At 70.9% G+C, this 56,848-nt stretch carries 50 protein-coding genes and 1 pseudogene (2 of these 51 running past the window's edge); 32 read left to right on the top strand and 19 right to left on the bottom strand.

Annotated features, from left to right (window positions below; translation table 11 throughout):
- The 4 genes from N1F89_RS02975 to N1F89_RS02960 all read left to right on the top strand — a co-directional run.
- Positions 1–774: the 3' portion of a 3-hydroxyacyl-CoA dehydrogenase NAD-binding domain-containing protein gene (locus N1F89_RS02975; protein ID WP_290081342.1), read on the top strand. The gene continues 234 nt to the left of window position 1, outside the view; only the last 774 of its 1,008 coding nucleotides appear in the window; its start codon lies off the left edge, out of view; it ends in the stop codon at positions 772–774.
- A 6-nt stretch (positions 775–780) separates the two neighbouring features.
- Entirely contained in the window at positions 781–1,944 is a 1,164-nt protein-coding gene (locus tag N1F89_RS02970; RefSeq protein WP_290081340.1) for an acyl-CoA dehydrogenase family protein, read from the top strand.
- A 106-nt stretch (positions 1,945–2,050) separates the two neighbouring features.
- The gene (locus tag N1F89_RS02965) at positions 2,051–4,168 is read left to right on the top strand and encodes an acetate--CoA ligase family protein (protein WP_290081337.1); all 2,118 of its coding nucleotides are present in this window, start codon (positions 2,051–2,053) and stop codon (positions 4,166–4,168) included.
- A gap of 27 nt (positions 4,169–4,195) precedes the next feature.
- The gene (locus N1F89_RS02960; protein WP_290081335.1) at positions 4,196–4,978 is read left to right on the top strand and encodes a carnitinyl-CoA dehydratase; all 783 of its coding nucleotides are present in this window, start codon (positions 4,196–4,198) and stop codon (positions 4,976–4,978) included.
- Positions 4,979–4,999: 21 nt separating this feature from the next.
- Here N1F89_RS02960 and N1F89_RS02955 read toward each other — a convergent pair whose 3' ends face one another.
- From N1F89_RS02955 to N1F89_RS02940, 4 genes are read right to left on the bottom strand one after another with little or no spacing between them, the layout of a single operon-like run.
- The gene (locus tag N1F89_RS02955; RefSeq protein ID WP_290081333.1) at positions 5,000–6,673 is read right to left on the bottom strand and encodes an ABC transporter ATP-binding protein; all 1,674 of its coding nucleotides are present in this window, start codon (positions 6,671–6,673) and stop codon (positions 5,000–5,002) included.
- Positions 6,666–7,496 carry an ABC transporter permease gene (locus N1F89_RS02950; RefSeq protein ID WP_290081331.1) on the bottom strand — a complete coding sequence of 277 codons (831 nt, stop codon included), beginning with the start codon at positions 7,494–7,496 and terminating at the stop codon, positions 6,666–6,668. Before N1F89_RS02950 ends, N1F89_RS02955 begins: the two co-directional genes overlap by 8 nt.
- Before the next feature lie 9 nt (positions 7,497–7,505).
- Positions 7,506–8,459, bottom strand: a complete 954-nt coding sequence (locus N1F89_RS02945) for an ABC transporter permease (protein WP_290081329.1) — start codon at positions 8,457–8,459, stop codon at positions 7,506–7,508.
- Positions 8,460–8,480: 21 nt separating this feature from the next.
- The gene (locus N1F89_RS02940) at positions 8,481–10,073 is read right to left on the bottom strand and encodes an ABC transporter substrate-binding protein (RefSeq protein WP_290081328.1); all 1,593 of its coding nucleotides are present in this window, start codon (positions 10,071–10,073) and stop codon (positions 8,481–8,483) included.
- A 303-nt stretch (positions 10,074–10,376) separates the two neighbouring features.
- On the opposite strand from N1F89_RS02940, the gene N1F89_RS02935 reads away from it, so the two are divergent.
- Both N1F89_RS02935 and N1F89_RS20675 read left to right on the top strand, forming a co-directional pair.
- A complete protein-coding gene (locus tag N1F89_RS02935; RefSeq protein WP_290081326.1) occupies positions 10,377–10,634 on the top strand; it encodes a type II toxin-antitoxin system RelB/DinJ family antitoxin in 258 nt (85 codons plus the stop codon).
- 1 nt (position 10,635) lies between these two features.
- A pseudogene (locus N1F89_RS20675) lies at positions 10,636–10,794 on the top strand (type II toxin-antitoxin system mRNA interferase toxin, RelE/StbE family); the annotation flags it as partial.
- A gap of 163 nt (positions 10,795–10,957) precedes the next feature.
- Here N1F89_RS20675 and N1F89_RS02925 read toward each other — a convergent pair.
- The 4 genes from N1F89_RS02925 to puuE are packed head-to-tail and all read right to left on the bottom strand — an operon-like array spanning position 10,958 to position 14,337.
- Complete coding sequence (locus N1F89_RS02925; RefSeq protein WP_290081325.1) at positions 10,958–11,569, bottom strand: nucleoside deaminase; 612 nt, start codon at positions 11,567–11,569, stop codon at positions 10,958–10,960.
- Positions 11,566–12,069: an ureidoglycolate lyase gene (locus tag N1F89_RS02920; RefSeq protein WP_290081323.1), complete on the bottom strand. Its 504-nt coding sequence runs from the start codon at positions 12,067–12,069 to the stop codon at positions 11,566–11,568. Before N1F89_RS02920 ends, N1F89_RS02925 begins: the two co-directional genes overlap by 4 nt.
- Positions 12,066–12,902, bottom strand: coding sequence for a bifunctional allantoicase/(S)-ureidoglycine aminohydrolase (locus N1F89_RS02915; protein ID WP_290081322.1), 837 nt, complete (start codon positions 12,900–12,902; stop codon positions 12,066–12,068). Before N1F89_RS02915 ends, N1F89_RS02920 begins: the two co-directional genes overlap by 4 nt.
- Positions 12,903–12,921: 19 nt before the next feature.
- Positions 12,922–14,337 (bottom strand): allantoinase PuuE, encoded by a 1,416-nt coding sequence (gene puuE / locus N1F89_RS02910; RefSeq protein ID WP_290081320.1) that lies wholly within the window; start codon positions 14,335–14,337, stop codon positions 12,922–12,924.
- Between the two features lie 373 nt (positions 14,338–14,710).
- On the opposite strand from puuE, the gene uraH reads away from it, so the two are divergent.
- The 4 genes from uraH (at position 14,711) to xdhC (ending at position 19,809) form a co-directional block, all read left to right on the top strand.
- Positions 14,711–15,070, top strand: a complete 360-nt coding sequence (gene uraH / locus N1F89_RS02905; RefSeq protein WP_290081317.1) for a hydroxyisourate hydrolase — start codon at positions 14,711–14,713, stop codon at positions 15,068–15,070.
- Between the two features lie 3 nt (positions 15,071–15,073).
- The gene (xdhA, locus tag N1F89_RS02900) at positions 15,074–16,552 is read left to right on the top strand and encodes a xanthine dehydrogenase small subunit (RefSeq protein WP_290081315.1); all 1,479 of its coding nucleotides are present in this window, start codon (positions 15,074–15,076) and stop codon (positions 16,550–16,552) included.
- Between the two features lie 25 nt (positions 16,553–16,577).
- The gene (gene xdhB / locus N1F89_RS02895) at positions 16,578–18,923 is read left to right on the top strand and encodes a xanthine dehydrogenase molybdopterin binding subunit (protein WP_290081314.1); all 2,346 of its coding nucleotides are present in this window, start codon (positions 16,578–16,580) and stop codon (positions 18,921–18,923) included.
- An 82-nt stretch (positions 18,924–19,005) separates the two neighbouring features.
- A complete protein-coding gene (xdhC, locus tag N1F89_RS02890; RefSeq protein ID WP_290081374.1) occupies positions 19,006–19,809 on the top strand; it encodes a xanthine dehydrogenase accessory protein XdhC in 804 nt (267 codons plus the stop codon).
- A 21-nt stretch (positions 19,810–19,830) separates the two neighbouring features.
- On the opposite strand, the gene N1F89_RS02885 is transcribed toward xdhC, so the two are convergent.
- Entirely contained in the window at positions 19,831–20,751 is a 921-nt protein-coding gene (locus tag N1F89_RS02885; protein ID WP_290081312.1) for a LysR family transcriptional regulator, read from the bottom strand.
- Positions 20,752–20,887: 136 nt separating this feature from the next.
- Between N1F89_RS02885 and N1F89_RS02880 the strand changes: the two genes are divergently transcribed.
- The 3 genes from N1F89_RS02880 to N1F89_RS02870 are packed head-to-tail and all read left to right on the top strand — an operon-like array spanning position 20,888 to position 24,704.
- Positions 20,888–22,111: a urate hydroxylase PuuD gene (locus tag N1F89_RS02880; protein ID WP_290081311.1), complete on the top strand. Its 1,224-nt coding sequence runs from the start codon at positions 20,888–20,890 to the stop codon at positions 22,109–22,111.
- Positions 22,108–23,415, top strand: coding sequence for a guanine deaminase (gene guaD / locus N1F89_RS02875; protein ID WP_290081309.1), 1,308 nt, complete (start codon positions 22,108–22,110; stop codon positions 23,413–23,415). The genes N1F89_RS02880 and guaD overlap by 4 nt, the downstream gene beginning before the upstream one ends.
- Positions 23,412–24,704, top strand: a complete 1,293-nt coding sequence (locus N1F89_RS02870) for a glycerate kinase (RefSeq protein ID WP_290081308.1) — start codon at positions 23,412–23,414, stop codon at positions 24,702–24,704. The genes guaD and N1F89_RS02870 overlap by 4 nt, the downstream gene beginning before the upstream one ends.
- 132 nt (positions 24,705–24,836) lie before the next feature.
- Here N1F89_RS02870 and N1F89_RS02865 read toward each other — a convergent pair whose 3' ends face one another.
- The 5 genes from N1F89_RS02865 to N1F89_RS02845 form a co-directional block, all read right to left on the bottom strand.
- Complete coding sequence (locus N1F89_RS02865) at positions 24,837–26,318, bottom strand: UdgX family uracil-DNA binding protein (protein WP_290081307.1); 1,482 nt, start codon at positions 26,316–26,318, stop codon at positions 24,837–24,839.
- Positions 26,315–27,547 carry a putative DNA modification/repair radical SAM protein gene (locus N1F89_RS02860; RefSeq protein WP_290081306.1) on the bottom strand — a complete coding sequence of 411 codons (1,233 nt, stop codon included), beginning with the start codon at positions 27,545–27,547 and terminating at the stop codon, positions 26,315–26,317. The genes N1F89_RS02865 and N1F89_RS02860 overlap by 4 nt, the downstream gene beginning before the upstream one ends.
- A 124-nt stretch (positions 27,548–27,671) precedes the next feature.
- The gene (locus tag N1F89_RS02855) at positions 27,672–28,646 is read right to left on the bottom strand and encodes a WD40 repeat domain-containing protein (protein ID WP_290081304.1); all 975 of its coding nucleotides are present in this window, start codon (positions 28,644–28,646) and stop codon (positions 27,672–27,674) included.
- Between the two features lie 37 nt (positions 28,647–28,683).
- A complete protein-coding gene (locus N1F89_RS02850) occupies positions 28,684–29,754 on the bottom strand; it encodes a GTP-binding protein (protein ID WP_290081303.1) in 1,071 nt (356 codons plus the stop codon).
- 94 nt (positions 29,755–29,848) lie between these two features.
- Positions 29,849–30,625, bottom strand: coding sequence for a creatininase family protein (locus N1F89_RS02845; RefSeq protein WP_290081300.1), 777 nt, complete (start codon positions 30,623–30,625; stop codon positions 29,849–29,851).
- A 175-nt stretch (positions 30,626–30,800) separates the two neighbouring features.
- On the opposite strand from N1F89_RS02845, the gene N1F89_RS02840 reads away from it, so the two are divergent.
- Together N1F89_RS02840 and N1F89_RS02835 are read left to right on the top strand one after the other, a co-directional pair.
- A complete protein-coding gene (locus tag N1F89_RS02840; protein WP_290081299.1) occupies positions 30,801–31,271 on the top strand; it encodes a MarR family transcriptional regulator in 471 nt (156 codons plus the stop codon).
- 113 nt (positions 31,272–31,384) lie between these two features.
- Positions 31,385–32,404: a LacI family DNA-binding transcriptional regulator gene (locus tag N1F89_RS02835; protein WP_290081373.1), complete on the top strand. Its 1,020-nt coding sequence runs from the start codon at positions 31,385–31,387 to the stop codon at positions 32,402–32,404.
- A gap of 172 nt (positions 32,405–32,576) precedes the next feature.
- Here the strand turns inward: N1F89_RS02835 and N1F89_RS02830 are convergent, their stop codons facing one another.
- Entirely contained in the window at positions 32,577–32,906 is a 330-nt protein-coding gene (locus tag N1F89_RS02830) for a hypothetical protein (RefSeq protein ID WP_290081297.1), read from the bottom strand.
- A 211-nt stretch (positions 32,907–33,117) separates the two neighbouring features.
- On the opposite strand from N1F89_RS02830, the gene N1F89_RS02825 reads away from it, so the two are divergent.
- Entirely contained in the window at positions 33,118–34,104 is a 987-nt protein-coding gene (locus tag N1F89_RS02825) for a 2-hydroxyacid dehydrogenase (protein ID WP_290081295.1), read from the top strand.
- A 180-nt stretch (positions 34,105–34,284) separates the two neighbouring features.
- Positions 34,285–34,695 carry a hypothetical protein gene (locus N1F89_RS02820; RefSeq protein WP_290081293.1) on the top strand — a complete coding sequence of 137 codons (411 nt, stop codon included), beginning with the start codon at positions 34,285–34,287 and terminating at the stop codon, positions 34,693–34,695.
- Here the strand turns inward: N1F89_RS02820 and N1F89_RS02815 are convergent, their stop codons facing one another.
- Positions 34,696–35,469 carry a gamma-glutamyl-gamma-aminobutyrate hydrolase family protein gene (locus N1F89_RS02815; RefSeq protein WP_290081290.1) on the bottom strand — a complete coding sequence of 258 codons (774 nt, stop codon included), beginning with the start codon at positions 35,467–35,469 and terminating at the stop codon, positions 34,696–34,698.
- A 210-nt stretch (positions 35,470–35,679) separates the two neighbouring features.
- On the opposite strand from N1F89_RS02815, the gene N1F89_RS02810 reads away from it, so the two are divergent.
- Positions 35,680–36,786, top strand: a complete 1,107-nt coding sequence (locus tag N1F89_RS02810; RefSeq protein ID WP_290081289.1) for a TRAP transporter substrate-binding protein — start codon at positions 35,680–35,682, stop codon at positions 36,784–36,786.
- A 182-nt stretch (positions 36,787–36,968) separates the two neighbouring features.
- Here the strand turns inward: N1F89_RS02810 and N1F89_RS02805 are convergent, their stop codons facing one another.
- Together N1F89_RS02805 and N1F89_RS02800 are read right to left on the bottom strand one after the other, a co-directional pair.
- A complete protein-coding gene (locus N1F89_RS02805) occupies positions 36,969–38,807 on the bottom strand; it encodes a TRAP transporter large permease subunit (RefSeq protein ID WP_290081287.1) in 1,839 nt (612 codons plus the stop codon).
- Positions 38,800–39,408: a TRAP transporter small permease subunit gene (locus tag N1F89_RS02800; protein ID WP_290081285.1), complete on the bottom strand. Its 609-nt coding sequence runs from the start codon at positions 39,406–39,408 to the stop codon at positions 38,800–38,802. Before N1F89_RS02800 ends, N1F89_RS02805 begins: the two co-directional genes overlap by 8 nt.
- A gap of 202 nt (positions 39,409–39,610) precedes the next feature.
- Between N1F89_RS02800 and N1F89_RS02795 the strand changes: the two genes are divergently transcribed.
- The 13 genes from N1F89_RS02795 (at position 39,611) to N1F89_RS02735 (ending at position 55,541) form a co-directional block, all read left to right on the top strand.
- Positions 39,611–39,784 carry a hypothetical protein gene (locus N1F89_RS02795; RefSeq protein WP_290081283.1) on the top strand — a complete coding sequence of 58 codons (174 nt, stop codon included), beginning with the start codon at positions 39,611–39,613 and terminating at the stop codon, positions 39,782–39,784.
- The gene (locus N1F89_RS02790; RefSeq protein WP_290081281.1) at positions 39,781–43,257 is read left to right on the top strand and encodes an indolepyruvate ferredoxin oxidoreductase family protein; all 3,477 of its coding nucleotides are present in this window, start codon (positions 39,781–39,783) and stop codon (positions 43,255–43,257) included. Before N1F89_RS02795 ends, N1F89_RS02790 begins: the two co-directional genes overlap by 4 nt.
- 131 nt (positions 43,258–43,388) lie before the next feature.
- Positions 43,389–45,707, top strand: coding sequence for an EAL domain-containing protein (locus N1F89_RS02785; RefSeq protein ID WP_290081279.1), 2,319 nt, complete (start codon positions 43,389–43,391; stop codon positions 45,705–45,707).
- 225 nt (positions 45,708–45,932) lie between these two features.
- Entirely contained in the window at positions 45,933–46,664 is a 732-nt protein-coding gene (locus tag N1F89_RS02780; protein ID WP_290081277.1) for a hypothetical protein, read from the top strand.
- Between the two features lie 106 nt (positions 46,665–46,770).
- Positions 46,771–47,445 carry a Crp/Fnr family transcriptional regulator gene (locus tag N1F89_RS02775; RefSeq protein WP_290081275.1) on the top strand — a complete coding sequence of 225 codons (675 nt, stop codon included), beginning with the start codon at positions 46,771–46,773 and terminating at the stop codon, positions 47,443–47,445.
- Positions 47,446–47,737: 292 nt separating this feature from the next.
- The gene (locus tag N1F89_RS02770) at positions 47,738–49,714 is read left to right on the top strand and encodes an AMP-binding protein (RefSeq protein ID WP_290081274.1); all 1,977 of its coding nucleotides are present in this window, start codon (positions 47,738–47,740) and stop codon (positions 49,712–49,714) included.
- Positions 49,711–50,535, top strand: coding sequence for an ABC transporter ATP-binding protein (locus N1F89_RS02765; RefSeq protein WP_290081272.1), 825 nt, complete (start codon positions 49,711–49,713; stop codon positions 50,533–50,535). The genes N1F89_RS02770 and N1F89_RS02765 overlap by 4 nt, the downstream gene beginning before the upstream one ends.
- A gap of 16 nt (positions 50,536–50,551) precedes the next feature.
- The gene (locus N1F89_RS02760) at positions 50,552–50,695 is read left to right on the top strand and encodes a DUF3096 domain-containing protein (RefSeq protein ID WP_290081270.1); all 144 of its coding nucleotides are present in this window, start codon (positions 50,552–50,554) and stop codon (positions 50,693–50,695) included.
- A 21-nt stretch (positions 50,696–50,716) separates the two neighbouring features.
- Positions 50,717–51,676, top strand: coding sequence for a branched-chain amino acid ABC transporter permease (locus N1F89_RS02755; protein ID WP_290081268.1), 960 nt, complete (start codon positions 50,717–50,719; stop codon positions 51,674–51,676).
- A 2-nt stretch (positions 51,677–51,678) separates the two neighbouring features.
- Positions 51,679–52,056, top strand: a complete 378-nt coding sequence (locus N1F89_RS02750; RefSeq protein WP_290081266.1) for a VOC family protein — start codon at positions 51,679–51,681, stop codon at positions 52,054–52,056.
- 1 nt (position 52,057) lies between these two features.
- On the top strand, positions 52,058–53,134 hold the full coding sequence (locus tag N1F89_RS02745; protein WP_290081264.1) for a branched-chain amino acid ABC transporter permease: 1,077 nt from the start codon (positions 52,058–52,060) through the stop codon (positions 53,132–53,134).
- 92 nt (positions 53,135–53,226) lie between these two features.
- A complete protein-coding gene (locus tag N1F89_RS02740; RefSeq protein WP_290081261.1) occupies positions 53,227–54,546 on the top strand; it encodes an ABC transporter substrate-binding protein in 1,320 nt (439 codons plus the stop codon).
- Positions 54,547–54,695: 149 nt separating this feature from the next.
- Positions 54,696–55,541 (top strand): ABC transporter ATP-binding protein, encoded by an 846-nt coding sequence (locus tag N1F89_RS02735; protein ID WP_290081258.1) that lies wholly within the window; start codon positions 54,696–54,698, stop codon positions 55,539–55,541.
- Positions 55,542–55,633: 92 nt separating this feature from the next.
- Here N1F89_RS02735 and N1F89_RS02730 read toward each other — a convergent pair whose 3' ends face one another.
- Positions 55,634–56,458 carry an alpha/beta hydrolase gene (locus N1F89_RS02730; RefSeq protein ID WP_290081256.1) on the bottom strand — a complete coding sequence of 275 codons (825 nt, stop codon included), beginning with the start codon at positions 56,456–56,458 and terminating at the stop codon, positions 55,634–55,636.
- A gap of 170 nt (positions 56,459–56,628) precedes the next feature.
- On the opposite strand from N1F89_RS02730, the gene N1F89_RS02725 reads away from it, so the two are divergent.
- Positions 56,629–56,848, top strand: partial view of an aa3-type cytochrome c oxidase subunit IV gene (locus N1F89_RS02725; RefSeq protein WP_290081254.1) — the 5' portion only. The gene runs 8 nt beyond the window's last position; 220 of the gene's 228 nt are visible here — the first part of the coding sequence; it begins with the start codon at positions 56,629–56,631; the stop codon falls past the right edge of the window.

The following is a 56,848-nucleotide window of genomic DNA, read 5'->3' as shown; positions in this document are numbered from 1 at the left end:
GCCGATGCCGAGTTCATTCAGGAAAGCGTCCCGGAGCGGCTCGAGATCAAGCACAAGGTGCTGGCCGAGATCGACGCGGCGGCGCCGGCGACGGCGCTGATCGGCTCGTCGACCTCCGGCATCAAGCCGAGCGACATGCAGAGCGCGCTGGCGCGGCCGGAGCGGCTCGTCGTCGCGCATCCCTTCAACCCGGTCTACCTGCTGCCGCTGGTCGAGATCGTCGGCGGCGAGCGCACCGCGGCCGACACGATCGAGCGCGCCCGCGCCGTCTACGCCGCGATCGGCATGAAGCCGGTCGTCATCCGCAAGGAGATCGAGGCCTTCGTCGCCGACCGGCTGCTCGAGGCGGTGTGGCGCGAGGCGCTGTGGCTTATCCGCGACGACGTGACGACCGTCGAGGAACTCGACGACATCATGCGCTACTCGTTCGGCCTGCGCTGGGCGCAGATGGGGCTGTTCCAGGTCTACCGCATCGCCGGCGGCGAGGCGGGCATGCGCCACTTCATGGCGCAGTTCGGGCCGTGCCTGGCCTGGCCGTGGAGCCGGCTGACCGACGTGCCGGAGCTCACCGACGCGCTGGTCGACAAGATCGCCGAGCAGTCGGACGCGCAGGCGGGCGGGCTTTCGATCCGCGCGCTGGAGCGCATCCGCGACGACAATCTGATCGCCATCATGGCCGCCCTCGCCGGACAGCGAGACGGCGAGGGATGGGGCGCCGGGGCGCTGCATCGCGACTATGTCGCCGCGCTCCAGGCGGCGGCCGAGAAGGACTGACGGGCCATGGATTTCGCCCTGACCGAGGAACAGCGCGCCATCGTCGCCACGACGCGCGCCTTCGTCGAGAACGAGCTCTATCCGCACGAGCGCGAGGTCGAGCGGACCGGCCGGCTCGAGCGCGCGCTGATCGAGGAGATCAAGGCCAAGGCGATGGCCGCCGGCCTCTACGCCGCCAACATGCCCGAGGAGGTCGGCGGCGCCGGCCTCGATACGCTGACCTGGCTGCTCTACGAAAAGGAGCTCGGCCGCGCCAACTACGCGCTGCACTGGACCTGCGTGGCGCGGCCCTCCAACATCCTGCTCGCCGGCACGCCCGCGCAGCGCGAGCGCTACCTGATGCCGTGCATGCGCGGCGAGACCTGGGACTGCCTGGCGATGACGGAGCCCGGTGCCGGTTCCGACCTGCGCGGCATGGCGGCGAGCGCCGTGCGCAAGGGCGGCGACTGGGTGCTCAACGGCACCAAGCACTTCATCAGCCATGCCGACATCGCCGGCTTCGTCATCGCCTTCATGGCGACCGGCGAGGAGGACGGGCCGCGCGGCAAGCGCAAGCAGATCACCGCCTTCCTGGTCGACAAGGGCACGCCCGGCTTCACCGTGCGCGAGGGCTACGGCAACGTCTCGCATCGCGGCTACACCAACGCGGTGCTCGAGTTCGACGACTGCCGGGTGCCCGACGCGCAGGTGCTGGGCGAGGTCGGCAAGGGCTTCGAGGTGGCCAACGAATGGCTCGGCGCGACGCGGCTGCAGGTCGCCGCCACCTCGCTCGGCCGCGCCGAGCGGGCGCTCGGCCACGCCATCGAATGGGCGGCGGCGCGGCGCCAGTTCGGCCAGCCGATCGGCCGCTTCCAGGGCGTCTCCTTCAAGCTCGCCGACATGGCCACCGAGCTCAAGGCGGCCGAGCTCCTGACGCTCGAGGCCGGCTGGAAGTACGACCAGGGCACGGTCACCGATTCCGACATGGCGATGGCCAAGCTGAAGGCGACCGAGATGCTCGCCATGGTGGCCGACGAGGCGATCCAGATCCATGGCGGCATGGGGCTGATGGACGAACTGCCGCTCGAGCGCATCTGGCGCGACGCGCGCGTCGAGCGCATCTGGGAAGGCACCAGCGAGATCCAGCGCCACATCATCTCCCGCGCGCTGCTGCGCCCGCTCGGCGCGTGAGGCGGGCGATGGCGGCGTTCGGTCGGTTGCAGGGGCGGGCGCCGGGTGCGGCGCACGCGGACCTGCCGCGCGCCGCGCGGCGGTTGCGGGCCAGAGGGGGCGGCCGGTGAGCCGGCTCGAGCGTCTTTTCCGGCCGCGCTCGATCGCCGTCTTCGGCGGCGCGCAGGCGGCGGCCGTGATCGAACAGTCGCGCAAGATGGGCTTCTCCGGCGCCATCTGGCCGGTCCATCCGAGCCGCGAGACCGTCGCCGGGCTGCCGGCCTACCGCTCGGTCGACGCACTGCCGGAGGCGCCGGACGCCGCCTTCGTCGGCGTCAACCGGCATCTGACCGTCGACATCGTGCGCGCGCTCGCCGCGCGCGGCACCGGCGGCGCGGTGTGCTACGCGTCGGGTTTCGCCGAGGCCGGCGCCGACGATGCCGAGGGGGCGGCGCTGCAGGCGGCGCTGGTCGCGGCGGCCGGGCCGATGCCGATCGTCGGGCCCAACTGCTACGGCCTCATCAACTATGCCGACGGCGCGCTGTTGTGGCCCGACCAGCACGGCGGCCGGCGGCTCGACGCCGGCGGCCGCGGCGTCGCCATCCTCACCCAGTCCTCCAACATCGCCATCAACCTGACGATGCAGCGTCGCGGCCTGCCGCTCGCCCATGTGATGACGGCGGGCAACCAGGCGCAGACCGGCCTGTCGGAGATGGCGCTCGGCCTCGTCGAGGATCCGCGCGTCAGCGCGCTGGGGCTGCACGTCGAGGGCTTCGATTCGGTGGCCGGCTTCGAGCGGCTGGCCGCGCGCGCCCGCGCGCTCGGCAAGCCGGTGGTCGCCTTCAAGGCCGGCCGCTCGGAGCAGGCGCGCACGGCGGCGCTGTCGCACACCGCCTCGCTGGCCGGTTCCGACGCGGCCGCCGACGCCTTCCTGCGCCGGCTCGGCATCGCCCGCGTCGGCTCGGTCCCGGCGCTGCTCGAAACGCTGAAGCTCTTGCATGCGGGCGGCCCGCTCGCCGGGCCGCGGCTGTCGTCGATGAGCTGCTCGGGCGGCGAGGCCTCGCTGATGGCCGATGCGGCGGCCGGCCGCGCGGTCGGCTTTCCGGCGCTCGACGCGGCGCATCGGGCGGCGATCAAGGCGACGCTGTCGCCGCTCGTCGCCGTCGCCAACCCGCTCGACTACCACACCTTCATCTGGAACGACCGGCCGGCGCTCACCGCCACCTTTTCGGCCATGCTGGCCGGCGGCTTCGACCTCAACCTGCTGGTGCTCGATTTCCCGCGCGCCGACCGCTGCGCCGACGACGACTGGTGGCCGACCGCCGACGCCTTCGCCGACGCGCTGGCCGCCACCGGGGCGCGCGGCGCGGTGGTGGCGACCATGGCGGAGAACCTGCCGGAAGCGGCCGCCGAACGCCTGGCGGCGCGCGGCGTGGCGCCGCTGATGGGCGTCGCCGAGGCGCTCGAGGCGGCCGAGGCGGCCGCCGCCATCGGCGCGGCCTGGCGCGCCGCGCCGGCGGCGCCGGTGACGACGTCCGTCGCGTCCAACCCGGCGGCGGCACCGCGCACGCTGGGCGAGGCGGAGGCCAAGGCGCGGCTCGCCGCCGGCGGCCTGCCGGTGCCGGCCGGCCGGGTCGCGGCAACGGCGGGCGAGGCGCAGGCCGCGGCCGCGGCGCTCGGCTTTCCGGTCGCGGTCAAGGCGCTCGGGCTCTCCCACAAGTCGGAGCGCGGCGGCGTGCGGCTCGGGCTCGGCGATGCGGCGTCCGTCGCCGCGGCGGCCGCGGCGCTGCTGCCGCTCGGCGACGGCCTGCTCGTCGAGCGCATGGTGGAAGACGGCGTCGCGGAGCTGATCGTCGGCGTGACGCGCGACCCGGTGTTCGGGCCGGTGCTGACGCTCGGCACCGGCGGCATTCTGGTCGAGCTCCTCGGCGACACGGCGACGCTGCTGCTGCCGGCCACGCGCGCCGCGATCGAGGACGCGCTCGGCGGGCTGAAGCTGTTCGCGCTGCTCGACGGCTATCGCGGCCGGCCGAGGGGCGACGTGGCGGCGGCGGTCGACGCGATCGCCGCCATCGCCGGTTTCGCCGTCGACCAGGCCGGACGGCTCGACGAGCTCGACGTCAATCCGCTGATCGTGCGCCGGGCCGGCGCGGGCGCGGTCGTCGCCGACGCCCTGATGGTCGGCCGCTTCGAAGGGGTCGAGCCGTCCGCGGCTCCGCTCGCGGCGGCGGCCGAACGCGGGTAAGGCTCTGGTCAATTGGAGGAAAGCGACATGTCCGACGTGATCCGCACCCGGCGCGAGGGCGCCATTCTCGAGGTGACGCTCGACCGGCCGAAGGCCAACGCCATCGATCTGGCGACCTCGCGCGCGATGGGCGAGACCTTCCGCGCCTTCCGCGACGACGAGGCGCTGCGCGTGGCGGTGCTGCGCACGGCCGGCGACAAGTTCTTCTCGGCCGGCTGGGACCTCAAGGCGGCGGCCGGCGGCGACGCGGTCGACGGCGACTACGGCGTCGGCGGCTTCGGCGGCCTGCAGGAGCTGATCGGCATGAACAAGCCGGTGATCGCCGCCGTCGACGGCATGGCGGTGGGCGGCGGCTTCGAGCTGGCGCTGTCGTGCGACCTGATCTACGCCGCCGAGCACGCCACCTTCGCGCTGCCGGAGATCCGCGCCGGCACGCTGGCCGACGCGGCGACCGTCAAGCTGCCCAAGCGCATGCCCTACCATGTGGCGATGGACCTGCTTCTCACCGGCCGCTGGATGGATGCGGCCGAGGCGCAGCGCTGGGGCGTGGTCAACGAGGTGCTGCCGGCCGACCGGCTCGAGGCGCGCGTGTGGGAGGTGGCACGGCTGCTTGCCTCCGGGCCGCCGCTCGTCTTCGCCGCCATCAAGGAGGTGGCGCGCGAGGCCGAGGCGATGAGCTTCCAGGACGCGATGAACCGGATCAACCGGCGCAAATTCGCGACCGTCGACCGGCTCTACGCCTCGGAGGACAACCAGGAGGGCTTCCGCGCCTTCGCGGAAAAGCGCGATCCGGTGTGGAAGGGGCGGTAGCGCGCCAGCGCGCGGGCCGGCTCAGTGGCCGGCCGCCTCCATGCGCCGGCTCTCGATCGCCTTTTCCAGCCAGCCGACCTGCATCTCCGGCACCGAGGACAGAAGCAGATCGGTGTAGTCGTCGAAGGGCGGCGACAGCACCTCGGTCTTGGTGCCGTAGCGCACCACCTTGCCCTGGAACATCACGGCGATGGAATCGGCGATGGCGCGCACCGTCGCCAGGTCGTGGGTGATGAACAGATAGGCGACGTCCTGCTGCTTCTGCAGCTCGAGCAGAAGCTTGAGGATGCCGTCGGCGACCAGCGGGTCGAGCGCGCTCGTCACCTCGTCGCAGATGATGAGCGAGGGCTTGGCGGCGAGCGCGCGGGCGATGCACACGCGCTGCTTCTGGCCGCCGGAGAGCTCGGCCGGATAGCGCTCGGCGAAGCCGTCGCCCATCTCGATCTGGTCGAGCAGCTCGGCGACGCGGCGGTCGCGCTCGGCGCCGCGCATGCCGAAATAGAACTCGAGCGGCCGGCCGATGATGGTGCGCACCGTCTGGCGCGGGTTCATCGCCACGTCGGCCATCTGGTAGATCATCTGCAGCTCGCGCAGGTCCTCGCGGCCGCGCTGCGCCAGCGCCGGCGGCAGCGTGCGCCCGGCAAAGGTGATCGTGCCCTCGATCGGCGGCAGCAGGCCGGTGATGACGCGCGCCAGCGTCGACTTGCCGGAGCCCGATTCGCCGACCACGGCCAGCGTCTGGCCGGGATGGACGGCGACCGAGACGTCCTCCAGCACCTTCAGCGAGCCGGCATAGGCGGCGGTGATGCGCTCGGCGGTGAGCACCGGCTCGGGCGTCGGCCGCTTCTCCTCGTGGCGGATCGAGCGCACCGAGACCAGCGCGCGGGTGTAGTCCTCACGCGGCGCCTCGATGATCTGCCGCGTCTCGCCGTGCTCGACCATCTTGCCGTGGCGCAGCACCATGATCTCGTCGGAGACCTGCGCCACCACCGCAAGGTCGTGGGTGATGTAGAGGGCGGCGACGTCGGTGTCGCGAATGGCGTCCTTGATGGCGGCCAGCACGTCGATCTGCGTCGTCACGTCGAGCGCCGTGGTCGGCTCGTCGAAGACGATCAGGTCGGGCTGCGGGCACAGCGCCATCGCCGTCATGGCGCGCTGCAGCTGGCCGCCGGAGACCTGGTGCGGGAAGCGCCGGCCGAAGCTCTCGGGGTCCGGCAGGCCGAGGCGGGCGAACAGCGCGACGGCACGCTCCTCCGCCTCGCGCCGCGACGCCACGCCGTGCTCGAGCGTGGCCTCGACCACCTGGTCCATCAGCCGGTGGGCGGGGTTGAAGGCGGCCGCCGCCGACTGCGCGACGTAGCAAACCTCGCGGCCGCGCAGCGCGCGCAGGCCGCGCACGCCGAGCCGGCGGATGTCGCGGCCGTTGAGCACAACCTCGCCGCCGGTCAGCCGCACGCCGCCGCGGCCGTAGCCCATGGCGGCGAGCCCGATGGTCGACTTGCCGGCGCCCGATTCGCCGATCAGGCCGAGCACCCGGCCGCGCCGCAGGGCGAGCGACACGTCGTCGACGATGACGATGTCGTGCGGGTCCTCGCCCGGCGGATAGACGGTCGCCTCGATGCGCAGGTTGCGGATGTCGAGCAGCGCGTCGTCGCCGCCGCTCGCCGGCGCGCGCGCGGTCGCGGTCTCAGACATTGCCGCGGCCTCCCTTCAGGTCCGTGGTGCGGTTGAGGATCCAGTCGGCCACCAGGTTGACGGAGATGGCGAGCGCGGCGATGGCGCCGGCCGGGATCAGCGCGGCGGGAATGCCGAACACGATGCCGTCCTTGTTCTCCTTGACCATGCCGCCCCAGTCGGCCTCCGGCGGCTGCACGCCGAGGCCGAGGAACGACAGCGCCGACAGGAACAGGACGGCGAAGATGAAGCGCAGGCCGAGCTCGGCGACGAGCGGCGACAGCGCGTTGGGCAGGATCTCGCGGAAGATGATCCAGCCGCGCCCCTCGCCGCGCAGCCGCGCGGCCTCGACGAACTCCATCACGTTGATGTCGGCGGCGACCGCGCGCGACAGCCGGTAGACGCGCGTCGAATCGAGCAGTCCCATGACGAGGATCAGCGTGATGATCGTCGACGGCAGCACCGACAGGACGACGAGGCCGAAGATCAGCGTGGGGATCGACATCAGGAGGTCGACGAAGCGCGACATCAGCGTGTCGAACCAGCCGCCGACCACCGCCGCGGTGAAGCCGAGGATCGAGCCCATGGTGAAGGACAGCACCGTCGCCAGCCCGGCGATGAAGATCGTCACGCGGGCGCCGTAGATCATCCGCGACAGGAGATCGCGGCCGATGTTGTCGGTGCCGAGCCAGTGCTCGGCGGAGAACGGCTCCCACACGTCGCCGACGATCTCGGCCATGCCGTAGGGCGCGATCAGCGGCGCGAAGACCGCCGTCAGCAGGAACAGCGTCGACAGCACCAGCCCGACGAGGGCCGCGATCGGGATGCGGCGAAGGTCAAGCATGGCCCGGCCTCATCGCGGATGCCGCAGGCGCGGGTTGGCGAGGATGGCGGCGATGTCGGCGATCATGTTGAGCACGATGTAGACGGTGGCGAAGATCAGGCCGACGGCCTGCACCACCGGCACGTCGCGCTTCGACACGTGGTCGACCAGATACTGGCCCATGCCGGGATAGACGAAGATCACCTCGACCACGACGACGCCGACCACCAGGAAGGCCAGGTTGAGCATGACGACGTTGACGATCGGCGCGATGGCGTTGGGCAGGGCGTGGCGGCGGATGATGTCGAACTGCGACAGGCCCTTGAGCTCGGCCGTCTCGATGTAGGCCGACTGCATGACGTTGAGGATCGCCGCGCGCGTCATGCGCATCATGTGCGCCAGCACCACCAGGGTGAGGGCGGCGGCCGGCAGCGCGATGCCGCGCATGCGGTCGACGAAGGGCATGCCGTCATAGACGGTCGAGACGCTGGGGAACCAGCCGAGCTTCACCGCGAAGAAGAAGATCAGCACGTAGCCGATGAAGAACTCCGGCAGCGAGGTCGAGGCCAGCGCGGTGCCGGAGATCGCCTTGTCGATCAGCCCGTTGCGATAGCGCACCGCGAGCAGCCCGAGCAGGATGGCGAGCGGTACCGACACCGCCGCCGCCCAGAAGGCGAGGAACAGCGTGTTGCCGAGCCGCCGGCCGATCGATTCGGCGATGTCCTGCCGGTTGGACAGCGCGGTGCCGAGATCGCCGGTCAAGACGCCGCCGAGCCACTGGAAGTAGCGGACGATCGCCGGCTGGTTGAGGCCCATCTCCTCGCGCAGGTTCTCCAGCGCCTGCGGCGTGGCCGCCTGGCCGAGGATCGACTGCGCCACGTCGCCGGGCAGGATCTCGGTGCCGGCGAAGATCAGGACGGAGACGGCGAACAGCAGCAGCACGCCCAGCGCGAGGCGCTGGGCGATCAGCCGCAGGACGGGCAAGCCTCCCGAACCGTTCACCGATCAGGCCTGGTCGAGCCACACCCGGATCGCTGCACGCAGGTTGGAGGTCTCGTGGTTGGGATCGGCGATGAAGCCCTTCACCTCCTCGCGGCGGGCGTCGATGAAGTCGTTGAACATCGGCAGGATCAGCCCGCCGTCGTCGCGCACCATCATCGCCGCCTCGCGGTACATCTCCGCGCGCTTGGCGTTGTCGAGCTCGGCGCGCGCCTCGAGGATCAGCTTGTCGAAATCGTCGCGGAAGAAGCGCGTGTCGTTCCAGTCGGCGCTCGAGATGTAGGCGGTCGAGTACATCGAATCCTGCGTCGGCCGGCCGCCCCAGTAGGAGGCGGAGAAGGGCTGCTTGTTCCACACCTCGCTCCAGTAGCCGTCGCCCGGCTCGCGCTGGATGGTGAGGTCGATGCCGGCGGCCTTGGCCTGCTGCTGGAAGAGCTGCGCGGCGTCGACGGCGCCGGGGAAGGCGACGTCCGAGGTGCGCAGCAGGATCGGCCCGTCATGCCCGGACTTCTTGTAGTGGAAGGCCGCCTTGTCGGGATCGTACTGACGCTGCTCGATGCCCTCGGGATAGAGCGCGTAGGCCTGGTTGATCGGGAAGTCGTTGCCGAGCGAGGCGTGGCCGACCAGGATCTGGTCGATCATCTGCTGCCGGTCGATCGCCAGCTTGAGCGCCATGCGCAGGTCGGCGTTGTCGAACGGCGCGGTGTTGCAGTGCATGATGAAGACGTAGTGGCCCTTCGACGGCACGCTCTCGATGCGCACGCCGGGGGCGCGGCCGAGCAGCGCCACCGTCTTCGGCTCGACGCGGTTGATGATGTGCACCTGGCCCGACTGCAGCGCGGCGGTGCGCGCGGTGTTGTCGTTCATCACGATGACTTCGACGGAATCGACGTGGCCCACCTCGTCGCGCCAGTAGCCGTCGTACTTCACGCCGACATGGCGCACGCCGGGCTCGTTGACCTCGACGCGGTAGGGGCCGGTGCCGATGCCGGCGTCCGGCGCGTCCATGCCGCCGTTCGGCTGGATGACCAGGTGATAGTCGGTCAGCAGCAGCGGCAGGTCGGCGTTGCCGCGCTTCAGCTTGACGACCACGTTGTCGCCGTCGGTCGACAGGTCGTCGATGTCGGTCAGCACGCCGAGCGCCGCCGACTTGGTGTTCTCGTCGGAATGGCGGCGCAGCGTCTGCACCACGTCGTCGGGGGTCAGGTCCTTGCCGTTGTGGAAGGTGATGCCCCTGCGGATCTTGAAGCGCCACTCGGCCGCGTCGTCCGAGGCCTCCCAGGATTCGGCGAGCACCGGCTGCGGCGAGCCGTCCTCGGGCGACTGGATGACGAGCAGCTCGCCCCAGGTCGAGCCGAAGTTCTGCGGCACCTGGGTGAGCCAGGTGGCGGGATCGAGGCTGTTGGTCGACTCGCCGCCGACCAGGCCCATCTTCAGCGCGCCGCCCTTCTGCGGCCCCTGCGCGGCGGCCGCGCCGGCCAGCAGCGTGTTGGCGAAGGGGGCGGCGACGCCGAGGGCGGCGGCGCGACCGAGAAAGTCGCGGCGGCTCATCTTCCCGTTCGCGACGCGGCGGCTCAGAAATTCCAGTTCCTTCGACATCGTGGTCACGCTCCCCTTGGTGGCGGTCGCCCGCACATTACGCTGGCCGGATTATTCAGCAGCTTCCCGGCAACGGCAAGCCCGTATCGGCGTAGCGATGTTCCGATTGCGACACCGCACCGTGGCCGCCGGCGCTGCCGCTGCGCGGCGCCGCGGCGCGCTTTGCGCCGTTCGGCGGCGGTTTTCGCGGGGCGGCTCGCAGCCGCGGGGAAGGGCAGGCCGGCTTGTGGACGACGCCTTGATCGCGTGGTCGATTGTAGCTACATTGAGCCACGAACGAGCTCAAACGAGACGGAGTCCGCCATGCCCGCCGACAGCGTCGTGCGCGCCCGAATCGATGCCGAGACCAAGAAGGAGGCGGCCGCCGCGCTCGCCGAGATGGGGCTTTCGGTGTCCGACTACATCCGCATGGCGCTGGTGCGCGTGGCGCGCGACAAGGCGGTGCCGTTTGCGGTCAAGGTGCCGAACGCGGTGACGGTCAAGGCGATGAAGGAGATCGACCGCGGCGAAGGCAAGCGCTTCGATACGGTCGAGGAGATGTTCAAGGATCTGGGCATCTGACGTGCTCGTCGCGGTCCGGTCCAGCCAGTTCAAGCGCGACGTCCGGCTGGCCGCCAAGCGCGGCAAGAACCTCGAAAAGCTGCGCAGGCTCGTTCTGTTTCTGATCGAGGAAAGGCCGCTGCCGCATGCCTACCGCGATCACGCCCTGAAAGGCGAATGGCAGGCTTACCGGGACGCGCATGTCGAGCCGGACTGGCTGCTGATCTACCGGATTGCGGGGGGGGCGAGCTCCAACTCGCGCGCACCGGCTCGCACGCCGATCTCGTCAAGATCTAGCCCCGCGCACCCGGGGCGAGCCGCTCTCCGCCTCGCCTGGAAACGCCTTAGTCGAGCGGGATGTCGTGGCCGCCCTTGTCCGCCTGGTAGGCCTGCGACAGCGTCGCGTAGCGGCGGCCGAGCGCGGCGATACGCGCCTCGGCCTCCTCGCGTGCGGATCGCGGCAGCGCGGCGGCGAGGCGCGGGATGGCGAAGGCCGTCCAGAAGGCGTTGTCGGCGTCGTAGCCGCCCGGCTCGAGGCGGAACACCTCCTTGAGAATCCTCAGATCGTGCGGAATGGCGAAGCTGTCGCGCGAGTCCTCGTGGGAGAACAGGTAGTAGAAATTGTCGAAGCCGGTCCAGGTGATGGCCGACAGGCACAGCGAGCACGGCTCGTGCGTGGTGACGAAGACGAGATCGCCGGTCGCCGGCCGCTCGCCGCGCGGCATCTCGTAGAAGCGCTTCAGCGCGTGCATCTCGCCGTGCCACAGCGGGTTGTCGGTCTCGTTGTTGGTCTCCGCCAGCACCAGCGACAGGTCGTCCTTGCGCAGGATCGCCGCGCCGAACACCTTGTTGCCGGCCGCCACGCCCCGTTCGGTGAGCGGCAGGATGTCGTGCTCGATCACGTCGAGCAGGCGGGCGACGGGCGCGGTCGCGCGGCGCTGCGTGTCGTCGGTCATGTCGCCTCCGGAAGGTGCACCGCGTAGGGAGTCTCGAAGACGAACGCCTCGAGATTGTCGCCGTCGCCGCCGCGGTCGACGACCAGGAAGTCCTGTTCGGCGCCGATCGGGGTGAGCACGGCGTGCCAGGTGTTGCGGGCGTAGTTGACGCCCTGGCCGGGCCGCGTGAGGAAGGCCTGCGGCCGCTCCGGTCCCGCCGCGCCGTCGGCCGCCACGACGACCAGGAAGGGCCGCGGCGACAGCGGCATGAAGGCCTGGCTGCCGAAGGGATGGCGCTCGACCATCGTCAGCGCGAGCGGCATCGGGTAGGGCCGGCCGCGGAAGATGCTGATCAGCACCCGCGCGTTCGGCCCGGCGGCCTCGACACGGGCAAGGTCGTGATAGCGCGTGCACATGCCGTCGTTGATGGCGAAGTGCTCGGCGCCGTCGGTCTCGATGACCTCGCCGAAGGGGGCGAAGGCCGCCGCCGTCAGCGGCGCGGCGACGAGACGCCGGCTCACCGGTCGGCCCCCGGCCGCAGCGCCATGTGCCGGTTGACGTCCTTGTAGAGCAGGTAGCGGAAGGGGCCGGGGCCGCGTGCGACGCAGGCCTGCGGGCAGAAGGCGCGCAGCCACATGAAGTCGCCCGCCTCGACCTCGACCCAGTCGCGGTTGAGCCGGTAGACGGCGCTGCCCTCGAGCACGTAGAGCCCGTGCTCCATGACATGCGTCTCGGCGAAGGGGATGGCGGCGCCCGGCTGCAGCGTGACGATGGTCACGTGCATGTCGTGGCTGAGGTCGTCCGAGTCGACGAACCGCGTCGTCGCCCATCGCCCCTCGGTGCCGGGCATCGCCTCGGGCGCGATGTCGGCCTCGTCGGCGACGAAGGCCGCCGGCGCGGCGAGCCCGTCGACCGCCACATAGGCCTTGCGGATCCAGTGGAAGCGCAGCGGCGCGTCGGCGCCGTTGGCCGCGCTCCAGCGTGCGCCCGGCGGCAGATAGGCGAAGCCGCCCGGGCCGAGCGTGTGGCGTCGGTCGCCGATCGTCAGCGTCAGTGCGCCGTCGACGACGAACAGCGCGGCCTCGGCCGCCGGGTCGCCCTCAGGCCGGTCGCTGCCGCCGCCCGGCGCCACCTCCATGAGGTATTGCGAGAAGGTCTCGGCGAAGCCCGACAGCGGCCGCGCCAGAACCCACAGCCGGGTCGACCGCCAGTGCGGCAGGCGGCTCGCGACGATGTCGCGCAACGCGCCGCGCGGGATCACCGCATAGGCCTCGGTGAACACGGCGGTGTCGGTGGTCAGCGTCGTCTGGCCCGGCAGTCCGCCCTGCGGCACGTGGTAGCTGCGCCCGTTCATCGTCTCATCCCAACAGATCCTAGTGCGGCAGCATGTCTTTGAGGCGCAGCAGCGCGATGCGCTCGACCTGGCGGCAGGCGGTCGCCAGCTCCGCGTCGCGGTCGTTGCCGAGCCGGCGCTCGAAGGCGGCGAGGATCGCCTCCTTGGTCAGGCCCTTGACGGCGATGATGAAGGGAAAGCCGAACTTCTTCACATAGGCCTCGTTGAGGCGGGTGAAGCGGGCGCGCTCGGCGTCGGTCAGCGCGTCGAGGCCGGCCGAGGCCTGCTCGGCGGCCGATTCCGGCGTCAGCCGGCGGGCGGCGGCGAGCTTGCCGGCGAGGTCGGGATGCGCCTTGAGGACGGCGAGCCGTTCGTCGGCGCCGGCGCTGCGGAAGACGCGCGCCAGCGCGTTGTGCAGCCCGCCGGCCGAATCGTGCGCCGGGCCGAGCTCGAGCGCGAAGGCGCGCTCGGCGATCCACGGCGAATGCTCGAAGACGCCGCCGAAGCGGGCGACGAAAGCGTCCCGGTCCATGCGGCTCGGGCGCAGCGCCGGCGCCCGGTAGGGATGCACGGCCATCCAGTGGCGGGCGATCTCGCCGCGGGTGGCGAGCCAGACGTCGTCCTGCGCGCGCACATGGTCGAGGAAGCGGGCGAGCGCGGCGGCCCGGCCGGGCCGGCCGGCCAGCCGGCAGTGCAGGCCGACGCTCATCATCGCCGGGCGCCCGGCGCGGCCTTCGGCCAGCAGGGTGTCGAAGCTGTCGCGCAGATAGGCGAAGAACTGGTCGCCGCAGTTGAAGCCCTGCGCGGTGGCGAAGCGCATGTCGTTGGCGTCGAGCGTGTAGGGCACGACGAGCTGCGGGGCGATCGCGTTGCCGTGGCCGTCGTGGTCGAGCCAGTAGGGCAGGTCGTCGTCATAGGTGTCGGCGATCCAGTCGAAGCCGCCCTCGGCGGCGGCGAGCCGCACCGAGTTGACCGAGGTGCGGCCGAGATAGAGGCCGCGCGGCCGCTCGCCGGTCACCTCGGCATGCAGCGCGATGGCGGCGTCGAGGTCGGCGCGCTCGGCCGCCTCGTCGTGGTCGCGGTAGTCGATCCACTTCAGCCCGTGCGTGGCGATCTCCCAGCCGGCTTCCTGCATGGCCGCCACCTGGTCGGGCCCGCGCGCCAGCGCGCTCGCCACGCCGAATACGGTGACCGGCACCTGGGCGCCGGTCAGCATGCGGTAGAGCCGCCAGAAGCCGGCGCGCGCGCCGTACTCGTAGAGCGATTCCATGTTCCAGTGGCGCTGGCCGGGCCAGGGCTGGGCGCCGACGATCTCCGACAGGAAGGCCTCCGAGGCGGCGTCGCCGTGCAGCACGCAATTCTCGCCGCCTTCCTCGTAGTTGACGACGATCTGCACGCACACTGCCGCGCCGCCCGGCCATTGCGGATCCGGCGGGCTGGCGCCGTAGCCGCGCATGTCTCTCGGATACCGCCGTGTCACGCCGTCTGGCCCCCTTGCGCCGGGCCGGCAGGGCCCGCCGCGCTTCGTGCGGGCAAGATAGTCGAAAGCCCGCGGCCGTCATTCCCCCGAAAAAATTTGAAAGTCTTTTTGTCGCCGTTCGCCGCCCGCCCCCTTATGAAAGGCGGGGAATTGCCGCAAGATCGCCGGCGATCGAGACGGCCCGCGCCTGCGGCGCGCAAACGAGGCCCGCGCCTTGCGGCGCGCAAACGAAGCCCGCGCCTTGCGGCGCGCAAACGAGGCCCGCGCGCGCGGCGCGCAAACGAAGCCCGCGCCTTGCGGCGCGCAAACGAGGCCCGCGCGCGCGGCGCGCAAACGAAGGAGGAGCCTGATGGCGGACGGCGGACGGCTGACGACGCATGTGCTGGACACCGCGGCGGGACGCCCGGCGGCCGGCATGGCGATCGCGCTCTACCGGCTGGACGGCGACCGCCGCGAGCACCTGACGACGGTGACGACCAACGCCGACGGGCGCTGCGACGGCCCGATCCTCGACGGCGCGGCGTTCTCGGCCGGTCGCTACGAGCTGGTCTTCGCCGTCGGCGACTACCTGCGCCGGAGCGGCGCGGCGCTGCCCGACCCGGCCTTCCTCGACGTCGTGCCGATCCGCTTCGGCATGGCCGAGGAGGCGCACTATCACGTGCCGCTGCTGGTCTCGCCCTACGGCTATTCGACCTACCGGGGGAGCTGAGGCGTGCCGGCGACGCGCGACCACATCCGCTTCCTGCTCAACGGCCGCACGGTGACGCTCGCCGACGTGCGGCCGGACGAGACGCTGCTCGACTATCTGCGCCTGCGCCGCGGCCTGCGCGGCACCAAGGAGGGCTGCGCGGAGGGCGACTGCGGCGCCTGCACGGTGCTCGTCGGCCGGCTGTCCGGCGACGGGCTGGTCTATGAGGGCGTCAACGCCTGCATCCGCTTCCTCGGCTCGCTCGACGCCACCCATGTGGTGACGGTCGAGCATCTCAGGCGGCCGGACGGCACGCTGCATCCCGTGCAGCAGGCGATGGTCGACATGCACGGCTCGCAATGCGGCTTCTGCACGCCGGGCTTCGTGATGGCGCTCTACGCGCTGTGGATGCGCGAGCCGGCGCCCTCGGAGGCGGCGGTGGAGAAGGCGCTGCAGGGCAATCTGTGCCGCTGCACGGGCTACGAGCCGATCGTCAGGGCCGCGCGCGCGATCTCGCGCTACGGCGCGGCCGGCAGTGATCCGCTGGTCGCCGAGCGGGAGGCCGTCGCGGCGGCGCTCGCCGGGATGCGCGACGGTGCGCGCGTGGAGATCGGCGCGGGCGGGGAGCGGCTCGCCGTGCCGGCCGACGTCGACGATCTCGCCGCCCTGCTGGCCGCAGAGCCGGAGGCGACGGTGGTGGCCGGCTCGACCGATGTCGGGCTGTGGGTGACCAAGTTCATGCGGCCGATTGCGCCGGTCGTCTTCATCGGCGGGCTCGACGGGCTGCGCGGCCTCGCGCAGGCCGACGACGGCGCGGTCACCATCGGCGCCGGCGTCAGCTATTCGCAGGCCTTCGCCTTCCTCGCCGGCCGCGTGCCGGAGCTGGCGCGGCTGATCGACCGCATCGGCGGCGACCAGATCCGCAACATGGGCACGATCGGCGGCAACATCGCCAACGGCTCGCCGATCGGCGACATGCCGCCGCCGCTGATCGCGCTCGGCGCCACGCTCACGCTGCGCCGCGGCGGTGCGCGCCGCCATCTGCCGCTCGAGGACTATTTCGTCGACTATGGCCGGCAGGACCGCCGGCCCGGCGAGTTTGTCGAGAGCGTGACGGTGCCGCTGCCGCCGGCCGATGCCGCCTTTGCGGTGCACAAGGTCTCCAAGCGGCGCGACGAGGACATCACCGCGACCCTCGGCGCCTTCCTCTTGCGGCGCGACGAGACGGGCCGCGTCGCGCAGGTGCGCATCGCCTTCGGCGGCATGGCGGCGACGCCGAAGCGGGCACTGGCGGTCGAGGCGGCGCTGACCGGCCGGCCGTGGACGCACGAGACGGTGGAGGCGGCGCTCGCCGCCTTCGAGGAGGATTTCCGCCCGCTGACCGACATGCGCGCCTCGGCCGAATACCGCATGCTCGCCTCGAAGAACCTGCTGCGCCGCTTCTTCCTGGAGACCGGCGGCGCGGACCGGCCGGTGCGCCTGACGCGCCACGCGGCGGCATGACCGGCAGGGGCAGGGGACGAAGGCGATGACCAAGCACCAGACGGTGGAGCGCGGAACGGCGAAGATCCGCGGCGGCGTGGCCACCGACGAGCGGCACGATTCGGCGCACAAGCACGTCACCGGCGAGGCCGTCTACATCGACGACATGGCCGAGCCGATCGGCACGCTGCACGCCTATCTCGGCCTGTCGGAGGTGGCGCACGGCACCATCCGCTCGGTGGATCTTTCGGCCGTGCGCGCAGCGCCCGGCGTCGTCGCCGTGCTGACGGCCGACGACGTGCCGGGTGTCAACAATGTCAGCCCGACCGGGCGCGACGAGGAGCCGATCTTCGCGCGCGACACGGTGCTGTTCATGGGCCAGCCGATCTTCGCGGCGGTCGCCGAGACGCGCGAGCAGGCGCGCCGCGCCTGCCGCCTGGCCAAGGTCGAGTACGACGCGCTGCCGGCCGTCATCGACGTGGTCGAGGCGGGCGAGACGCCGCGGCTCGTCACCGATCCGCTGACGCTGCAGCGCGGCGACGCCGCGCACGCCATCGCCGCCGCGCCGCGCCGCCTCGCCGGCACCATGCGGGTCGGCGGCCAGGACCATTTCTATCTCGAGGGCCAGATCGCGCTCGCCATGCCGGGCGAGGACGGCGACATGCAGGTGTTCTCCTCGACCCAGCATCCGAGCGAGACGCAGCACATGGTGGCGCACGCGCTCGGCGTGTCGTCGCATGCGGTGACGGTCGACGTGCGGCGCATGGGCGGCGGCTTCGGCGGCAAGGAGACCCAGGCCAACCTGTTCGCCGCCGTCGCCGCGGTGGCGGCGCGGCTCACCGGGCGCGCCGTCAAGGTGCGGCCGGACCGCGACGACGACATGATCGCCACCGGCAAGCGGCACGACTTCCTGATCGACTACGCGGTCGGCTTCGACGACGAAGGCAACATCCGCGGCGTCGACTTCACCTATGCCGCGCGCTGCGGCTTTTCCGCCGACCTGTCGGGCGCGGTGACCGACCGGGCGCTGTTTCACTGCGACAACGCCTATTACTGGCCGGCGGCCAAGGCGGTGTCGGCGCCGATCTTCACCAACACCGTGTCGAACACCGCGTTTCGCGGCTTCGGCGGGCCGCAGGGCATGCTGGGGGCGGAACGGGTGATCGAGGAGGTCGCCTTCGCCACCGGACGCGACCCGCTCGAGATCCGCCGGAAGAACTTCTACGGCGGCGAGGGGCGCAACGTGACGCCCTACCACCAGACGGTCGAGGACAACGTCGTCGAGCGCATCGTCGCCGAGCTCGAGGCGGACTGCGACTATGCCCGCCGGCGCGCCGAGATCGCCGCCTTCAACCGCGACAGCCCGGTGATCCGCCGCGGCCTGGCGCTGACGCCGGTCAAGTTCGGCATCTCCTTCACCGCCACCCACTTCAACCAGGCCGGCGCGCTCGTCCACGTCTACACCGACGGCTCGGTGCATCTGAACCACGGCGGCACCGAGATGGGGCAGGGGCTCTACGTCAAGGTCGCGCAGGTGGTGGCCGAGGAGTTCCAGATCGACATCGACCGGGTGAAGATCACCGCCACGACCACCGGCAAGGTGCCCAACACCTCGGCGACGGCCGCCTCGTCGGGCTCCGACCTCAACGGCATGGCCGCCCAGGCGGCCGCGCGCACCATCAAGCAGCGGCTGATCGACTTCGCCGCCGAGTTCTACGAGCTGCCGCGCGAGCAGATCGTCTTCCTGCCCAACCGGGTGCGGCTCGGCAACCAGGAGCTGCCCTTCGAGGAGGTGGTCAAGCAGGCCTATGTCGCGCGCGTGCAGCTCTCGGCGACCGGCTTCTACAAGACGCCCAAGATCCACTGGGACCGCGACGCCGGGCGCGGCCACCCCTTCTACTATTTCGCCTATGGCGCGGCGGCGGCCGAGGTGGCGGTCGACACGCTGACCGGCGAATCCATGGTCGAGCGCGTCGACATTCTGCACGAGACCGGCCGCTCGCTGAACCGGGCGATCGACATCGGCCAGATCGAGGGCGGCTTCGTGCAGGGCATGGGCTGGCTGACCACCGAGGAGCTGTGGTGGGACGACAAGGGCCGGCTGCGCACGCATGCGCCGTCGACCTACAAGATCCCGCTCGCCTCCGACCGGCCGAAGGTCTTCAACGTCGCGCTCGCCGACTGGTCCGAGGCGCACGAGCCGACCGTCCACCGCTCCAAGGCCGTCGGCGAGCCGCCCTTCATGCTCGCCATGTCGGTGCTGCACGCGCTGTCCGACGCGGTGGCGAGCGTCGCCGACCACCGCATCTGTCCGCGCCTCGACACGCCGGCCACGCCCGAGCGCGTGCTGATGGCGATCGAGCGGCTGCGCGCGGAGGCCGCCGCCGGCTGAACGGACGGGCACTGCTCTTGCCGCCCCTCGCGTTGCGCCCGGCGGGGCGGTAAGGATCGGCCGAACGATGGCAGAGCGCACGATGACCGAGACGACCGCCAGCCTCGAGGCCTTCCTCGCCGCCGCACCGGCCGCTGCGCTGGTCGAGGTGACGGAGGCGAAGGGCTCGACGCCGCGCGAGGCCGGCGCCTGGATGCTGGTCTCGCCGACGGCGATCTTCGGCACCATCGGCGGCGGCCGGCTCGAGTTTCTGGCGATCGAGCGGGCGCGCGCGCTGATCGCCAGCAATCTCGCCTCCGGCGCGCTCGACATCCCGCTCGGGCCGGAGATCGGCCAGTGCTGCGGCGGCCGCGTCGGCCTGGCGATCGTGCTGGCCGACGCGCCGACGCGCCGGGCGCTCGCCGCGCGGCTTTTGGCGGAGGAGGCCGGACGGCCGCAGGTCTGCCTGTTCGGCGCCGGCCATGTCGGCCATGCGCTGGCCGCCGCGCTGGCGCTGCTGCCGGTGCGCACCAGCGTGATCGAGACGCGGGCGGAGGCGCTCGAGGGGCTGCCGGCGACGGTCGAGGCGCGGCTTTCCGCGGTGCCCGAGGACGCCGTGCGCGCGGCGCCGGCGGGCGCCGCCTTCGTGGTGCTCACGCACGACCACGCGCTCGATTTCCTGATCGTCGGCGAGGCGCTGGCGCGCGGCGACGCCGCCTATGTCGGCATGATCGGCTCGAAGACCAAGCGCGCCACCTTCGCGCGCTGGTGGCGCGAGCAGGGTGGCGACCCGGACCGGCTCGCCCGCCTCGTCACGCCGATCGGCGGCCTGGCGGCGCGCGACAAGCGGCCGGCGGTGATCGCGGCGATGACGGCGGCCGAGGTGATGGCGGCGCTGGCGCGGTAGGGCGCGTGCGGCGCCGCGACGTCACCGCCCGGCCAAGGTCTCGCCGATCATGCGCTGGCAGCGCTCGGCCATGAAGTCGAGCAGCAGCCGCACCTTGGGGTCCTGGAACTTCTTGTGCGGGTAGAGCGCGGCAAGCTTGACCGGCAGCGGCGGATAGTCCGAGAGGATGACCTTGAGGCGGCCGTCGCGCAGGAACGGCTCGATGTCGAAGCGCGGCTTGTTGACGATGCCGCGCCCGGCCAGCGCCCAGCCGGTGACGACGTCGCCGTCGTCGGAATCGAACGGCCCGCCGACCTCGAACTTCTTCGGTCCGTCCGGCGTGCGCAGCGTCCAGGAGTGCTCGCGCGCGCCGGGAAAGCGCAGCATCAGGCAGTCGTGGCGCTGGCCGACCAGCTCTTCCGGCCGCTTCGGCTCGCCGCGCCGGGCGAGATAGGCGGGGGCGGCGGCCAGCACCCGCTCGCACTCCATGATGCCGCGCATGCGCAGGCTGGAATCCTCCAGCAGGCCGAGCTTGAAGGCGACGTCGATGCCCTCGCGCATGATGTCGACCTCGTGGTCGGACAGCCTGAGCCGCACCTCGATGTCGGGGTAGCGGTCGCGGAACTCGGGAATGCCGGAGGCGATCAGCCGGCGGCCGAGGCCGAGCGGCGCGGTGACCTTGATGGTGCCGCGCGGCTGGCCCGACAGCGCCGCGACGGCGGCCTCTGCCTCGCCGACGGCGTCGAGCACCCGCTTGGCGCCGCCGTAGAAGACCTGGCCGTGCTCGGTCGGGGTGAGCTGGCGCGTCGTGCGGTTGAACAGCCGCACGCCGAGGTGCTTCTCCAGCTCCTTGATGCGGTTGGAGGCGACGGCCGGCGAGATGCGCATGTCGCGGCCGGCCGCCGACAGGTTGCCGAGCTCGACCACGCGCACGAACACCGCGATGTTGTCGAGATAGGCCATGCGCTGTGCGTCCTTGTGCGATGCCGGTGGCGGGCGGCATTATTTTCCACTTTTTTTTGAAAGTCATCGGGCGTCGTCACCCTTTCGGATCGCCGCGCAAGCCGTAAAGTCGGGCCGACACGGGCGAGGATACCGCATGAACGAGTTCGCAATCTTCTGGGAGTGGCTGGCCTTCGCCGCGCGCTGGCTGCACGTGGTCACCGCGATTGCCTGGATCGGCTCGTCCTTCTACTTCATCGCGCTCGATCTCGGCCTGCGCCAGCGCCCCGAGCTGCCGCCCGGCGCGCATGGCGAGGAGTGGCAGGTGCATGGCGGCGGCTTCTACCACATCCAGAAATACCTGGTCGCGCCGGCGACGCTGCCCGAGCACCTGACCTGGTTCAAATGGGAATCCTACGCCACCTGGCTGTCGGGCTTCGCGCTGCTCGCCATCCTCTACTACGCCGGTGCCGACCTCTATCTGATCGACCGCACCGTGCTCGACGTCTCGGCGCCGGTGGCGATCGGCCTGTCGGTCGCCTCGATCGCGCTCGGCTGGCTGGTCTACGACCTGCTGTGCAAGTCGCCGCTCGGGCGCAGCGACACCGGGCTGATGCTGGTGCTGTTCGCCGTGCTGGTGGCGATGAGCTGGGGCTACACGCAGATCTTCTCCGGCCGCGCGGCGCTTCTGCATCTCGGCGCCTTCACCGCGACCATCATGTCGGCCAACGTGTTCTTCATCATCATCCCGAATCAGAAGGTGGTTGTCGCCGACCTCAAGGCGGGGCGCACGCCGGCGGCGATCCTCGGCCAGCAGGCCAAGCAGCGCTCGCTGCACAACAACTACCTGACCCTGCCGGTCATCTTCCTGATGCTGTCGAACCATTATCCGCTCGCCTTCGCCACGCAGCACAACTGGGCGATCGCGGCGCTGGTGTTCCTGATCGGCGTCCTGATCCGCCACTACTTCAATTCGCTGCATGCCGGGCGCGGCAATCCGCACTGGACCTGGGCCGGCTCGGTGGTGCTGTTCATCGTCATCATATGGCTGTCGAGCGAGCCGGAGACGCTCGACGGCCTGGCCGAGGCGCCGCCCTCGCCGGTGGCCGAGGCGTTCATGGCCTCGGAGCACTTTCCGGCCGTGCGCGACACGGTGATGGGGCGCTGCGCCATGTGCCATGCGGCGGTGCCGGGCTGGGAGGGCGTGCGCCGGCCGCCCAAGGCGGTGGCGCTCGACAGCGCCGTCGAGATCGCCGAGCGGGCGCGCGAGATCTACCTGCAGGCCGGCGTCAGCCGGGCGATGCCGCCGGGCAACGTGTCGGGGCTGACGGAGGCCGAACGGGCGCTGATCGTCACCTGGTTCGAGGAGGTGCGCCGGTGAGCCGCACGCTGATCCGCGGCCGCGTGCTGTCGTTCCTGGCCGAGCCGGCCGGACCCGACGACCACGCCGCCGTCGCCTACGAGGAGGACGGCGCGGTGCTCGTCGAGGACGGCATCATCCGCGCGGCGGGCGACCACGCCGCGGTGGCGCCGGCGGCCGAGGGGGCGCGGCTGGCCGACCACCGGCCGCATCTCGTCATGCCCGGCCTGATCGACGCCCACGCGCACTATCCGCAGATGCAGGTGATCGCCAGCTACGGCGCCGAGCTGCTCGACTGGCTGAACCGCTACACCTTTCCCGAAGAGTGCCGCTTCGCCGACCACGACCATGCCGCGCGCATCGCCGGCCTCTATCTCGACGAGCTGGTGCGCCAGGGCACGACGACGGCCGCCGTCTACTGCACCGTGCACCGCGCCTCGGCCGAGGCGTTCTTCGAGGCCGCGCTCGCCCGCGACATGCGCATGATCGCCGGCAAGGTGCTGATGGACCGCAACGCGCCGGACGGGCTGACCGACACCGCACAGGCCGGCTACGACGACAGCAAGGCGCTGATCGCCGCCTGGCACGGCCGCGGCCGGCTGCACTACGCGATCACGCCGCGCTTCGCCATCACCTCCTCGCCGGCGCAGCTCGAGGCGGCCGGCGCGCTGGCGGCCGAGCACCGCGCGCTGCACGTGCAGACGCACCTGTCGGAAAATCACGCCGAGATCGCGCTGACGCGCGAGCTCTACCCGCAGGCGCGCGATTATGCCGACGTCTATGCGCGCTACGGCCTGCTCGGGCCGCGCAGCCTGATGGGCCACTGCATCCACCTTTCCGATCGCGAGGCCGACGCGCTGGCCGACAGCGGCTCGGTCGCCGTGTTCTGCCCGACCTCGAACCTGTTCCTCGGCTCCGGCCTGTTCGCCGACCGGCGGCTGCGCACGCGGGCGCGGCCGCTGCGCGTGGCGACGGCCACCGATGTCGGCGGCGGCACCAGCTTCTCGATGCTCAAGACGATGGACGAGGCCTACAAGGTGGCCGCGCTCGCCGGCGAGAAGGTCGATGCGCTGCGCTCCTTCTGGCAGCTCACGCGCGGCAACGCCGAGGCGCTGTCGCTCGACGCGCACATCGGCACGCTGGAGCCGGGCCGCGACGCCGACCTGGTGGTGCTCGACGCGCGGGCGACGCCGGCCATGCGGCTGCGCATGGAGAGGGCGCAGACGCTGGCGGAGGAGCTGTTCGTGCTGCAGACGATGGGCGACGACCGTGCCGTGGCCGAGACCTATGTCGCGGGCCGGCCGGCCAAGACGGTGCCGGCATGAGCGCGCGGGCGGCGCCGGCGGCGGGCCGGCAGGCGCCGCGGGCGCTGTTCGAGGCGCTGTTCGACGCGGCGGTGGCGGCGGCCGACCCGGCCGAGACGATCCGCGCCCACCTGCCGGCGCGGCCGCGCGGCCGCACGGTGGTGATCGGCGCCGGCAAGGCGGCCGCGCAGATGGCGCGCGCCTTCGAGGCGGCGTGGGACGGGCCGCTCGAGGGGCTGGTCGTCACCCGCTACGGCTATGCCGCCGACTGCCGGCGCATCGCGGTGGTCGAGGCGGCGCATCCGGTGCCCGACGCGGCCGGGCTCGACGCGGCGCGCCGGCTGATGGCGCTGGTCTCAGGCCTCGGCGGCGACGACCTTCTGGTGGCGCTGGTGTCGGGCGGCGGCTCGGCGCTGCTGCCGGCGCCGCCGCCGGGGCTGACGCTGGCCGACGAGATCGCCGTCAACGAGGCGCTGCTCGCCTCCGGCGCGCCGATCTCGGCGATGAACGCCGTGCGCAAGCACGTCTCGGCGATCAAGGGCGGTCGGCTGGCCGCCGCGGCGCATCCCGCCCGCGTCGTCACGCTCGTCGTCTCCGACGTGCCGGGCGACGACCCGGCGCTGGTCTCCTCCGGGCCGACGGTGGCCGACGCCACGACGCCGGCCGACGCGCTCGCCGTGGTCGAGGCCTACGGCCTGGCGCTGCCGGCGTCCGTCATGGCGCATCTGCGCTCGGCGGCGGCCGCCGCGCCGGCGCCCGATGACGCGCGGCTTGCCGGCAACACGGTCGAGGTGATCGCCTCGGCGGCGCGCTCGCTGGAGGCGGCCGCCGTCGCCGCGCAGGCGCACGGCATCGAGGCCGTCATCCTGTCCGACGCCATGGAGGGCGAGGCGCGCGAGGTGGGCCGCGTGCATGCCGCGATCGCCCGCGAGGTGGCGCTGCGCGAGCGGCCCTTCCTGCGCCCGGTGGTGATGCTGTCGGGCGGCGAGACGACGGTGACGCTGGCGGGGCCGGGTGGCCGCGGCGGGCGCAACACGGAGTTCCTGCTCGCCTTCGCGCTGGCCGCCGAAGGGCTGGAGCGGGTGCACGGCTTCGCCGCCGATACGGACGGCATCGACGGCTCGCAAAGCAACGCCGGCGCGTTCGCCGACGGCGCCAGCGCGGCGCGCATGCGCGCCGCCGGGCTCGATCCGCGGGCGCTGCTCGCCCGGCACGATTCCTGGGGCGCCTTCGCGGCGATCGGCGACCTGTTCGAGCCGGGGCCGACCGGCACCAACGTCAACGACCTGCGCGCGGTGCTGGTCGGCTGAGCCGCCACCCGGTGCGGCTGGAGCGGCGAACGCCTTCCGCAGCAGGTGGAGGACCGGCTTCATGCCGCCCGCGTCGGCCGTGTCGTGGAGCACGCGCAGCACGGTCTTGCCGGCCTCCCGGCGGCGGCGCGGTCAGGCCGCGGCGGCGGCCCGCACGGCGCGCAGATCGTCGAGGAAGCGGGCGCGCTCGGCCGCCTTCTCGGCCTCGTCGCGCAGGCGCAGGACGTAGGACGGGTGGATGGTCAGGAAGACGGCGAGGCCGTCGTCGCGCTGCACGGTGCGGCCGCGCATGCGGGTGACCGGCAGCGCCTTGCCGAGCAGGCCCTGGATCGCCGTCGCGCCGAGCGCCACGGCGAGCCTGGGCCGCACCAGGCCGAGCTCCTTGTCGAGCCACCAGCGGCAGGCGCGCACCTCGCCGGCATTCGGCTTCTGGTGGATGCGCCGCTTGCCGCGCGGCGTGAACTTGAAGTGCTTGACGGCATTGGTGACGTAGACCGAGCGCCGCTCGATGCCGGCTTCCTCCAGCACCGAATCGAACAGCCGCCCCGCCGGTCCGACGAAGGGCTTGCCGGCGATGTCCTCCTGGTCGCCCGGCTGCTCGCCGACGAAGACGAGCCGCGCGTCGCCGGGCCCCTCGCCGAACACGGCCTGCGTGGCGTCGCGCCACAGCGGACAACGCCGGCAGTCGGCCGCCGCGTGCGCCAGCGCGTCGAGCGTGGTGGCGTCGGCGCCCGGCTCGCCGCTGCCGGACGGGCGGCCGGCGGCGTCGGCGGGCGCCGCCCACAGGCGGCGCTGCAGGCTGTGGTGATGGGCGGGCGGAGCGCTCGGCATGGCCTCGATCATCCTGTCGCTGGCGCGGCCGGCGCCGCGGATCATCTCGGGAATGAGCCGCGCCTCCGGCAGGTTCCGCCAGTATTTCTTCGGCATCTCGGCCTGCATCGCCTTCACCTTGAGACGGGCGGGATTGAAGATGCTGGTGAAGTAGGTCTGCCACAGCGCTTCCGCCGCGTCTTCGCACGGTGCGTCCTCCCGCCGCGCGCCCGGTCCGATCGTCAGCCGCGTGCCGTCCCAGTCGGCCGAGGCGTCCGGCGTCAGGATCGTCCAGCGCATGCCGGTGAAGCGGCGCACGAAGAAGGGGGCGTTGCGTTCGACGATGTGGTGGTCCGGCTCGAACCAGGCGACGTGGCGCGGCGGGTCGCTCTCGGCCAGCCGGCGAAAGCGCACGAAGGCGCGCATCTTGTGGCCGTCGCGCCGCACCGCCTTCTCGAGCCGCGCCAGCCGGGCGACGTCGGCGTCGGAGGCGATGTCGAGCAGGCCCGGCTCGCGCGACAGCCGCCACAGCAGCCGGTAGAGCAGGGCGAAGCGCTCGGGGTCGCGGTGGCAGAGGGCCGCCGCCGCGCGCTCGGGAAAGGCGCGCGGCACCGTCGGCGCGGCGCCGGCCGCCAACGGCGGCAGCATGTGCGCACCGGCAAACAGGTCGCCCTCGCCGCCAACGAGCCAGACCACGCGCTCCGGCGCGACGGCGTTGGTCAGCAGCCGGCGGGCGGCGTTGCGCCAGCCGTCGAAATCGGCCGGGCCCGACAGCCGCACCGCATGGCGCGCCACCCCGCTCACAGCAGGCTCAGCTGCCGCGGCGGCGGCGCCAGCCGGCCGCGCAGCGCCGGATCGTCGGTCAGCCGGCCCGGCGACCAGCCTTCGGCGACGATGAAGGCCCGCACCCCGGCAACGCTGCGCACGAGACGCGCGACGTCCTCGAGCCGCAGCCGGCGGTGGCGGCGGGCGGCCAGGATGCGGTCGACGGTGCGGGTGCCGAAGCCGGGCACGCGCAGCAGCGTCTCGCGCGCGGCGCGGTTGACGTCGACGGGAAAGGCGGCGCGGTTGGCGAGCGCCCAGGCGAGCTTGGGATCGACGGCCAGATCGAGCATGCCGTCGGGCCGGCCGGCGACGATCTCGCTGCGGTCGAAACCGTAGAAGCGCATCAGCCAGTCGGCCTGGTAGAGGCGGTGCTCGCGCATCAGCGGCGGGCGCTGCGGCGGCAGGCTCGCCGCCGCGTCGGGGATCGGGCTGAAGGCGGAATAGTAGACGCGCTTCAGCCGGTAGCTGCCGTAGAGCCGCGCGCTGGTCTCCAGGATCGCCGCGTCGCTCGTCGCGTCGGCGCCGACGATCATCTGCGTCGACTGGCCGCCGGGCGCGAAGCGCGGCCGCGCCGCGCGCCGCGCCGGCTCGTGATGCTCCTCCAGCTTGCCGCGCAGATACGCCATCGACAGGCGGATCGTCTCGGGCCGCTTCTGCGGCGCCAGCCGGCGCAGGCCGGCATCCGTCGGCAGCTCGACATTGATCGACAGGCGGTCGGCGTGGAGCCCCGCCGCCTCGATCAGCTCCGCGGCGCATTCGGGGATCGTCTTGAGGTGGATGTAGCCCTGGAAGCCGTGCACCACCCGCAGCCGGCGGGCGACCTCCACCATCTCGGCCATCGTCTCGTCGGGCGAGCGGACGACGCCGGACGACAGGAACAGACCCTCGATGTAGTTGCGGGCATAGAAGGCGAGCGTCAGGCGCACCACCTCGTCGACCGTGAAGCGGGCGCGCGGCGTGTTCGAGGACGAGCGGTTGACGCAGTAGGCGCAGTCGTAGATGCAGAAGTTGGTCAGCAGCACCTTGAGCAGCGAGATGCAGCGGCCGTCCGGCGCATAGGCATGGCAGATGCCGCTGCCCTCCGTCGAGCCGATGCCGCGCGACCTGAGCGAGTTGCGCCCGGCCGCGCCGGAGGAGGCGCAGGAGGCGTCGTACTTGGCGGCGTCGGCCAGCACGGCCAGCTTGTCGCGCAGCGGGAGACGGGACATTCGTTCATGATATGTTCCATTCGTTCCGTTGACCAGCCCCCGCGTGGCACCGGCCCTGCGCGCGGTTGCCGCAGGCCCGCGCCGGCCGCCGGCCGTGTCTTGTCCGGTGCGACCGGCAGCCTCGTCAGCCGGCGATGTCGACGACGCCGCACGGTCCCGTCTCGGTGCCGAAGGCGAGCCGGCGGCCGGCGTCGTCCCAGGCGAGCGCCGTCACCGCGGCCGCGCCCGGCCGGCGCAGCAGCACCTCCTTGGCGTCGGCGATGCGCGCGGCGAGCACCATGCCGTCGGCATAGCCGATCGCCACCACGTCCTCGCCCGGATGGCAGGCGACGGCGGTGACCATCGCGTCGCCGCGCGTGCCGAGCTCGAGCGGCGCCTTGCCCATCGGCCCGTCCTTGCCCTGGAACGGCCAGACGATCGCCGCCGGCGCGCCGGAGCTCGCCAGCCAGCGCCCCTTCGCGCTCCACGACAGGCTCTTCACCTTGGCCGGATAGCCGGTCATGCGCATGTGCCGGCCGTCGGCGAGCGCCCAGCCGTGCAGCGCGTTCTCCTGCATCGTGGTGACCAGGAAGCGGCCGTCGGGCGAAAAGGTGACGCCGGTGTGGGCGCCGGCCCATTCGAGCTCGACGGGGCGGCCCTGCGCGGCGGGAAAGTGCAGCGTGGCGCCGTTGTAGCGCGCAACGGCGAGGCGCAGGCCCTTGGGCGCGAAGGCGAGGCCCTCCACGGTGCGGGCGTGCTCGAAGCTGCGCGTCGTGCCGTCGGCCAGCCGCACATGGGCGAGCCGGCCCGTCGCATAGGCGACCGCGCCCTGCGGCCCGGCCGCCACCTGGCCGATCCACTTGCGGCCGGCCTCGGCCAGGCACTGCGCCTCGCCGCCGGGTCCGAGCGCCATGACGCGGCCGTCCTCGCCGCCGGTGACGAGCCGGCCGGCCGCGCGGTCATGCGCGGCGGCGAGCAGGCCGTCATGCAGCGCGGTCGATTTGTGGCCGTGGTCGAGGCGGTGGACGACGCCGTCGGCGAGCGCGAAATGCGGCACGTCGGCGAGCCAGGCGACGGCGACGCAATGGCCGTCGAGGTCGAGCGGGGCGACGGTCGGCATCAGCCGGCCGCCGGCGCCGGGGCGGGCGCGATGCGGCTCATGCCGGCGCCGCCTGGCACGCCTCGAAGGTGCGCGCGAGGCGTTCGCGGTCGAGGTTGCGGCCGATGAAGACCATGCGGCTGCGGCGCGGCTCGTCCGGCTTCCAGGGGCGCTGGTGGTCGCCCTCGACGATCATGTGCACGCCCTGCACGACATAGCGCTCGGGATCGTCGCGGAAGGCGACGATGCCCTTGAGGCGCAGGATGTCGGGGCCGTCCATCTGCGTCGTCTTCTCGAGCCAGGGGAAGAAGCGCTTGGGGTCCATCTCGCCGGCCGACAGCGCGATCGAGGTGACCGTCGGGTCGTGGATCGGCGCCGGGCCATGGGCGTGGCCGTGGTCATGGCCGTGATCGTGATGCGCGTGGTCGTGGTGGTCGTGCCCGCAGTCGGGGCCGCAGACATGGTCCGGGTGATCGTGGTCGAGGAAGTGCGGATCGTTGTCGAGGGCGCGCTTCAGGTCGAAGGCGCCGCGGTCGAGCACCTCGGCGAGGTCGACGCCGGCGCGCGTGGTGCGGTGGATGCGGGCGGCCGGATTGATGGCGCGGATCGTCGCCTCGACGCGCTCCAGCGCCGCGGCGTCGACCAGATCGGTCTTGTTGAGCACGACGACGTCGGCGAAGGCGATCTGGTCCTCCGCCTCGCGGCTGTCCTTCAGCCGGTCGGGCAGGTGCTTGGCGTCGACCAGGGCGACCACCGCGTCGAGCCGCGTCTTGGCGCGCACGTCCTCGTCCATGAAGAAGGTCTGCGCCACCGGCGCCGGATCGGCCAGCCCCGTGGTCTCGACGACGATGGCGTCGAAGCGGCCGGGCCGGCGCATCAGCCCCTCCACGACACGCACCAGGTCGCCGCGCACCGTGCAGCACACGCAGCCATTGTTCATCTCGTAGATCTCCTCGTCGGATTCCACGATCAGGTCGTTGTCGATGCCGATCTCGCCGAACTCGTTGACGATGACGGCGTAGCGGCGGCCGTGGCTCTCGCTGAGGATGCGGTTGAGCAGCGTCGTCTTGCCGGCTCCCAGATAGCCGGTCAGAACGGTGACCGGGATTTGCGCGTCGGCGTGTGCCATGGAGAAACCTCGCGGACCAAGGGGACTGGAAGATCGGCGGGCGCGGCCCGTCTGGCGCCCCATATAGGACGGCGCGGGCGGCATTGCACGGGGCTCAGCGCGCCGGCGCGGCGTCGAAATGGCCGAGATCGAAGGCGGCGATGTCGGCAAGCAGCTCGGCCAGCCCTTCGACCGCGTGGTCGACGATGCGGCGGCCGGCCGCCGCACTGGCGGCGGCCGCGTTGCCGGTGGCGCCTTCGGGCGACAGGTCGCGCATCATCCAGCCGAAGGCGTGCGGGCCGTAGGCGCGCAGATGGCGGAAGCGGTCTTCGAAGCCGGCCTGGGCGGAGGCGAAGTCGGCCGCCTTGTCCATGGCGACCAGCTCCGGCGCCAGCGCCAGCATCACCGAGGTCTCGATGAAGCCGGCATGGATGCCGAGCGCGCGCTCGCGCGCGTCCACCACCTCGGCCGGGTAGCCGAAGCGCGTCCAGCTCGTCGTCGCGACCAGCATCGGGTGGCGCGCGCGCAGCTCGGTCGCCGCGATCGTCATCAGCGGCGCGTTGCCGCCATGCGCGTTGAGCAGCAGAAGCCGCCGGCCGCCGGCGGCGAAGACGCGTTCGCCGGCGGCGACCCAGCGCTCGACGGCGGCGGCGAAGGACAGGCTCCGCGTGCCGGGGAAGCCGGCATGCTCGATCGAGTAGCCGACCGCCTCGACCGGCAGCACGTCGACCGCGAGGGCGGGGCGCACGCGCGCGGCGGCCGCCTGCGCCAGCCGGCCGGCGATGATGGCGTCGGTCTCGGGTGGCAGGTGCGGGCCGTGCTGCTCGGTCGCGCCGAGCGGCAGGATGGCGATGCGCCGCTGGGCGGACGGGTCGGCGAAGGCGTCTGTCATCGAATTGTCGCGCCGCTGTGGCATGAGCCGGCGGGGTGCCGGAATGCGCCGGCAAACCTAATGCCCGGAGCCGCCGCCGATCAAGCCGGCGGTGTTGCCAAACGGAGGGGCCGGACTATTGTCGCCGGTGGAGCTTGCAAGCAGGTGCGGCAGGAGCGCCGCGAGGGGAACGGCGATGGCCAAGGCTTCCAAGGGTGCCGTGCTCGGCCGGCTGCAGGCCGCGGCGCGGCTGTCGCGCACCGCGCTCGCCACCCGTCTGCTCACGCATGGCTTCTATGCCGGCCAGGACCAGGTGATGCTGGCGCTCAGCCTGGAGGACGGCCAGACGCCCGGCGGCCTTGCCGCGCGGCTCGGCGTGCGGCCGCCGACGGTGACCAAGACGATCAACCGCCTGCAGGGGCAGGGTTTCGTGGAGAAGCGCGCCTCCGACCGCGACGCCCGCCAGGCGCACGTGCACCTGACGCCGGCCGGCCGCGAGGCCATCCGCTCCATCGAAAAGGCGTTGCGCAAGACCGAGAAGCAGGCGCTGCGCGGCCTCGACAAGAAGGAGCTGAAGCAGCTCGCCAAGCTGCTGGCGCGCATCGAGGACAATCTCGGCGACAGCCAGGACCTGCCGGAGCTCGGCGCGACCGAAGCGGCCGAGTAGCCCGCGACGGGCCGCCGTCGGGGGCGAAGGGGGGGGGTTGATCGCGCGGCCCTGCTTGGCCTATGCCTCTTTAAACCGTTTAATCCGGGTGGAGAACGGTTGGGAGGCGCGCGCTGGCCCAGAAGATCAAGCTTTCCCATATCGCCGAGGCGCTCGGCGTCTCGACCGCGACCGTCTCGCTGGCGCTGCGCGACAGCCCGCTGGTCGCCGATGCCACGCGCGAGCGCATCAAGGAGCATGCGCGCGCCATCGGCTACATCTACAACCGCCGGGCGGCGAGCCTGCGCACGCGGCGGTCGGGCATCGTCGGGGTCGTGGTGCACGACATCATGAACCCGTTCTTCGCCGAGATCCTGCGCGCCATCGAGGGCGAGCTCGACCGCTCGCGGCAGACCTTTCTGCTGTCCAACCACTACGACCAGCTCGAGAAGCAGCGCAGCTTCGTCGACACGCTGCTGCAGCTGGGCGCCGACGGGGTCATCATGTCGCCGGCCATCGGCACGCCGCCCGAGGACATCCGCATGGCCGAGGAGAACGGCCTGCCGGCGGTGCTGATCGCGCGCACGGTCAAGGACGCGCCGGCGCCGGCCTTCCGCGGCGACGACGCGCACGGCATCGGGCTGGCCACCTACCACCTGATCGCGCTCGGCCACCGCCGCATCGCCATGGTCGGCGGCACCGACCAGACCTCGACCGGCCGCCACCGCTACCAGGGCTATGTCGCGGCGATGAACAAGGCCGGCCTCGACGCGCCGCCGCACTGGCGGCTGCCCGGCCCGCGCACCAAGCAGGCGGGCTTCGAGGCCGCCATCGGCGTGCTGACGATGAAGGAGCGGCCGACCGCCGTGGTGTGCTGGAACGACCTGGTGGCGATCGGCCTGATGAACGGCATCGCGCGCGCCGGCCTGACGCCGGGCGTCGACATCTCCGTCACCGGCTACGACGACCTCGAGGAGGCGGCGATCGCCACGCCGGCGCTGACCACCGTGTGGAACGGCCAGCGCGAGGTCGGCAAGCGCGCCGCCCGGGCGCTGCTGGAGCGGCTCAACGGGGCGGACGTGGCGCCGCAGGAGGTGCTGATCCGGCCCGAATTGCGCGTGCGGCAGTCGACCGGACGGCCGCCGCGGCGCTAGAAACGATCCGCCTTTCACCCGATCGCAGATCGTCTCCAGATTATGGTTCTGACGCGTTTGCGCAGGGCGAACCGGTGTCCACTTCGCCTGCAAACGCCTCGACTCGGCGACGCAAGAAAAAACGGGCCGGACAGGGCCCGACCCGTTTTTCCCGAGAATGACGGCGGGGCGCTTACAGCGCGCCGACCTTCTCGCACAGGCTCACCGTCACCGGACCGTAGGAGCCGCGGTTCTGCATGGCGCGGTCGCACGCGGCGACCACCTCGGCACGGTCGTCGTCGCCCATGGCGCCGAACGCCGTCTCGATCTCCTCGTCCGTGCGCAGCTCGGCCATCGTCTCGTCGGTGAAGAAGCCGCCCATGACCTCGGCGTTGTCCTCGTACATCACGCGCTCTTCGTCCGACATGAAGTTCGGGCCGGAGGCGTTCTTGCTCTGGGCGAGCGCGCCGCCGGTCGCAAGGCCGACGGCCATCACGGCGGTGGTGAGAAGCTTCATTTTCATCACTCAGATCTCCTTTGAATTCCTTGCGCGCTTGGCTTGCGCGACTGCGGCCTCAACGTGCTGCCCGGCGGGTTGTTCCCAGGGCGCGGCGATCAAACGAACGTGATCGTGGCGCCTGCCGCCGGCGCTTCGGCCGCGGCGATTTTGCGGCCGGCGCAAATCGGCTAGGCTTGCGCGCCGCCGCCGCGCGGCGCGAACCTGGAGGGCCCGCTTGGACACGCAGCGCATTCCGATCATCGTTCCGGGGCGGCTTCACCCGCACGCGGTGGAACGCATCTCGGCCACCTTCCGGATGGTGCCGATCGCGCGCGCCGACGCCGCGCTGCTGCCGGACGGCCTCGCCGGCGAGGCACGCGGCGTGGCGGCGATGACGCAGATCGACGCCGCCTTCATCGACGCCCTGCCGGGCCTCGAGATCATCGCCAATTTCGGCGTCGGCTACGACGCCGTCGATGCCGGGCACGCCGCCCGGCGCGGCGTCATTGTCACCAACACGCCGGACGTGCTGACCGACGAGGTGGCCGACACGGCGGTCGGGCTGCTCATCAACACCGTGCGCCGGCTGCCGCAGGCGGAGGCCTGGCTGCGCGCCGGGCGCTGGCGCGGCGAGGGCGCCTTCGCGCTGTCGCCGCTCACCCTGCGCGGGCGCAGCGTCGGCATCTTCGGCATGGGGCGCATCGGCCTTGCCGTGGCGCGCCGGCTGGCGGCCTTCGGCCTGCCGATCGCCTACCACAACCGGCGGCCGGTCGCCGACACGCCCTACACCTATCACGACACGCTGGTCGGGCTGGCGGCGGCCGTCGACACGCTGATCAGCGTCGCGCCGGGCGGCGCGGCGACGGACCGCGCCGTCAATGCCGAGGTGCTGGCCGCGCTCGGCACCGACGGCGTGTTCGTCAATGTCGGGCGCGGCAGCACCGTCGACGAGGCGGCGCTCGCCGCCGCGCTGGCCGACGGCACCATCGCGGCGGCCGGCCTCGACGTCTTCGCCGACGAGCCGAACGTGCCGGAGGCGCTGCTGTCGCGTGACAACGCCTGCCTGCTGCCGCATGTCGGCTCGGCCTCGGTGGCGACGCGCCGGGCGATGGCCGACCTGGTGGTCGACAACCTGGTCGCCTGGTTCGAGACCGGCCGCCCGCTCACGCCGGTGTCGGAGACCGCGGCGCTGCCGCCGCGCGGAGCCCGCGAGCAGGCTTAAGCCGATCTGCTCTTCACGGTCGCGCGGATCGGCTCCAAGTCGTCGTCTTGACGCGTTTTGCGAACGGCGAAACGGTTTCCACGTCGCCGGGCAACGCTTTAGCGGATCGTTAAGGCTTCGCGCCCACGCTCGTGCAGGCAGGCAGCCGCATTGGCCGGCGCCGCGGCCGGAGGTGAGGCAATGAAAGGCGCAGCGATGGTCGGCGCGGCGGCGCTGGTTCTCGGCATTTCGGCGCTTCTGGCGCCGGGGCCGGCAGGCATCGACAGGCAGACGACCGGCAGCGTTGCCGTCGACGCGGCGGCCGAGCGCCCGCACTACCGGGTCGTGGCGCCGGGCGACGGAGCGCGCTGCGGGCTGCGGCGCGGGCCGGCCGTCGAGCCGGGAACCCGCCGGCTCGAGCTGTTCGGCGCCTGCGACGCGCTGATGCAGGGGCTGTCGCGGGCGCGCTACTGGCGCGAGCAGGACGACGGCTCCGTCGCGCTGGTGCTGGCGCAGGGCCGCACGCTGGTCGAGTTCGCCGCCGGCGACGGCGTCGCCTATGAATCCTTCCGGCCGGGCGCGCCGATGCTGGCGCTGGTCGCCGTGCGCTAGCTATTCCGCCGCGGCGGGGGCGCGGCGCGCGGCGGCGTGGGCGCGCACGGCGTCGCCGAAGGCGCGCAGCACCCGCGCCGACATGTCGTCCGAGCCAGCCCAGTATTCGGGATGCCACTGCACGCCGACCGCGAAGCCGCGGGCGCCGGCCACCGACACCGCCTCGACCGTGCCGTCCTCGGCCAGCGCCTCGACGACGAGGCCGGGCGCCGGCGCGTCGATGCCCTGGCGGTGCAGCGAGTTCACCCGCTTGTCGCCGGCCCCGACGATGCGCGCCAGGCAGGTGCCGGGCTTGACCGACACCGTCTGGCGGATGGCGAAGCGCTCGTCCTGCACGTCGCTTTCGGGCGCGCGGTGGTCGAGCGCGCCCGGCCGCTCCTGCAGCTCGGTCGCCAGCGTGCCGCCGAGCGCGACGTTGAGCTCCTGCAGGCCGCGGCAGATGGCCAGCAGCGGCAGGCCGCGGGCCAGGGCGCGGCGCGCCAGCGGCAGCGTGGTGGCGTCGCGGGCGAGATCGAAGGGACCGTCGCGCTCGTGCGCCGCGGCGCCGTAGCGGGACGGGTGGACGTTGCTCGCCGAGCCGGTCAGAAGCACGCCGTCGACGCCGTCGAGCAGGGCGTCGAGGTCGAGCCGCTCGCCAAAGGACGGCACGATCAGCGGCAGCACGCCGGCCGCGCCGACCGCCGCCTCGAGATAGGTCGACGGCGTGGCGTGCCAGGTGTAGCGGGCGAAGTCTCGCACGTCGGACGACACGGCGACGAGCGGCTGCTGCGGCATTGCAAACCTCCATGGGGCGGCGCTCCGGCCCGCCCTGCACAGCGCGCCGCAACGGCGGCGGCAATCAGACTTAAGTAGAATATCGCCGCGCGGGCGCAAGTCCTTCCCGTGCTGGACAGCTTTGGCGGGGCGTGTATTGATACCGCCCCGGGGCCGACAAAAGGGGAACACAACGGCCTCGTATCCGTCTGAAATCATGGGAGGAATCCGATGGATCGCCGTTCATTCATACGCAAGGCCGGCTTTGCCGGAGCCGGTGCCGCAGCCGCCACCACGCTCGCCGCACCGGCAATCGCGCAGTCCAACCCGAAGATCACCTGGCGCTGCACCTCGTCCTTCCCCAAGGCGCTCGACACCATCTACGGCGCGGCCGAGACGATGGCCCGCTTCGTCAGCGAGGCGACCGACGGCAATTTCGAGATCCAGGTGTTCGCCGCCGGCGAGATCGTGCCCGGCCTGCAGGCGGCCGACGCGGCATCGGCCGGCACGGTGGAGCTGTGCCACACCGCGTCCTACTACTACTGGGGCAAGGATCCGTCCTACGCGCTCGGCACCGCGATCCCGTTCGGCCTCAACTACCGCCAGCAGAACGCCTGGTACTACTACGGCCAGGGCAACGAGCTGATGAACGAGTTCTACGCCACGCAGAACCTCTACGGCCTGCCGTGCGGCAACACCGGGGCCCAGATGGGCGGCTGGTTCCGCAAGGAGATCAACACGGTCGACGATCTCGACGGCCTGAAGATGCGCATCGGCGGCATGGGCGGCAAGATCATCGAGAAGCTCGGCGTCGTGCCGCAGCAGATCGCCGGCGGCGACATCTATCCGGCGCTGGAGAAGGGCACGATCGACGCCACCGAGTGGGTCGGGCCGTATGACGACCAGAAGCTCGGCTTCAACAAGGTGGCGCAGTACTACTACTATCCCGGCTGGTGGGAAGGCGGCCCGGTGCTGCACGCCATGGTCAACCTGGAGAAGTGGAACGAGCTGTCCGACACCTACAAGGCGGTGATGGAATCGGCCTGCCGGGCGGCCAATGCCGACATGATGGCGAGCTACGACTACAAGAACCCGAGCGCCGTCCGCCAGCTCGTCGCCGACGGCGCGCAGCTCCGGCCGTTCAGCCAGGAGATCCTGGAGGCCTGCTACAACGCGGCGATGGAGACCTACGACGAGATCAACGCCGAGAACGAGACCTTCAAGAAGATCTACGACAACCAGCGGGCCTTCAAGAAGGACGCCTATCTGTGGGCGCAGCTGTCGGAGTACACCTTCGACACCTTCATGATGATCCAGCAGCGCGCCGGCAAGCTTTAAGCCGCGTCCAGAGCGAAGCGGGAACCGGGTTGCCGTTCGCAAACGCGTGAGAACAATAACTTGGAGCCGACCTGCGAAGCCATGAAACGCAGGCCGGCGCTGGCAGCAAGGCCCCGGGTGCCCGCCCGGGGCCTTCGTCGTCGAGCGGGCCGGTTTCCGGCAGCGCCGCCGCCGGCCCACCGTCAGTCGAAGCGCGGCGGCTGGCTCAGGTCGCTGCCGCCATTGCCGGCGGGAGCGTCGTCCGCGCCTTCGGCCGGCGGCTCGGCCGGCGGCGCGCCGAGCGGCGTCAGCGTGCCGATGCCGGGAAGCTGCAGTCCGCCGCCACCGCCGCCGGTGCCCTCGCCGCCCGGCGGCGTGTCGAAGGGCGAGCCGAGGCCGCCCGGCAGGCCCGGCTGGTTGCCGTCCTGGCCGAACGGCGGCACGGTGATCTCGATGTCGTCGGGGTCGACCACGTTCTCGCTCTTGTAGTGGGTGACGAGCTGCGGGAAGGAGATCACCAGCAGGATCATGGCGAACTGGATGACGATGTAGGGCAGGGCGCCGCGGTAGATGGCGAAGGTCCTGACCGCCGGCAGCGTGCGCCCCGACACCTCGTCGAACCACTCCTTGTTGGGCGCGATGGAGCGCAGGTAGAACAGCGAGAAGCCGAAGGGCGGCGTCAGGAACGAGGTCTGCAGGTTGATGCCGAGGATGACGCCGAACCAGATCAGGTCGATGCCCAGCGTCTCGGCCGCCGGCGCCAGCAGCGGCACCATGATGAAGGCGATCTCGAAGAAGTCGAGGAAGCAGCCGAGCACGAAGACGACGATCGTCACGACGATGAGAAAGCCGCTCTCGCCGCCCGGCAGGCTGAGCAGCAGCTCCTCGATCCACACATTGCCGTTGATGCCGTAGAAGGTGAGGCCGAAGACGCGCGCGCCGATCAGGATGAACATGACGAAGGCGGCGAGCTTGGTGGTCGAATCAAGCGCCTGCTTGAGAACGGAGAAGCTCAGCCGCCGCTTGATCATCGCCAGAACCAGCGCGCCGGTGGCGCCCATCGCGCCGCCCTCGGTCGGCGTGGCGATGCCGAGGAAGATGGTGCCGAGCACCAGGAAGATGAGCGCCAGCGGCGGGATCAGCACGATCACCACCTGCTCGGCCAGGCGCGACAGGATGCCGAGCTTCAGGTAGCGGTTGAGCAGGCTGAAGGCGAGCGCCACCAGGGTGGCGGTGGTCGCCGCCCAGACCAGCCGCACCTCGTCGGACATCTCGGCGAAGACCGTGTGGTAGGTGGCGAAGTAGATGCCGACGGCAGCCGCCAGAAGCGCGATCAGCGAGGTGACGCCGCCGCCCAGCGTGCGCGTCTCCGGCGGCAGGGCGGGCGCCCATTGCGGCTTCACCAGCGTCACGGCGAAAACGTAGAGGCAGTAGGCGCCGATGATGATCAGCGCGGGCAGCAGCGCGCCGACATACATGTCGCCGACCGAGCGGCCGAGCTGGTCGGCCATGACGATCAGCACCAGCGAGGGCGGCACGATCTGGGCCAGCGTGCCGGAGGCGGCGATGGTGCCGGTGGCGAAGCTCGCATTGTAGTTGTAGCGCATCATGATGGGCAGCGAGATCAGGCCCATGGCGATCACCGAGGCGGCGACCACGCCGGTGGTGGCGGCGAGCAGCGCGCCGACCAGCACGGCGGCATAGGCGATGCCGCCGCGCACCGGGCCGAAGAGCTGGCCGACGGTGTCGAGCAGGTCCTCGGCCATGCGCGAGCGCTCGAGGATCAGCCCCATGAAGGTGAAGAAGGGGATGGCGAGCAGCGTGTCGTTGTACATGATCCCGTAGATGCGCTCGGGATGCGACTGCAGCAGCGGCCAGAACAGCCGGATCTCGCTCGAGATGTGCGACAGCTCGACGCCGATGACGAAGAAGAACAGCCCGCCGGCGGCCAGCGTGAAGGCGACCGGATAGCCGATCAAAAGCATCGCCATCACCGCGACGAACATGATCGGCGCCAGGTTGTGCGCGATGACGTCAATCACGGCCCTTTTCCTCCATCTCGATGGCCGCCTCGGCGGCCGGATGCAGGGCGTGCTGCGGGTTGGGCTCGTCGATGATGCCGCGGATGACGGCGAAGCGCTTGATGATCTCCGACACCGCCTGGGCGGTGAGCAGCACGAAGCCGGCGAGCACCATGAACTTGGCCGGCCAGATGATCAGGCCGTTGGCGTTGGCCGAGATCTCGCCCGACAGGAAGGAGCGGCGGAACCACGGCCAGCTCAGCCACACCAGCAGCGCGACGAAGGGCAGCAGGAAGAAGACGTGGCAGAACAGGTCGATCCAGTCGCGCGTGCGCTTGGACAGCATGTTCGAGATGATGTCGATGCGGATGTGCTCGTTGCGCAGCAGCGTGTAGGCCGCCGCCAGCATGAACACCGTGCCGTAGAGATACCACTGCAGCTCGAGCAGCGCGTTGGAGGCGCGCGGAATCGGCAGGAACCGCGGCAGGCCGTCGCCGACGAAGCGGACGATGGCGTTGTAGGCGGACACCAGGACCGCCGCCAGCACCAGCCAGGACACGTTTGTGCCGATGAAGGTGTTCACGCGATCGACGACGCGCGCCAGGCCTAGCAGCCCCGCCATTGGTCTCCTCCGAATGTTCCCCTCGCGGCTTTGCCGCTTGTTGTGGTCGCCACACTGCATGCGAACGGGACGAAAGTCGACTGCCGCCCCGGGCGCGCGTGGTCGAGTCCGCCTAGCAGCTTCCCCGATGCTTGTGAATTAGACTGCCGTTGCAGCCGGCGGCCGGGGTTGGCGCACGCCGGCGGGCGCGAAAGGATGTTGCGTGCGCGCCGTCGACGCGGACCGGATCGCGCTCGACGCGGCGGCCGGCGGAGCGGAAATTGCGCTTTGGAAAGCGGGCGTGAAAACGTTTGACGCGGCGCGGGCGAATGGAAACACTGTCGCGCCGAACCGTCGTGCCGCGCTGTGGCGGGCGACGGCGGGAGGATATCGATGACGCTGCACGACGTCTCGCTGGACGACAAGTACGACCTTTCCAAGGACCGGATCTTCATCTCGGGCGCGCAGGCGGTGGTGCGCATGCTGCTGATGCAGCGCGAGCGCGACCGGCGCGCCGGCCTCAACACCGCCGGCTTCGTGTCGGGCTACCGCGGCTCGCCGCTCGGCGGCCTCGACCAGCAGCTCTGGAAGGCGCGGCGCCAGCTCGCCGGCTCCGACATCGTCTTCCAGCCCGGCCTCAACGAGGAACTGGCGGCGACCGCGTGCTGGGGCTCGCAGCAGGCCGAGCTGCTCGGCGAGGGGCGCTACGACGGCGTGTTCTCGGTGTGGTACGGCAAGGGGCCGGGCGTCGACCGCTCGGGCGACGTGTTCCGCCACGCCAACCTGGCCGGCTCGTCGCGCAACGGCGGCGTGCTGGCGCTGATGGGCGACGACCACACGGCCGAATCCTCGACCGTGGCGCATGCCACCGAGTTCCTGTTCGTCGACACGATGATCCCGATCCTCAACCCGGCCGGGGTGCAGGAGCTGATCGACTACGGCCTGTACGGCTATGCGCTGTCGCGCTTCGCCGGCACCTGGGCGGCGATCAAGTGCGTCAAGGACAACATCGAATCGACCGCCTCGGTGGATGTCGCGCTCGACCGCCTCGGCGTGGTGACGCCGGAGTTCGACATGCCGCCCGGCGGCCTCAACATCCGCCACGAGATCGACCAGCTCGGCCAGGAGGCGCGGCTGCATGAGCACAAGCGCGCGGCGGCGGCCGCCTTCGTGCGCGCCAACGGGCTCAACCGCATCGTCTATTCGGGCGGCCGCAACGCCCGGCTCGGGATCATCACCGTCGGCAAGAGCTATCTCGACGTGCGCCAGGCGCTCGATGATCTCGGCGTCGACGAGGCGCGCGCCGCGCAGCTCGGCCTGCGGCTGTTCAAGGTCGCCTGCCCGTGGCCGCTCGACATCGAGCACCTGAAGGACTTCGTTGACGGGCTCGAGACCGTCATCGTGGTCGAGGAGAAGCGCTCGCTGATCGAGGTGCAGGTGCGCGAAAACCTCTACGGCACGGCGATGCAGCCGACCGTGGTGGGCAAGAAGGACGAGCGCGGCGACTGGCTGTTCCCGGCCAAGGGCGCGCTCGACCCGAACGACATCGCCATCGCCATCGGCGAGCGCATCCTGCGGGTGATCGGCCCGTCGGAGGAGATCGCCCAGCGCGTCAGCCGGCTGCGCCAGTACCAGGCGATGCTGGCCGACACCGCCGACGTCGCCGTGCGCACGCCCTATTTCTGCTCCGGCTGCCCGCACAACAGCTCGACGCGCGTGCCGGAGGGCTCGCTCGCCGGCGCCGGCATCGGCTGCCACTTCATGTCGCTGTGGATGGACCGGTCGACCGTCGGCTTCACGGCGATGGGCGGCGAGGGCGCGCAATGGGTCGGCCAGGCGCCGTTCTCCAAGCGCAAGCACTTCTTCCAGAACCTCGGCGACGGCACCTACAACCACTCCGGCGTCCTGGCGCTGCGCTTCGCGGTGGCGAGCGGCGTCACCATGACCTATAAGATCCTCTACAACGACGCCGTGGCGATGACCGGCGGCCAGCCGCACGAGGGCAGCCTGTCGGTCGACATGATCGCGCGCCAGGTGCGGGCGGAGGGCGTCGAGCGGATCGCGGTGGTCAGCGACGAGCCGGACAAGTACGGCGGCACCGCCGCCTTCCCGCCCGGCACCACGGTCGACCACCGCGACGACCTCGACCGGGTGCAGCGCGACCTGCGCGAGGTCGAGGGCGTGTCGGTGCTGATCTACGACCAGACCTGCGCGGCGGAGAAGCGGCGCCGGCGCAAGCGCGGCACGTTTCCCGATCCCGACCGGCGCGTGGTCATCAACGAGCTGGTGTGCGAGGGCTGCGGCGACTGCGGCGTGCAGTCGAACTGCGTGTCGGTGCAGCCGGTGGAGACCGAGTTCGGCCGCAAGCGGCGCATCGACCAGTCGTCGTGCAACAAGGACTTCTCCTGCCTGAACGGCTTCTGCCCGTCCTTCGTGACGGTGCATGGCGGCCGGCTGCGCAAGAGCTCCGGCGCGGCCGGCGCGGCCGATCCGCTCGACGGCGTGCCGGAGCCCGCCGCGCGGCCGCTCGAGGCCGGCTGGTCGGCCATCGTCGACGGCATCGGCGGAACCGGCGTCGTCACCATCGGCGCCATCCTCGGCATGGCCGCGCATCTGGAGGGCAAGGGCGCCGGCATCATCGACATGGCCGGCCTCGCCCAGAAGGGCGGCGCCGTCTACAGCCATCTGCGCATCGCGCCGCGCCCGGCCGACATCAGCGCGATCCGCGTGTCGGCCGGCAAGGCCGACCTCATCCTGGGCTGCGACCTCGTCGTGTCCGGCGCCAAGAAGGTGCTGGCCGCCGCGCGTCCGGGCCACACGCTGGTCGTCGCCAACACGGCGGAGGTGATGCCGGGCGACTTCACCCGCCAGGCCGACTTCTCGCTGCCGAGCGAGCGGCTGAAGAAGGCGATCCGCGAGGCGGCGGGCGCGGAGCAGGCGCATTTCTTCGACGCCACGCGCACCGCCGCGGCGCTGTTCGGCAACGCGCTCGCCTCCAACATGTTCATGCTCGGCATGGCCTACCAGTTCGGCGGCCTGCCGCTCGGCGCCGAGGCGATCGAGCGTGCCATCGCGCTGAACGGCCAGGCGGTCGACATGAACGTCGCGGCCTTCCGCTGGGGCCGGCGCGCCGCGCACGAGCCGGAGGCCGTGCGCGGCATGGTCGCCCGGGCCGACGACGCGCCGGCGGCCGAGCGACCGGCCGAGACGCTGGACGAGATCGTCGAGCGGCGCGCCACCTTCCTCGCCGGCTATCAGAACGCCGCCTATGCCGAGCGCTACCGCCGGCGCATCGAGCGGCTGCGCGCGGCGGAGGCGCGCGCGGTGCCCGGCTCGACCGTCGTCACCGAGGCGGCGGCGCGCAACCTGTTCAAGCTGATGGCGATCAAGGACGAGTACGAGGTGGCGCGGCTGTTCTGCGACGGCGCCTTCAGGCGCCAGCTCGCCGCCGAGTTCGAGAGCTACGAGCGGCTGGAGTTTCATCTGGCACCGCCACTGACGGCGCGGCGCGACGGCAATGGCCGGCTGAAGAAGGCGCGCTTCGGGCCGTGGATGATGTCGGCCTTCGGCGTTCTGGCGCGGCTGAAGGGCCTGCGCGGCACCGCGCTCGACGTGTTCGGCTACACCGCGGAGCGCCGCATGGAGCGCCGCCTGCTGGCCGACTACGAGGCCGACCTCGAACGCATCGAGGCGGCGCTGGCGCCCGGCCGCATCGAGGCGGCCGCCGCGCTCGCCTCGGTGCCGGCGCTGATGCGCGGCTTCGGCCACGTCAAGGAGGTGAATGTCGAGACGGCGCTGGCCGAGCGCGGCCGGCTGATCGAGCGCCTCGACAAGGCGGCCGGGACACCGGCTCTGGCGGCCGCCGAATAGCGCCCCGCCGGCAGCGGCGACAGGCTCCGGCGCGGCCGCGCCGGAGCCCAGGCTGCGGCCGGCCCGAAGCCAAATAAGTGTTTCTTAATGCAGATATGGCAGGTTTTCGCTCGCCGAGCCGGGACGAGCGTATGCCGAACAGAAACAACAGCGACATTCCCGACGATGTCTATGTGCAGTTCGTCAGGTCGTTGTTCGACAACCACCACATGCTGCTCATCGGCGCGATGTGTCACGCCATCGTCGCCGGCATGGCCTATTGGAACAACGGCAATCCCGTCTTCGCCGCGCTGGCGCCGCTGCTGCTGGCCGTCGGGCTGTGGCGCTATGCGGGGCTGCGGCGCTTCCACAGCGCGCCGCGCGAGCTCGATTTCGCCGCCGCGCAGCGCTGGGAACGCGAATACGTGGTCAAGGGCAGCCTGCAGGGCCTGGCGCTCGGCAGCTTCTGCTTCATCGCCATCTATCTCTATCCCGATCCGTATGCGGAGCTTGGCGCCGTCGCGGTGACGCTCGGCTCGATCGTCACCGTGGTCGGCCGCAACTACGGCTCGCCGCGCATGGTGCTGATCTTCGCCACCACCTTCGTGGGGCCGATCGCCGCCGGCCTGGTCCTGCGCCTCGACGTGCCCAACGTAATCCTCGGGCTCTTGATCGTGCCCTTCATGGTCATCATCAAGGGCAGCGCCGACAATGTGCGCCAGGTGCTGTTTTCCGCGGTGATCGGCCACCGCAAGGCCAGGCAGCTCGCGCAGCGCTTCGACCGCGCGCTCAACACCATGTCGCACGGCCTCGTCATGCTCGACACCGAGGGCCGCGTGGTGGTGGCCAATGCCGGGGCGGCGGAGGTGATGGGCTTCTCGCACCATTCGCAGCTGCTCGGCCGCTCGCTGATGGCGCTTCTGATGCGCGGCGTGGCCGGCGGGCTTCTCAGCATGAAGGACTGCCGCTTCGTGGAGAGCCAGCTCACCCGCGCGCTGCGCGAGGGGCGCGACCGCAAGCTGATGCTGCGGCTGACCAACGGCCGGCACTTCGAGTTCTCCGCCCGCGAGGGCCGCGACGAGCTCGGCGTCATCACCTTCGAGGAGGTGACGCAGCGCGTCCAGGCGGAGGAGAAGGTGCGCTTCATGGCGCGTTACGACAGCCTGACCGGGCTGCCCAACCGGGCCTACTTCCACGAGATCGTCGACGAGATGATGACGACCGGCGACCGCGACCGGCGCTGCGGCCTGGCTGTGCTCGACCTCGACGACTTCAAGACCGTGAACGACACGCTCGGCCATCCGGTCGGCGACGGGCTGATCTACGCGGTGGCCGAGCGGCTCACCGCCTTCGCCGAAGACGAGGTCAAGATCAGCCGGTTCGGCGGCGACGAGTTCATGATCTTCGCCAACCGGGTGGAGACGGAGGCGGCGTTCGCCCGGCTGCTCGAGGAGGTGTTCGCCGCGCTGCACGGCGACGTCGACGTGGCGGGCCACGCGCTGCACATCCAGGTCAGCGCCGGCGCGGTGGTCACCCGCGTCGCCGACACCGATGTCGACGCGATGATCGTCAAGGCCGACCTCGCCCTCTACAAGGCCAAGGAGATGGGCAAGAACGGCTGGCAGCTCTTCGAGCCGGCGATGGACGAGGCCTTCCGCAGCCGCCAGGTGATGAAGGCCGACCTGCGCAACGCCATCGCCGCGCGCGGCCTGCGCGTCGTCTACCAGCCGATCGTCGCGGTCGACACCATGCGCATCGCGAGCTGCGAGGCGCTGTGCCGCTGGGACCATCCCGAGCTCGGGCCGGTCTCGCCGGCCGTCTTCATCCCGCTCGCCGAGGAGATGGGCATCGTCTCGGAGATCAGCGCCTTCGTGCTCGAGCAGGCGTGCCGCGAATGCGCGAGCTGGCCGGACGGCATCTGCGTGTCGGTCAACCTGTCGGCGCGCGACTTCCGCAACCGCAGCGTCATCGACCGGGTGCGCGAGGCGCTGGAAGGCTCGGGGCTGGAGCCGGGACGGCTGGAGATCGAGGTCACCGAAACGGCGCTGCTCGACGACAAGTCGTCGACGCACGACTTCCTGGCCGAGATCAAGGCGCTCGGCGTGCGCATCGCGCTCGACGATTTCGGCACCGGCTACTCGAGCCTCAGCTACCTGCACACGCTGCCGCTCGACAAGGTCAAGATCGACGGCTCCTTCGTCGTCGACGTGACCTGCAACGCGCGCTCGCTCGAACTGATCAAGGGCGTCGTCAACCTGTCGCGCCCGCTCGGCCTCGCCGTCACGGTGGAGGGGGTCGAGACCTTCGAGCAGCTCAAGACCCTGGTGCTCGACGTCAAGCCAGACCTGGTCCAGGGCTTCCTGTTCGGCTCGGCGCTGACGGCCTCGGGCATCTCGACCATGTCGCGCACGGTGTGGCCCTTCCACAAGAAGATCCACGCCGCACGCCGCACCGCCTCAGACCCCGTCTGAACGGTCCCGCAATCCCCCGTTCCGCTGCCCCTGGGTAAAGCGCGACTTCCGCGATCGCGGAATAGCCGGCCCAGGTGTCCGTTAACGTTAATGAGACGTGAACCTGTTTGATTCAAATTTTAGCCTTCCGGGCACACAGGGGCTGGAGTATCGTTTTGAAACACATGCAATGCGGCGGACTTGATCATGGGTGTTCTTGCGTCTCTCCGGTTCTCGAGTGGAACTATGCCTGCGCCGCGCGCTGAATCGACTTTCGACCGGTCGGTCTTCGCGCTTCTGGAACGTGTCGAATACCGCTACTGCGACAGCGGCGAGGATCTCGAGGCGATCTACCGGCTGCGCTACGAATCCTATCTCACGGCGGGCATGGTGAAGGCGGACGCCTCGCGCCAGGTGAAGGACCGCTTCGACGACCTGCCCAACTCCTACCGCTACGGCGTGTTCTTCGACGGCGTTCTGGTCAGCACGCTGCGGCTGCACCATGTCAGCCGCAAGCACCCGCTGTCGCCGAGCACCGAGGTGTTCGGCGAGGTGCTGTCGCCGCGCGTGGCGGCGGGCGAGACCTTCATCGACCCGAGCCGCTTCGCCGCCGACCTGGAATGGTCGCGCACGCTGCGCGTCCTGCCCTACATCACGCTGCGGCTGGCCGTGGTGGCGTGCAAGCATTTCGATCCGACCTACTGCCTCACCGCGATCAAGGAGGAGCACGCCTCGTTCTACCGGCGCATCTTCCGCTCCGAGGAGGCGGCGCCGCCGCGCACCTATCCCGGTCTCACCATGCCGGTGCACCTGTTCCAGTCGAAGTGCGCCGACAACATGGACGACACCATCCGGCGCTTCCCGTTCTTCCGCTCCACGGCCTTCGAGCGGCGCATGCTGTTCGACCGGCCGGGTCTCGGCGACGTGGCGCCGCTGACGGTGCTGCCGACGGCGAAGTATCTGCGCGACGCGGCCTGAGGCGGGCCGCCGGCCCGCGCCGGCGTCTTGTCATCGCCGGCGGCGGCGTTCATAAGCGGGCAGGCGGCGCGCGCGGCGATCGCGGGCGCCGGCAGCGCCGGGAGCCATGACCACGAGCAGCGACATCGTCCGATCCGCCGTGTGGGCGGCCGAACTCACCGAGGCCGAGCTCGAGCGCGCGCGACGCGGCGTCATGGAGCGCCACTTCGCCAAGGGCGCCTATGTGTGCCACCGCGGCGACCGGCTCGACTACTGGACCGGCGTGGTCTCGGGGCTCGTCAAGATCAGCGCCATCTCGCGCTCGGGCAAGGCGATGACCTTTGCCGGGGCGGCGGCAGGAAGCTGGTTCGGCGAGGGCTCGGTGCTCAAGGACGAGGCGCGGCGCTACGACGTGGTGGCGCTGCGCGACACGCGCATGGCGATGATGCCGCGCGCCACCTTCATGTGGCTCTACGAGAACAGCCCCGGCTTCACCCGCTTCCTGGTGCGCCAGCTCAACGAGCGGATGGGCCAGTTCATCGCCACCATCGAGTACGACCGTATCCTGCACCCCAAGGCGCGGGTGGCGCGCAACCTGTCGTGGTTCTTCAATCCGGCGCTCTATCCCGGCGCCGAGCCGGCAATCGAGATCAGCCAGGAGGAGCTGGCGCTGCTGGCCGGCGTGTCGCGCCAGGTGGTCAACCGCAGCCTGCGCGAGCTGGAGACGGAAGGGCTGGTGCGCACCGAGCACGGCCGCATCACCGTGCTCGATCCCGAGGCGCTCAGCCTCTACGACATGTGATCCGATGACATGGGATCCGGCGGCGGGCGGGTGCGCGGCGCAGAGATGCGGCCACTGGCAAGCGGCGCGCAGGCTCGGTGGAAAGGGGCAGGGGCGAAAGCGGCCCGGCGATCTACGCGTCGGTCCGGCAAAACGCTCCCACGTCTACAGACATTGTGCGGCCGCGTCTGTCAAGGGGTCTGTTGATCGGACCCGGCATTCGTGGAAATTTTTCCGCAACGACAAGAAGTTGGCGGCGCCGGCGTGGGGGGAGGGCCTGACGCAGACGGCGACGCGGCGGGAGGAAAACCGATTGGCGCAGCAGTCCGCGTCACGCGACACGTTTGCGAAGTATCTGCTGTTGAACGCGGAGCGCTTCCGCGGCCGGCCCGCCATGCGCCACAAGGACTATGGCATCTGGCAGAGCTGGACCTGGGAGGAGCAGCGCGACGAGGTGCGCGCCTTCGCGCTCGGCCTTCGGGGGCTCGGGCTGGGCCGCGGCGACAAGGTGGCGATCGTCGGTTCGAACCGGCCGCGGCTCTACTGGAGCTTCGCCGCCGTGCAGTCGCTCGGCGGCGTGCCGGTGCCGGTCTATGCCGACTCGGTGGCCGAGGAGATGGCCTACGTGCTCAACCACGCGGAGGTGCGCTTCGCGGTGGTGGAGGACCAGGAGCAGGTCGACAAGCTGCTGTCGATCGGTGCGGAGGTGCCGTCGCTTTCGACCATCGTCTATGACGAGAAGCGCGGGCTGCGCGACTACGACGAGGCGCAGCTGCACGCCTACGAGGACCTGCGGGCGGCCGGCATGGCGCGGCTGGCCGACGACCCGCAGGCGGGCGCGGCCTGGCTCGAGTCGGTCGAGGCCGGCCGCGGCGCCGACCTCGGCATCATGCTCTACACCTCCGGCACCACGGGCCGGCCGAAGGGCGTGATGCTGTCGAACGACAATCTCGTGAAGTCGGCGCTCAACGGCAACGCCTTCGACAAGCTCGGCCCCGACGAGAACACCATCGCCTATCTGCCGCTCGCCTGGGTCGGCGACCACCTGTTCTCCTACGCGCAGTCCTACACCGCCGGCTTCTGCGTGAGCTGCCCGGAAAGCGCGGAAACGGTGAACGAGGACCGGCGCGAGATCGCGCCGACCTACTTCTTCGCGCCGCCGCGCGTGTTCGAGAGCATGCTGACGACGATCATGGTGCGCATGGAGGACGCCGGTCGCGTCAAGAAGGCGATGTTCGACCATTTCCTGGCGCACGCCCGGCGGGTCGGCGAGCCGCTGCTCAACGGCGAGCGGATCGGGCTGTGGGACCGCATCGTCTACGCGCTCGGCGAGTTCCTGGTCTACGGGCCCCTGAAGAACCGCGTCGGGCTGTCGCGGCTCAGGGTCGGCTACACCGCCGGCGAGGCGATCGGCCCGGAGCTGTTCAGCTTCTACCGCTCGATCGGCCTCAACCTGAAGCAGCTCTACGGCCAGACGGAGGCGACGGTCTACATCACCCAGCAGCCCGACGGCCACATCCGGGCCGACACGGTGGGGCTGCCCTCGCCGGAGGTGGAGATCCGCATCGCCGACAACGGCGAGGTGCTTTATCGCTCGCCGGGCGTCTTCATGGGCTACTACAAGAACGACGAGGCGACGGCCAGCACCAAGACGGCGGACGGCTGGGTGCACACCGGCGACGCCGGCTTCTTCGACGAGGACGGCCAGCTCAAGATCATCGACCGGGCCAAGGACGTCGGCAAGCTGTCGACCGGGGCGCTGTTCGCGCCGAAATACGTCGAGAACGCGCTCAAGTTCTTCCCCGACATCAAGGAGGCGGTGGCCTTCGGCCACGGCCGCGACTTCTGCGCGGCCTTCGTCAACATCGACCTGCAGGCGGTCGGCAACTGGGCCGAGCGCAACAACATCGCCTACGCCTCCTATCAGGAGCTGGCCGGTCATCCGCGGGTGCGCGAGATCATCGCCGGGCACGTGCGCGAGACCAACCGGCGGCTGGCGGCCGAGCCGATGATGGCCGGCTCGCAGGTGCGCCGCTTCCTGATCCTGCACAAGGAGCTCGACGCCGACGACGGCGAGCTGACGCGCACCCAGAAGGTGCGCCGCTCCTACATCGCCGAGCGCTACGGCGAGCTGATCGAGGCGCTCTACGACGGCTCGACCGAGAAGTATGTCGAGACCCAGGTCACCTATGAGGACGGCCGCAAGGGCATGATCCGCGCCACGGTGGAGATCATCGACGCCGAGACCTTCGGCGAGCCGGCCGAACCGATCCGCGAGGCCGCCGAATGAACCCGCGTCCCGATCCCGCCCAGCTCGCCGCGCCCGACGACGGCATCGCCGCTGGCCAGGTGCTTCTGGAGGTGAAGAACGTGTCGCTCGCCTTCGGCGGCGTGAAGGCCATCACCGACGTCTCGTTCGACGTCGTGAAGGGCGAGATCCGCGCCATCATCGGGCCGAACGGCGCGGGCAAGACGTCGATGCTCAATGTCATCAACGGCTTCTACACCCCGCAGCAGGGCACCATCGTGTTCCGCGGCCGGCAGCGCCGCGCGATGAAGCCGCACGAGGCGGTCGGCCAGGGGATCGCCCGCACGTTCCAGAACGTCGCGCTGTTCAAGGGCATGTCGACGCTCGACAACATCATGGCCGGGCGCTCGGTGATGATGAAGGCGGGCATCGGCTGGCAGCTCTTGTGGCACGGCCGGGCGCTGGCCGAGGAGATCGCCCACCGCCAGACCGTCGAGGAGATCATCGACTTCCTCGAGATCCAGCACATCCGCCACACGCCGGTGGGCAAGCTGCCCTACGGCCTGCAGAAGCGCGTCGAGCTCGGCCGGGCGCTGGCCATGGAGCCGAGCCTGCTTCTGCTCGACGAGCCGATGGCGGGCATGAATCTCGAGGAAAAGGAAGACATGAGCCGCTTCATCATCGACGTCAACCAGCAGCGCGGCACGACCATCGCGCTGATCGAGCACGACATGGGGGTGGTGATGGACCTGTCGGACCGCGTCGTGGTGCTCGACTACGGCAAGAAGATCGCCGACGGCACGCCCGACGAGGTCAAGAACGACCAGGCCGTCATCGACGCCTATCTCGGCGTGCCGCACTGAAGCCCCGGAGGACCGCATGCCCGAACTGCCGCTCAGCCCGCTCCTCGCCCTCATCGCCGGCGTCGCCATCCTCGTGGTGCCGCGGCTGCTGAGCTACATCGTCGCCATCTACCTGATCATCATCGGCCTGCTCGGCCTGTTCCCGTCGCTCGCCGCGTAGGCGCGCCAGCAGAGGACGCCCATGGACCTTCTCGACGCGATCTTCGTCCAGCCGTTCGCCGACATGGCGGCGGCCCCCGATTTCCTGCTGCAGGTGCTGTGGGAAGGGCTGGTCGGCGGCGTGCTCTACGCGCTGATCGCCCTCGGCTTCGTGCTGATCTACAAGTCCTCGCGCATCTTCAACTTCGCGCAGGGCATCATGGTGGTGTTCGCCGCGCTGACGCTGGTCGGGCTCTACGAGCGCGGCGTGCCGGCGCTGATCGCGCTGCCGCTGACGCTGGCGGTGATGTTCGTGCTGGCGGTGGCGATCGAGCGGCTGGTGCTGCGGCCGCTGGTCAACCAGCCCGACATCATCCTGTTCATGGCGACGATCGGCATCACGCTGTTCCTGATCGGCTTCGGCGAGATCATCTTCGGCGGCGAGAACAAGGTGATGATCACCGAGCAGCTCTACATCCCGACCGGCAGCTTCCTGTTCGAGCCGTTCGGCGGCTTCGTGTCGATCGAGCAGAAGGACCTGACGGCGGTGATCGGCGCGGTGGTGCTGGTCGTCGCGCTGCTCGTCTTCCTCAACAAGTCGAAGATCGGCCGCGCCATCCGGGCGCTCGGCGACGACCACCAGGCGGCGCTGTCGGTCGGCATCTCGCTGTCGACCATCTGGGTCATCGTGTGGTTCATCGCCGGCCTGATCGCGCTCGCCACCGGCATCGTGTGGGGGGCCCGGGCGGGCGTGTCCTTCGCGCTCGAGGTGATCGCCTTCAAGGCGCTGCCGGTGCTCATGCTCGGCGGGCTGGAGAGCGTCATGGGCGCCATCGTCGGGGGCCTGGCGATCGGCATCCTGGAAAAGCTGTTCGAGATCTACTGGGGCCAGCCGCTGCTCGGCGGCAACACGGAAGCCTGGTTCGCCTACGTGTTCGCGCTGGTGGTGCTGCTGTTCAGGCCGCAGGGCCTGTTCGGCGAGAAGATCATCGAGCGGGTGTGACGATGGCACACCGCTCGCGCATCGGCGTCGTGGTGATCGACTGCCAGACGGAGGACCTGGCGCCGGCGACGCGCTTCTGGTCGGCCATGCTCGGCATGACGGGCGAGGTCGACGCGGACGGCCGGTACGCGGTGTTCGACGGCCATGCCGGCCATCCCAAGGTGCTGCTGCAGGCGGTTGACCACGCGCCGCGGGTGCATCTCGACGTGGAGACCGACGACCGCGAGGCGGAGTGCGCGCGGCTCGCCGCGCTCGGCGCCGTCGAGGTCGCGCGGGTGAAGAACTGGATCGTGATGCAGGCGCCGACAGGCCACCGGTTCTGCCTGGTCGGGCCGCAGGGCGACGACTTCCCCGGCAACGCCAAGCAGTGGGACTCCTGACATGCTCTACCGCACCGCCGGCCAGTTCAAGACGTCCTACGAGGCCGACCACGCGCTGTTTCCGGTGCGCCAGGACGCCTTCCTGCTCGGCTTCGTGCTGGTGCTGGCCTTCGTCGTGTTTCCGCTGTTCGCCAGCGAGTTCACCTTCCGGGCGCTGCTCATCCCGGTGCTGATCTACTCGCTCGCCGCGCTCGGCCTCAACATCCTGACGGGCTATGCCGGCCAGCTCTCGCTCGGCACCGGCGCCTTCATGGGGGTGGGCGCCTATGCCTGCTACAAGCTCGTCACCATCTTCCCCGAGCTCAACATCGCGCTGGCGATCCTGTTCTCGGGCTTCTTCTCGGCGGCGATCGGCGTCGTGTTCGGGCTGCCGTCGCTGCGCATCAAGGGCTTCTATCTCGCCATCGCCACGCTGGCGGCGCAGTTCTTCCTGGTGTGGCTGTTCCAGAAGTGGGGCTGGCTCTACAACTACAACGCCTCGGGCGCCATCCAGGTGCCCAACATCGAGATGTTCGGCATCACGGTGGCCGGACCGCTCGCCTCGGCGGCCACGCAGTACTATTTCGTGCTGTGCTTCGTCGTGCTGATGACCGTCTTCGCCATCAACCTGACGCGCGGGCGCATCGGCCGCATGTGGAAGGCGGTGCGCGACATGGACATCGCCGCCGAGCTGGTCGGCATCAACCTGATGAAGGCCAAGCTGCTCGCCTTCTTCGTGTCGTCCTACATCGTCGGCGTGGCCGGCGCGCTGTTCGTCTTCCTGTGGCGCGGCGCGGCGGAGGCCAACCTTTTCGACATCCCGCTGTCCTTCCGGGTGCTGTTCATCGCCATCATCGGCGGGCTCGGCTCGATCCTCGGCAACTATCTCGGCGCCATCCTGATCGTCGCCCTGCCGGTGGTCATCGGCGCCGTGCCCGAGCTGTTCGGCATGAGCATCAGCTCGGCGACGGTGGAGCACCTCAACGTGATGATCATCGGCGCGCTGATCATCGCCTTCCTGATCGTCGAGCCGCACGGGCTCGCACGGCTGTGGGCCGTCATTCGGGAGAAGCTGATCCTTTGGCCGTTCCCGCACTGACGCCTTCTCGACGGCCGGGCCTCGCCCGGGCGGCAAACGGGGTCGGTTCGCCCTTTCCGCAACGGAAAAAAGAACAAGTGGAGGAAACAAGCATGAAGACAGCAATCAAGACAGCGGTCCTGTCCTCGGCCCTGGCCCTCGGCGTCGCCCTGTCGGCGCCCGCCGCGATGGCCCAGGAGGACTCGATCTACATCCCCAACCTGTCCTACCGCACGGGTCCGTTCGCGGCGACGGGCATCCCGCTGATGAACGGCCAGCGCGACTACATCAACATGCTCAACGCGCGCGACGGCGGGCTGAACGGCGTGCGCCTCGAATATGACGAGTGCGAGACCGGCTACTCCACCGAGAAGGGCGTGGAGTGCTACGAGAAGACCAAGGCGCGCGCCGTCGTCACGCAGCCCTGGTCGACCGGCATCACGCTGCAGGTGCTGCCGCGCACCAATGTCGACGAGATCCCGATCCTGGCGCCCGGCTACGGCTTCTCGCCGATGGCCGACGGCAAGGTGTTCCAGTGGGCCTTCAACCCGCCGTCCTCCTACTGGGACGGCGCCTCGATGATCCTGAAATACATCTCCGACGGCGATCTCGACACGCTGTCGGGCAAGAAGATCGCGCTGCTGCATCTCGACCATCCCTACGGCAAGGAGCCGATCCCGCTGTTCGAGAAGATGGCCGAGCAGCACGGCTTCGAGTTCCTGCCGATCCCGGTCGGCCTGTCGGAGATGCAGAACCAGTCGGCGCAGTGGCTGCAGATCCGCCGCGAGCGGCCGGACTACGTGGTGATGTGGGGCTGGGGCGCGATGAACGCCGGCGCCATCACCGAGGCGGTGAAGACCAAGTATCCGATGGACCAGTTCATCGGCATCTGGTGGTCGGGCCATGACGGCGACATGCAGACCGTGGGCGAGGAGGCCAAGGGCTACAAGGCGATCTCGTGGAGCGTGCCGATGCCCGACGCGCCGGTGATGGCCGACATCCGCGAGCACGTCATCGAGCCCGGCGACTCCATGGTCGAGGACGAGAGCCAGCTCGACTGGGTGTTCTACCAGCGCGGCCTGACCATCTCGATGATGCTGGTCGAGGCGATCCGCGCCGCGCAGGATGAGTTCGACACCCAGACGGTCGACGCCACCCAGGTGCGCTGGGGGCTGGAGAACATCAACCTCGACGAGGCCCGGCTCGAGGAGCTCGGCATGAGCGGCATGATCGTGCCGTTCAAGACCTCCTGCGCCGACCACACCGGCCATGGCGGCGGCTGGATGCTGGAGTGGGACGGGTCGAAGTTCGTCAAGGTCTCCGACCTCATCACGCCCGACCGCGAGGCGATCGCGCCGCTCGAGGCTGAGAAGGCGCAGGAATACGCCGAGGCCAACGCGCCCTGGCCGACCAACGAAGAGTGCAGCATGTAAAGCTGCCCTTCGCCTCCTGAGGGGGAGGCGGGCGCCGGCCGGCAGCCGCCGGCCGGCGCTCCTTCGCGGCGGCCCGCCGCGCCAACGAGATGGACCGCGAGGCCGCCGCAGGCCTGCCGCGATCGCGGGACGAACAGCGGACGACAGCCATGACGCTTGCCACCACCGCCGACAGCCCGGCCGCCGAGGCCGCCGAGACGATCCTCGAGGTCAACAACATCGAGGTGATCTACGACCACGTGATCCTCGTCCTGAAGGGGGTGTCGCTGTCGGTGCCGCGCGGCGGCATCACCGCCATCCTGGGCGCCAACGGCGCCGGCAAGACGACGACGCTCAAGGCGATCTCCAACCTGTTGCGCGCCGAGCGCGGCGAGGTGACCAAGGGCAGCATCGTGTTCGACGGCGCGCAGGTGCAGAACCTGTCGCCCAACGAGCTCGTCAAGCGCGGCTGCATCCAGGTGATGGAGGGGCGCCACTGCTTCGGCCACCTGTCGGTCGAGGACAATCTCCTGACCGGCGCCTTCACGCGGCGCGACGGGACGGCGGCCGTGCGCGCCGACCTCGACCTGGTCTACTCCTACTTTCCGCGCCTCAAGGAGCGGCGCAACAGCCAGGCCGGCTACACCTCCGGCGGCGAGCAGCAGATGACGGCGATCGGCCGGGCGCTGATGTCGCGGCCCAAGATGATCCTGCTCGACGAGCCGTCGATGGGGCTGGCGCCGCAGCTTGTCGAGGAGATCTTCGAGATCGTCAAGCAGCTCAACGAGGAGCAGGGCGTGTCCTTCCTGCTCGCTGAGCAGAACACCAACGTGGCGCTGCGCTACGCCAAGTACGGCTACATCCTGGAATCGGGCCGCGTGGTGCTCGACGGCGCGGCCAAGGCGCTGCGCGAGAACGAGGACGTCAAGGAGTTCTACCTCGGCGTGGCCGGAGAGGGGCGGCGCTCGTTCCGCAACGTCAAGCACTACAAGCGGCGCAAGCGCTGGCTGTCCTGAGGCGCCTGCGGCAGGCGGGAAGGCGCCCGGCGCGCCGGCCCGGCGCGGCGCGAAGCGGGCCGAACGCGCGGCGGGCAAGCGCCGGCGCCGGCTCAGCCCTCGAAGAAGCGGATGGCGGCGGCGACGATCGCCTCCGGCGCGTCCTCCTGCACCAGATGGCCGGCGCCCGGCACGGTGGAGAACTCCGCGCCCGGCATCATGGCCGCCAGCCGGCGGCCCTGGTCGACGGGAATCCAGGCGTCCTCCTCGCCCCACAGCAGGCGCACCGGGCAGCGCACGGCGCCGAGCGCGTCGGCGATGGCGTCGGTGTGGGCGCGGTCCATCTGGGCGATCTGGCGGTAGAAGGCCGGCTGGCCCTGCGGACCGGTCCACGGCGCGACATAGGGCGCCAGCGCCTCGGCCGGCAGCGGCCGGGCAGCCGCGCCGGCGATGTAGGTGGCGACGACGGCGTGCTGGATGGCGGCCGGAAGGCCGGCGAAGGCCGCCTCGTGCGCCCGCACGTGCTGCACGAAGGGCGAGCCCCACGGGCTGATCGCCACCGGATCGACGAGCATCAGGCGGCTGAAGTCGCGGCCGTCGAGCAGATGCGCACGCAGCGCCGTGGCACCGCCGAAGTCGTGCGCCAGCACCGCCGGCCGGTCGAGCTGCCAGTGGTCGAGGAGGGCGCCGAGCAGCCGGTTCTGCACGCCGAGCGAGACGTCCTGGCCGGCCCGCTTGGCCGACTGGCCGTAGCCGAGCAGGTCGTAGCGGTAGACCCGGTGACGGGCCGCCAGATGCGGCAGCACGCGGTGCCAGACATGGGCGCTGAACGGGGTGCCGTGGATCAGCACCAGCGGCGGGCCGTCGCCCGCGACGTCCCAGGCGACGGCGTCGCCCTCGAAGCCGAACCGTTCGCCGAGCGGGTGCGTGCCGTCCATCATGTCCTCCCCTGCCGCGCCGGGCGGACCGTGGCAGGCGGCCGGCCTCAAGCAAAGCGCAAAGCACTGAAGCGGCATGCAGCGGCGCTGAACTGCGGCAATCCTCCCATTGCCCTTGCTGGAGCTTTTCGCTATTCCCTGCGCAATTCCATCCGAGGGGTTTTTTCGCCATGGCAGACAACACGCCGACCGGTTCGGCCGAGACGGGCGCGGAAATGGACTACGCCGAGCACGAGCGCACCTATTCGCTGTTCCTGACGATGACCAAGTACGGCTCGCTCACCGTGGTGGCCGTGCTGATCGCCATGGCCTTCGGCTTCTTCACCACGGCCGGCTTCATCTCCAGCACCATCCTGTTCCTGCTCATCATCGCCCTGGGCACCTGGCTGC

Origin of the sequence: Aquibium sp. A9E412, assembly GCF_030398335.1 — a bacterium.
GTDB lineage: Bacteria > Pseudomonadota > Alphaproteobacteria > Rhizobiales > Rhizobiaceae > A9E412.
The sequence above is the reverse complement of the archived record's forward strand: the minus strand, read 5'-3'. Positions and strand labels throughout refer to the sequence as shown.

Coding starts and splice junctions, on each gene's coding strand:
- N1F89_RS02970 (WP_290081340.1), top strand. CDS start 781: ATGGATTTCGCCCTGACCGAGGAACAGCGCGCCATCGTCGCCACGACG.
- N1F89_RS02960 (WP_290081335.1), top strand. CDS start 4,196: ATGTCCGACGTGATCCGCACCCGGCGCGAGGGCGCCATTCTCGAGGTG.
- N1F89_RS02955 (WP_290081333.1), bottom strand. CDS start 6,673: ATGTCTGAGACCGCGACCGCGCGCGCGCCGGCGAGCGGCGGCGACGAC.
- N1F89_RS02950 (WP_290081331.1), bottom strand. CDS start 7,496: ATGCTTGACCTTCGCCGCATCCCGATCGCGGCCCTCGTCGGGCTGGTG.
- N1F89_RS02940 (WP_290081328.1), bottom strand. CDS start 10,073: ATGTCGAAGGAACTGGAATTTCTGAGCCGCCGCGTCGCGAACGGGAAG.
- N1F89_RS02935 (WP_290081326.1), top strand. CDS start 10,377: ATGCCCGCCGACAGCGTCGTGCGCGCCCGAATCGATGCCGAGACCAAG.
- N1F89_RS02925 (WP_290081325.1), bottom strand. CDS start 11,569: ATGACCGACGACACGCAGCGCCGCGCGACCGCGCCCGTCGCCCGCCTG.
- N1F89_RS02915 (WP_290081322.1), bottom strand. CDS start 12,902: ATGAACGGGCGCAGCTACCACGTGCCGCAGGGCGGACTGCCGGGCCAG.
- puuE (WP_290081320.1), bottom strand. CDS start 14,337: ATGCGCGGCTACGGCGCCAGCCCGCCGGATCCGCAATGGCCGGGCGGC.
- uraH (WP_290081317.1), top strand. CDS start 14,711: ATGGCGGACGGCGGACGGCTGACGACGCATGTGCTGGACACCGCGGCG.
- xdhB (WP_290081314.1), top strand. CDS start 16,578: ATGACCAAGCACCAGACGGTGGAGCGCGGAACGGCGAAGATCCGCGGC.
- xdhC (WP_290081374.1), top strand. CDS start 19,006: ATGACCGAGACGACCGCCAGCCTCGAGGCCTTCCTCGCCGCCGCACCG.
- N1F89_RS02885 (WP_290081312.1), bottom strand. CDS start 20,751: ATGGCCTATCTCGACAACATCGCGGTGTTCGTGCGCGTGGTCGAGCTC.
- N1F89_RS02880 (WP_290081311.1), top strand. CDS start 20,888: ATGAACGAGTTCGCAATCTTCTGGGAGTGGCTGGCCTTCGCCGCGCGC.
- N1F89_RS02870 (WP_290081308.1), top strand. CDS start 23,412: ATGAGCGCGCGGGCGGCGCCGGCGGCGGGCCGGCAGGCGCCGCGGGCG.
- N1F89_RS02860 (WP_290081306.1), bottom strand. CDS start 27,547: ATGTCCCGTCTCCCGCTGCGCGACAAGCTGGCCGTGCTGGCCGACGCC.
- N1F89_RS02855 (WP_290081304.1), bottom strand. CDS start 28,646: ATGCCGACCGTCGCCCCGCTCGACCTCGACGGCCATTGCGTCGCCGTC.
- N1F89_RS02850 (WP_290081303.1), bottom strand. CDS start 29,754: ATGGCACACGCCGACGCGCAAATCCCGGTCACCGTTCTGACCGGCTAT.
- N1F89_RS02845 (WP_290081300.1), bottom strand. CDS start 30,625: ATGACAGACGCCTTCGCCGACCCGTCCGCCCAGCGGCGCATCGCCATC.
- N1F89_RS02840 (WP_290081299.1), top strand. CDS start 30,801: ATGGCCAAGGCTTCCAAGGGTGCCGTGCTCGGCCGGCTGCAGGCCGCG.
- N1F89_RS02830 (WP_290081297.1), bottom strand. CDS start 32,906: ATGAAAATGAAGCTTCTCACCACCGCCGTGATGGCCGTCGGCCTTGCG.
- N1F89_RS02820 (WP_290081293.1), top strand. CDS start 34,285: ATGAAAGGCGCAGCGATGGTCGGCGCGGCGGCGCTGGTTCTCGGCATT.
- N1F89_RS02815 (WP_290081290.1), bottom strand. CDS start 35,469: ATGCCGCAGCAGCCGCTCGTCGCCGTGTCGTCCGACGTGCGAGACTTC.
- N1F89_RS02810 (WP_290081289.1), top strand. CDS start 35,680: ATGGATCGCCGTTCATTCATACGCAAGGCCGGCTTTGCCGGAGCCGGT.
- N1F89_RS02800 (WP_290081285.1), bottom strand. CDS start 39,408: ATGGCGGGGCTGCTAGGCCTGGCGCGCGTCGTCGATCGCGTGAACACC.
- N1F89_RS02790 (WP_290081281.1), top strand. CDS start 39,781: ATGACGCTGCACGACGTCTCGCTGGACGACAAGTACGACCTTTCCAAG.
- N1F89_RS02785 (WP_290081279.1), top strand. CDS start 43,389: ATGCCGAACAGAAACAACAGCGACATTCCCGACGATGTCTATGTGCAG.
- N1F89_RS02780 (WP_290081277.1), top strand. CDS start 45,933: ATGCCTGCGCCGCGCGCTGAATCGACTTTCGACCGGTCGGTCTTCGCG.
- N1F89_RS02775 (WP_290081275.1), top strand. CDS start 46,771: ATGACCACGAGCAGCGACATCGTCCGATCCGCCGTGTGGGCGGCCGAA.
- N1F89_RS02765 (WP_290081272.1), top strand. CDS start 49,711: ATGAACCCGCGTCCCGATCCCGCCCAGCTCGCCGCGCCCGACGACGGC.
- N1F89_RS02760 (WP_290081270.1), top strand. CDS start 50,552: ATGCCCGAACTGCCGCTCAGCCCGCTCCTCGCCCTCATCGCCGGCGTC.
- N1F89_RS02755 (WP_290081268.1), top strand. CDS start 50,717: ATGGACCTTCTCGACGCGATCTTCGTCCAGCCGTTCGCCGACATGGCG.
- N1F89_RS02750 (WP_290081266.1), top strand. CDS start 51,679: ATGGCACACCGCTCGCGCATCGGCGTCGTGGTGATCGACTGCCAGACG.
- N1F89_RS02745 (WP_290081264.1), top strand. CDS start 52,058: ATGCTCTACCGCACCGCCGGCCAGTTCAAGACGTCCTACGAGGCCGAC.
- N1F89_RS02740 (WP_290081261.1), top strand. CDS start 53,227: ATGAAGACAGCAATCAAGACAGCGGTCCTGTCCTCGGCCCTGGCCCTC.
- N1F89_RS02735 (WP_290081258.1), top strand. CDS start 54,696: ATGACGCTTGCCACCACCGCCGACAGCCCGGCCGCCGAGGCCGCCGAG.
- N1F89_RS02730 (WP_290081256.1), bottom strand. CDS start 56,458: ATGGACGGCACGCACCCGCTCGGCGAACGGTTCGGCTTCGAGGGCGAC.